The following is a 57,671-nucleotide window of genomic DNA, read 5'->3' on the forward strand; positions in this document are numbered from 1 at the left end:
ACTGCAGTGCTTCCCCTCACCCTGGCCCTCTCCCGGAGGGAGAGGGAACTGTCCGGCTGGCGTTTAGGCCCATGCAAGCGCAGCGCCGCCGGGCAATAATCAGGCACGGTACCCGTGGTGTTGCCGGGTGGCGGCTGCGCCTTACCCGACCTACAGGATCCACTGACAGGCTCACACCCCGTAGGCCCGTGCAAGCGCAGCGCCGCCGGGCAAGATATCAGGCACGGTATCCTTGATTTCGCCGGGTGGCGGCGTACGCCTTACCCGGCCTACAAACCCAAATCACCGCGGGTCCTGGGGCTGCTGAAACTGCCGATGCTGGCGGCCTCAACATCGCTGAGACGTTCCCGGCAGGCCGGGGCAGCCCGCATGGATGCGGGCTGAGGGCCGTGTTTTGCAGGGACGCTGCCTCGGCCCGACCCGAAGCCTGCAGGGATAAGTCGAAGGCACCGCGCAGCGGCGATGTTGCTGGCCGGAGCCCGGGCGCACAGGGAGCGGCGGCGACTGGCCGCCCCCTGTGCGCTCCCTGCGCCATGAGTGACATAACGCAGACGATTAACCGGGAGCGCAAACTACGCTGAAGCCACAGATAACATAAACAACCACACTGCAGTGCTTCCCCTCACCCTGGCCCTCTCCCGAAGGGAGAGGGAATCGTCCGGCTGGCGTTTAGGCCCGTGCAAGCACACTGCCAGGTAACGTTATCCGATGCCACTCCCCTACTTCGCCAGGCTGGCAAAGCGAGCAAAGACCGCATCAAAAATCGCCAGCCCTTGCGCCACCTGCTCAGCAGTAATGGTGCACGGCGGCACCACGTGAATGCGGTTCTCCACCACAAAGGCCAACAGCCCGGCCTCGGTTAAGGCCCCTTTGATCGCGGCCATGTCGGCGGCAGTCAGCGGCGTTTTTTGTTCACGGCTGCTCACCAGCTCCAGCGCCTGGAACAGGCCGCGACCACGCACCTCGCCGATAATGGCGTGCTTCTCCGCCAGCGCCTCGAGACCGGGGCGCAGCACCTCGTTGCCGATATAGGCCGCGTTCTCAATCACCTTCTCCTCTTTCATCGCGTCGATGGTGGCGACAATCGCCGCCATCGCCAGCGGATGGCCGGAGTAGGTCAGCCCGCCGGCAAAAAAGTGGTCGTCAAAATAGCGGGCAATCGGCTCGCTAATCAGCACCCCGCCCGCCGGCACGTAGCCCGCGTTAACCCCTTTGGCAAAGGTCACCAGATCCGGCACCACGCCATCCTGCTCGAAGGCGAACCAGCTGCCGGTACGGCCAAAGCCGGCCATCACCTCATCGAAGATCAGCACGATGCCAAACTCGTCGGCCAGGGCGCGCACACCCTGCATATAGCCTGCCGGCGGCACGAGGATCCCGGCGGTGCCGGGGATGGACTCCAGCAGGATCGCCGCGATGGCCGTCGGCCCCTCGCATTCGATGATCCGCCGCAGATGCGCCAGCGCGCGCTGACACTCCTCTTCCTCGGTCGCGGCGTTGAACTCGCTGCGGTAAAGGTAGGGGTTGAAGAAGTGCACATGGCCGCGGGAGAACTCATTCGGCACCCGGCGCCAGTCGCCGGTGGCGGCGATCGCGCTGCCGGTGTTGCCATGATAGGAACGATAGGCCGACAGCACCTTGTCGCGCCCGGTATAGAGCCGCGCCATGCGAATCGCGTTCTCATTGGCATCTGCCCCAGCGTTGGTGAAGAACACCTTGCTGAAGCCCGCCGGCGCCAGGTCGACGATGCGCTTCGCCGCTTCGCCGCGGGCAAGGTTGGCGGTGGCGGGCGCGATGGTGACCAGGGTCTCCAGCTGCGCCTTCATGGCCGCCAGTACCCGGGGGTGCTGATAGCCAATGTTGACGTTCACCAGCTGGCTGCTGAAATCGAGCCAGGTATTCCCCTCGTAATCCCATAGCTCGCAGCCTTGCGCCCCGGCAATCACCAGCGGATGGAGATTGCCCTGCATCGACCATGAATGAAACACATAAGCGCGATCCAGCTGCCGAACTTCATCATTGCTTACCGCGACCTCGTTCTGTAGTGCCAGCTTCATACCCTGCCCTCTCTCATGTCGTTGTGGTTGGCTTCATCATTGGCCGCGGCAACGCAAAACGGATAGAGCCAGTGCGCGAAAAACGATGTGACACGGTGTCACATCCGCGTCCGCCGTCTGGCCCTGTGCCTTGCCGTCCAGCGTTTTTATAGTGGAGGGACAACCGCACAGGAGAATGACATGGCAACGAGCAACGTAGTGTTTATCACCGGGGCGACCTCGGGTTTTGGCGAAGCGGCAGCGCAGGTGTTTGCCGACGCGGGCTGGTCGCTGGTGCTGACCGGGCGCCGCTATCCGCGACTGAAGGCCTTGCAGGACAGACTCGCCGCCCAGGTGCCGGTGCATATTATTGAGCTTGACGTTCGTGACAGCGAGGCGGTGGCTGCCGCCGTGGCGTCGCTCCCCGCCCCCTTCGCCGATGTCACCACCCTGATCAACAACGCCGGGCTGGCGCTGTCGCCACTGCCGGCGCAGGAGGTGGCGCTGGAGGACTGGAAAACGATGATCGACACCAACGTCACCGGTCTGGTGACGATGACCCACGCCCTGCTGCCGACGCTGATACGCCATGGCGCCGGGGCGAGTATTATCAATATCGGCTCGATCGCCGGGCAGTGGCCCTATCCCGGCAGCCATGTGTATGGCGCCAGCAAGGCGTTTGTGAAGCAGTTCAGCTATAACCTGCGCTGCGATCTGCTTGGCACCGGCGTGCGGGTCACCGATCTGGCGCCGGGGATTGCCGAGACCGAATTTACCCTGGTGCGTACCAAAGGCGACCAGGCGGCATCGGATAAGCTCTATCGCGGCACCACGCCACTGAGCGCGCGCGATATCGCCGAGCAGATGTTTTATATCGCCACGTTGCCGGCGCATATGAACATTAACCGGGTGGAGGTGATGCCGGTGCGCCAGGCGTGGCAGCCGTTCGCCATCGATCGGGATTAAGCGAAACCCGACGCATCCCTTGCCGGCGCTGTCGGCAAGGGATGCAAGCCGGACTAACGGCTGCTTTGCAGAAACTGCCTGACGCGTTCAGAGTCAGGCTGAGTGAAGAACTTCTCCGGCGGCGCCTTCTCAATCAGCAGCCCCTTCTCCAGAAACACCACCTCGTTGGACACCTGGCGGGCAAAATCCATCTCGTGCGTCACCACCACCATGGTGTAACCCTCGGCGGCGAGGGCTTTCATTACCCCCAACACCTCATTAACCAGCTCCGGATCCAGCGCCGACGTCGGTTCATCGAAGAGAATAACTTCGGGCGACATCGCCAGCGAACGGGCGATCGCCACCCGCTGCTTCTGCCCGCCGGAGAGGGTGATCGGGTAAACATCGGCTTTGTGCGCCATGCCCACTTTCTCCAGTTGCTGCATGGCAATGGCCTTCGCCTCGTCTCGTTTCATGCCCTTAACGTGCAGCAGCGCCTCGCTGACGTTTTGCTGAACGGTCAGATGCGGCCACAGGTTAAAACTCTGAAAGACCATCCCCACCCGCTCGCGAATTTTGGCCAGCTGGCGGTACGACATCGCCCGGCCGCGCTGTTCATCAATCCCCAGTCGCTGACCGCCGATATGAATTTCACCGCGGTCCGGCTGTTCCAGCCAGTTCATACAGCGCAGCAGTGTGGATTTTCCCGACCCGGACGAGCCGAGAATACTCACCACGGTCCCCTTCTCCACCGTCAGGTTAATATCCCGCAGGACTTCCACATTATCGAACTGTTTGGAGACGTTTTTGACGCTTACGGCAATAGACTCAGGCATGGCTCATTCCTCTTTTGGCTCCCCAGGCGGTCAGGCGCTTAATCAGCAGCTCCAGCAGAATGCTGATCGCCCAGTAAAGCCCAATGGCGACGATAAAGGCGTTAAACGGAATAAAATAGGTCGCCTGGACGCTGTTGGCGGCGGCGGTGATCTCCTGAACGGTAATAATGCTCAGGAAAGCGGTGTCCTTCAGGCAAATAATCAGCTGATTGCCGATCAGCGGTAAGGCGGAAGAGATGATATTGGGTAAAATAATTCGCCGAAAAATGGCATAGCGCGAAAAGCCCTGAGCAATCGCCGCTTCAATATATCCGCCGGAAAATACCCGCCGCTGGCTGCGCAATATTTCAAAGAAATAGGCGCCATGATAAATAATCAGGGCCAGTAAACCGGCGGTCCACGGCTCCATGCTAATACCGAGCTGCGGCAGCCCGTAATACAGAAGATAAGCGAGGATCAAAAAAGGGATCGCACGCATCAGGCTGACGAAACCAATAATAATCCGGTTAATCACTTTCTTTTGATATTCGCTAAAATAACACAGCGCAATACCGATAATCAGCGCCGCCAGGGCGGCGGTAATAAACAGTTCGAGGGTCGCGAATAACCCGGCAATAAAGCTATCGCGAACCGACCAGATAACGCCCCACTGATTCATAATGCCTCCCGTTCCTAGCGCGCCAGACGCCTGGCTTTACGTTCCGCGATACCCTGCAGCTTCAACAAACAGCCGATGATCACCACATACAGCAGGCCGGCGGCGAGGATCGGCGACAGCGGCTCGTAGGTGACCGAGGAGATACGGTTGGTGACCCGGGTGAGATCCACCACGCCAATCACGGCGATGGCCGGGCTACCTTTGATCAAAAAGGACATCTCATTGACCAGCGCCGGCAGGCTCTCGATCCACATCTGCGGCAGCATGATGTAGCGGAAGTAGGTCCAGCGGCGCATTCCCACCGACTCCGCCGCCTCCCGCTGTTCGCGCGGAAAAGTGCGGAAGGCGTTGCGCCAGATCTCAGCGTTAAACGCCGACGTGTTAAGCGTCAACGCCACGATGGCGGCCACGTTCTTGTCGAGGTTAATGCCCATCGTCGGCAGGGAAAGGAACAGAAACAGCACCAGCGTCACCAGCGGCGTTGCGCGGGCCAGACTGATATAGACCACCAGCAGCTGGTCGATCACCGGCAGGCGCAGCATCCGTACCAGGGCGATCAGCAGGCCCGCCACCACCCCGAAGGCAATAGCGATGGCCGAAATCCAGAGGGTCGTCCATGCGCCTTCGATTAATAACTGCCAGGAAATTGCATCCATGAGGCCCTCCTTCTCAGCAACAGGCGGCGGTCGCCCGCCGCGGAATATTACAGTCCGGCGAGTTTGTGAAACTGTTCCGGGCTGGTGATCGCCTCGGTCGGCAGGTTGTCATAGGTTTCGCCAAACCATTTTTTCTGCAGCTCGGCGAGCTTGCCGGTCTCCTTCATGTGGTTCATAAACTTGGTCATATAGGCCAGCAGCTGCGGCGAGTTTTTCGGGATCGGCCACGCCATATAGCCCGGTCCGGAGACGGCCAGCCCTTTGGCGAAGACCTTCGGTTTGGCTTTCGCCAGGTCGTTTACCGAGATCACCACGTTAATCACGTAATCCAGTCGCTTATTCGCCAGGTCGGCGTAAGCTTCCGGATAGGAGGGATACTCCACCACCGGTCCCAGCTTGCCGCCGGTCTTCTCCAGCATCGCCTTCAGCTCCGGCAAACGCGCCAGCAGCGCGCTCCCGGCCTGTAACCCCACTTTTTTGCCGCTGAGATCGGCAATCGTATTTAACGAAGTATCACCAGCGCGTTTGACGAAATAGTGCTGCGCGGAGGCCCACGGTGGGGTGAAATCAAAAACCTTCAGCCGCTCATCGGTAATAACCGCCCCGGTTAAGGCCATATCGTATTGCCCGGTGGAGACGGCCGCTAATAATCCGGTCCACGGTAATATGCTCTGGTCGACATGGAATTTGGCGTACTTACGTAATTCCTCAAGCATATCTTTGTTAAAGCCATCGGCCTGGCCATTATTCATAAAGTTAAACGGCGCATAATCATCTTCCGTCGCCACTTTCAAGGTGCCGGATTTTTCTATTTCCGGAAGATCGGCCGCGACGGCGTGATAAGAAAAAGCGACCGTTAATACAGCGCTCAGACACATTGATGCCAATGATTTTTTCATTATTTCACCCCTGATGGATTGGCCAGACGGGTTCATTCCAGAACGCGAAAAGGTTTCTGCAAAATAGTGGCCGGGGACGTTCCGGTCCACGGCGGCTGAATACGTTTTTAATGTGGGAGCGTTTTTCAATTCCGTATAGAGCCAGATGGGCCGCATCGCTGTGTCAGATGGCGGCAGGGTGGTATGGAATTTGCTGAGTGTAACGGGTGGTCGCAATGCGTTATTGCCAGAGGAGCCCCGTATGATCCGTCACCTGTTACACGTTGATTTTCAGCCTGGCCGCGGTTTGCAGGAACAGGTGCGAGAGACGCTGGTGAATGCCATTCTCAGCGGGATCTTCGCCGCCGACACCCCGCTGCCCTCCTGTCGCCAGCTGGCCAGCCAGCTTCGCGTCTCGCGCAACACCACCGCGCTGGTGTTTGAAAGTCTGGTCAACGAGGGCTACCTGATTAGCCGCCCACGAAGCGGTTACTACCTGCATCCCGACTATCATGAAGCTTCGCCTGCCGCCGTCGAGAGTGCACCGCAGCGCGAAGCCGCTGCACCACGCTGGGGCGACCGGCTGCAGATGACCCCCAGCCAGCAGGAGTCGATCCTCAAACCGGCGGGCTGGATGCACTACCGCTACCCGTTTATCTACGGCCAGCCCGATACCCGGCAGTTCCCGCTGGCCACCTGGCGCTCGGCGGCGAACTGGCTGCACGGCGGGGTGCGCGACCCGGCGTGGGTCATCGACCATATTGACCAGGATGTGCCGATGCTGATCGAGCAGATCCGCACCCGGGTGCTGCCCAAGCGCGGCATTGTCGCCGCGCCGGATGAAATTCTCATCACCCTTGGCTCGCAAAATGCGCTCTACCTGCTGACCCGACTGCTGCTCTCTTCCACCACCCGCATTGGCGTCGAAAACCCCTGCTTTCGCGAAGCCATCAACACCTTTCTGCTCGCCGACGCCGAGGTGGTGCCGCACCCGGTGGATGAAGAGGGGATCGTGCTTAATGAGCGTCCCTGCGATTACTACTATGTCACCCCCGGCCATCAGGTGCCCACCGGGGTGACCATGAGCAGTGCGCGGCGTCGCCAGCTGCTGGAGCATGCCGCCCGCCATGACGCAGTCATTATTGAAGATGATTATGACTCGGAGAGTAACTTTACCCTCAACCCACTGCCGGCGCTGAAGGCCAGCGATCGCAGCGGCCGGGTGGTGTATGTCAGCAGCCTGTCAAAAGCGCTGTCACCGGGGCTGCGGTTGGGGTTTATGGTCGCCGACCCGGACCTGATCGACGAGGCGCGCGCCCTGCGCCGGCTGGTCTATCGCCATCCGCCGACCAACATTCAGTACCAGATGGCCCACTTCCTTGCCCAGGGCCATTATGAAACCCATCTGCGGCGCTACCACTACGACTCCGCCCAGCGCTGGGAGCGCCTGCACGCCGCCCTGCAGCGCTATCTGCCGTCGTGTCGCGCGCTGGCGGGGAGCGAACATGCTAACGCCTTCTGGCTGCAGACCCCGGCGCAGATCAACACCCAGCAGCTCACCTGGCGCGCCGCCCACGCCGGCGTGCTGATTGAGCCCGGGGCGCGCCATTTTCTCAGCGCCGCGCCGCCGGATAACTACTTTCGCATGGGATTCCACGCCATTAACCCTGACGCCATCGCCCAGGGGGTGGAGGTCCTGCGCGGCCAGCTGGAGCAGATGGGTTAGCGGTATTGTTCATACTCAACGGCGTCGCGCACGCTGAGCAGCGCCGGGCGCAGACTGTCGAAAGGCACCGATCCGAGCGCAATGCGCAGCGCCTGCGGGATCGTGGCGGAGACGCAGAACGGCTCGGCGGTCGACACCGAAATACGGCGTTCCATCAGCGCATTCGCCAGTCGATCGGCCCGGCTCTCTTCACCCAGAGGCAGCCAGACAAAGTACGAATCGGGATGACTGACGACGGGAAGCCCACAAAGCACCTCGCGGGCCACCTGCTGCCGCTGTCGCGCATCCTGTCGTTTCTGCATTTCAAAGCGTGCCACCGTGCCATCTTCAATCCAGGCGCAGATCAGCGAACTTATCAGCGTCGGCGTATTCCACGTCGTGGCGCGGATGGCGCGCTCAATCTCCGGCCGGTAGCGCGGCGGAGAAATCACCACCCCCACGCGCAGCCCGGTGGCGATATTTTTTGAAAAACCGGTGACATACACCGTTCTTTCCGGCGCATAGCTGATCACCGGCGGCGGCGGACGGCTCACCAGCCGGGCGTAGGCGGCATCTTCAATAATCAGCAGATCGTGCTGGCGCGCAAGATCGGCCAGCGCCTGCCGCTGCCCGGTGTTGAGCACCCAGCCCAGCGGATTGTGCAGCGTCGGCATGGTATACACCGCCCGCACCCGCCGCTGCTGGCACAGCGTATGAAGCGCCTGCAGGTCCGGCCCCTCCGGTCGACAGGGGATCGCCGCCAGCTCCAGATGATACAGCGCCGCCAGAACCTTGAAGCCCGAATAGGTCAGCGCATCCACCGCCACCACATCCCCCGGACGTAACAGCCCCATGACGGTCACCGCCAGCCCGTGCTGTGCGCCGTTGACGATCAGGACATTTTCCGCATCCGGCGTAAAGTGCTGGCAGGTCAAATGGCGGGCGATAATTTCGCGCTCGGCGAGCCGCCCGGCATGAGGCTGATAGCGCAGATGCGAGTCAATATCGCCCGCCATCGCCAGCTGCCTGAGCGCCTCGCGCAGCGCATCGCCCTGCTCCGGCAGCGAAGGGTAGTTGAAATTGAGATCCACGACATCGGCGGCCACCACCTGCTGATCGACCCCGTGCCCCGGCGGCAGCGAGAGGTCGCGCACGAAGGTGCCGCGGCCGGTTTCGCCGCTGACCAACCCCATCTCTTCCAGTTCACGGTAGACGCGCGTGGCGGTGGCCAGCGAGAGGCGTTCTCCGGCGGCAAGGGTACGGTGCGTCGGCAGACGGCTGCCTGCGGGCAGCTGCCCGCTGCGGATCGCCTGGGCATATCGGTCGACAACGGCTTTATATCGGGCTTTCATCGTGAAATGTATCTATGACAATAATTTGATTGTATTAGATTGGGCACATTACCATCGCCACAGACGATGCTCAAGCGGGCACAGCACATCTGATAACGCGAGGTTAACGTGGTAGATTCAACACTGGATAAATCGGTGCCCGGTCCCTGGTCCGGATGGCTTCATGGTTTACTGGGGGTGATTATTTTTAGCGGGTCGCTGCCCGCGACGCGACTGGCGGTGCAGGATATGGATCCGTTCTTATTGACCTTTCTGCGCGCCTCCATCGCCGGGCTGCTTGCCGTCGCGCTGCTGGTCGGCTTTTGCCAGAAACGCCCGCGCCTGGCGCAGCTTGTGCCCTTGATCATCGTCTCATCAGGGGTGGTGATCGGCTTTCCTCTGCTCACGGCGCTGGCCCTGCAGCACATCACCTCGGCGCATTCGATTGTGTTTATTGGCCTGCTGCCGCTGATGACCGCCCTCTTCGGCGTACTGCGCGGCGGCGAACGCCCGCGGCGGGCTTTCTGGATCTTTTCGCTGCTGGGCAGCCTGCTTGTGGTGGGATTCGCCCTGACGCAAAGTGCGGCGGCCTCACTCAGCGGCGATCTGCTGATGCTGGCGGCGGTTATCGCCTGCGGCCTCGGCTATGCGGAAGGGGCAAAGCTGACGCGGGAGCTCGGCGGCTGGCAGGTGATCTGCTGGGCGCTGGTGATAGCCCTGCCGTTGATGCTCCCCGCCTCGCTGATGGTTCAGCCCGCGTCCTGGCATGCCATCTCGGCCTCCTCCTGGGCGGCGCTCGGCTATGTGTCGCTCTTCAGCATGCTGATCGGTTTCATCTTCTGGTACAAAGGGCTGGCCGCGGGCGGGATCGCCGCCGTCGGCCAGCTCCAGCTATTGCAGCCGTTCTTCGGGCTTGGCCTGTCGGCGGCGCTGTTGCACGAAACCGTCAGCCCCTTGATGCTGGCGGTTACGCTGGGCGTGGTGCTGTGCGTGGTGGGCTCGCGCAAATTTGGCCGCCAGCGGGTTAGCGCAGGGAGCGGGAGCCGTGATTGACCGCCCCGTCATCCGCCGTCCCGGGTCGCGGCGGTGTAACCGCCTTACCCGGGTGACAGCATGATAAACGGCTGGAGGACGCGCCGCCGGGGAGGACGACCGTCTACACCGGCCGCGCGTACTGAAGCATCACCTGCAGCAGCACGTTGGCCCCGGCGGCGACGTGCTCCGGCGAGGCATACTCAATTTCGTTATGGCTGATCCCGTCCTTGCAGGGGATAAAAATCATCCCGGTGGGCGCCAGGTAGCTCATATACACTGCGTCATGCCCGGCGCCGGAGACGATCGGCCGCGCCGGATAGCCCAGCCGCTGCGCGGCATCGGCAATGGCCTGCTGGCATTCAGCATCGAACGGCGCCGCCGGATAGTGGCTTACCTGCTTCAGGGCCACCTGCAGACCGCTCTCCCGCTCAACCTCCGCGATAAACGCCCGCAGCTGGCGATCCATCTCGTCCACCAGCGCATCGCTGAGATTGCGCATATCAATGGAGAAGGTGACCTCCCCGGGCACCACGTTGCGGCTGTTGGGCCACACCTGCACGCTGCCGACGGTGCCGCGTCCCTCTTCGCTGCGCCCGGCAATGGCCACCACTTCCTGCATAATGCGGGTCGCCACCTGCAGGGCATCCTGACGCAGGCGCATCGGCGTGGGTCCGGCGTGCGAGGCCTGGCCGGTGACCACGCAGTCGTACCAGCGGATCCCCAGCACGCCCTGCACGATACCGATGGTTTTCGCTTCATCTTCGAGAATCGGCCCCTGCTCAATGTGCGCCTCAAAATAGGCGCCGATGGGATGCTCCCCCGGGGTCTGCTCGCCGATATAGCCGATCTGCGCCAGCGCCTCGCCGACGCTGACACCCTCTTTATCCGTGACGGCCCAGGTCTCTTCCAGCGGGAAGACGCCGGCAAAGACCCCGGAGCCCATCATCACCGGCACAAAGCGCGACCCCTCTTCGTTGGTCCAGAACACCACCTCAATCGGCGCGTCGGTGTCAATCTGCAGATCGTTGAGCGTGCGCACCACCTCCAGCGCCGCCAGCACGCCGTAGTTGCCATCAAATTTGCCGCCGGTGGGCTGAGTGTCAATATGGCTGCCGGAGACGATGGGCGGCAGGCCGGGGTTGCGGCCTTCCCGGCGCATAAACACATTGCCGATTTTATCGATGGTGACGCTCATCCCGGCCTCCCGCGCCCAGCCTATTACCTTGTCCCGCCCCTGGCGGTCGAGGTCGGTGAGGGTCAGACGGCGGCAGCCGCCCTTCGGCGTGGCGCCGATCTGCGCGAGATCCATTAACGACGCCCACAGGCGGTCGCCATTGATGCGCCAGCCGGTGGTGTCGGTCGCGGGGGTAAAAAGTACATCACTGCTCATGGTAGTCTCCTGACATCAAGGTCGCCGCCAGCATAACCGGCGGTGGGAATGCGCTATCAACGCCTGGTCTTCATCCTGTATGGTTTTTTGCCGCCGATCAGACGGCCAGGGCCTGGGCGTTAGCGTCAATCGCCAGCTCGCGCCAGCGGTGGCAACTCACCGCGTGGCGTTCCGCGACGGATTCCGTCGGCGGCAGACTCTGCTCACAGACCGGGCGACGGTGCGGGCAGCGCTCGGCAAAGGCGCAGCCGGGCGGCAAGCGCGCCAGATCCGGCGGCGCGCCGGGAATGCAGTGCAGGGCATCACCTTTCTTAAGCCCCTCTTTCGGCCGACTGCCCAGCAGCACCTGGGTATAAGGATGGCGCGGGTGGCGCAGGATCTCGCTCATCGACGCTTCCTCGACGATCCGCCCGGCGTACATCACCGCCACCCGGTCGGCGATCTCCACCGCGGCGCCGATATCGTGGGTCACAAACACGATCGACAGCCCGCGCTGCTTTTGCTGCTCGCGCAGCAGGATCAGGATCTGGATTTGCACCGTGGCGTCGAGGGCGGTGGTCGGCTCATCCGCCAGCAGCAGCTGCGGGTTACAGGAGAGCGCAAGGGCGATCATCGCCCGCTGGCGCATCCCGCCGGACATCTCGTGCGGGTAAGCATCCAGTCGCCGCTCGGGGCTGGGAATACGCACCTGGCGCAGGGCCTCCAGCGCCCTGTCCCGGGCCGCCTGGCGCGACAGCCCTTCGTGGCGGCGCAGCCCTTCAATAATCTGCTGCCCGACGGTGTAGACCGGATCGAAGGCCAGCAGCGGCTCCTGAAAAATCATCGCGCAGCGTCCGCCGCGATAGCGCCGCAGCTGACTTGTGCTCATCGTCAGCACCTCGTCGTCCCCCACCTGCAGGGTGCCGGAGAGCTCACTGCTCCCTGGCGGGTGCAGGCGCATCAGCGCCCGCAGGGTCACGCTCTTGCCGGAACCCGACTCGCCAATCAGCGCCATCACCTCCCCCTTTTGTACGTCAAAGGAGACTCCATTGACCGCGTTGATGGTCTGTCCGTCGCGGCGAAAGACGACCCGCAGGTCGTGCACATGGACAAAGGCGTTATCCGACATGGCTGACCTCCTTAAGGGGGATGCTTTGATGCCAGGGCGAGGCCGGCTGCGCCATCAGGCAGGCGCTCTGGTGCCCCTCCCCGACCGCCTCCAGCCGCGGTTTCACCTCGGCGCAGACCGCCTTCGCATGCGGGCAGCGGGTGTGAAAGCGGCAGCCGCTCGGCGGCGCGATGGGGCTGGGGGGATCGCCGCTCAGCGGTGAGGTCAGGGTGCGGTTTTCCGGGTCCATGGAGGGCATCGAGCTTAACAGCGCCCGGGTATAGGGGTGGGCGGAGGCGGTAAACAGCTGCTCCGCCGGGCCAATCTCCACCACTTCGCCAAGGTACATGACGAGGATCCGATCCGACAGCCAGCGAACCACGTGCAGATCGTGGCTGATGAACACGTAGGTCAGCTCGAGAGTCCGTTTCAGCTCCTGCAGCAGCTGCAGCACCTGGGCTTCCACCGATTTATCCAGCGCCGACACCGCCTCATCGAGGATCACCAGCCGCGGCTTCATCGCCAGCGCGCGGGCGATATTCACCCGCTGCCGCTGGCCGCCGGAGAGCGCATGCGGGTAGCGGTCGGCAAAGCGCGCCGGCTCAAGGCCAACGTGCGCCAGCAGATAGCGGGCATATTCGCTGGCCTCTCTGGCGCTGACGCCATGGACGCGCTGGCCGAAGGCGATGCTCTCCTCCATGGTCAGGCGCGGATTGAGCGAAGCATAGCTATCCTGAAAGACCATCTGCACCTGGCGACGGTAGGCTTTCAGCGGCAGACGCGACGAGCCGACCCCCTGTCCGTCGAAGATCAGTTCGCCGCTGTCCTGGGTGAGCAACTGCATCAGCAGCCGGGCAGTGGTCGATTTGCCGCAGCCCGACTCGCCGACCACCCCCAGGGTTTCGCCTTTCATCACCGTGAAGCTGATATCGTCCACCGCCTGCACCACCTCCCGGCCTTTGCCGCCGCGAAAGTACTTCAGCAAGTGATTGACCTTCAGCAGCGGCTGCGCCGGCCCGCCAAGGTCGATATTGATAAAGGGTTGCATCGCTTACTCCTTAATCGCCATTGCCGCACGCAGGCGGTCCGCGAGGATATTGAACGAAATGGAGGTGATAAAAATCATCAGGCCCGGCAGGGCGGCCACCCACGGCTGGGTATAGATTGCCGTGCGCAGCGTATTGAGCATCAGCCCCCACTCGGGCTCCGGCGGCCGCACGCCGAGGCCGAGAAACGACAGGCCGGAGGCGAGGATCATGCACACCGAAATCAGCCCGGTGGAGAAGACGAAGATCGGCCCGAGCACGTTGCCCAACACCTGGACGCGGATAATGGTCAACGCGCTGGCGCCAGTGGCCCGGGCGGCGTCGATATAGTCCATATGTCGCACCTGGGCGGTCACGCTCTCGGCAATCCGCGCCACCTGCGGGACAAACACGAGGGTCAGCGACAGCAGCGCATTGCCGATGCCCGCCCCCAGCGCTCCCGACAGCGCAATCGCCAGCAGGACGGAGGGAAAGGCATAGAACACATCCACGGTGCGCATAATCACGGTATTGGTTTTGCCGCCCGTATAGCCGGCGATAATCCCGATGGCCCCGCCGATAAAAAAGGCGAACACCACCGGGACAATTCCCATAAACAGCGAAAGTCGGGTGCCAAGGATCAGCCGCGACAGCATGTCGCGTCCCAGCTCATCCGAGCCCAGCGGGAAGCCGTCGCTGCCGATGGGTTTCAGGCGCAGGAACATCGACGTTTGATAAGGATCTTTGACGATAAGCCACGGACCGAACAGCGCCAGGGCCAGCAGCAGGAGGATCACCACGCCCACCACCACCCCGCCGGGGTCGCGCAGTAGGCGGCGCAATACCCCGCGCCAGTAACCTTGCCGGGAAGCGTGGGCCGCTGCGGCCGGAACCGCTTTCGTCGTTGCCGTATCCACCATGGTCAGCTCCTCTTAATACGCGGGTCGAGGGTGGTCTGCAGAATATCCACCAGCAGGTTGAGCAGCACGAAAAACAGCGCCAGCACCCAGATGGTGCCCTGCAGCAGGGGCAGGTCGCGCTGAAAAATGGCGGTATTGAGCAGCAATCCGGTTCCCGGCCAGGAGAAAACGGTCTCCACAAGGATCGAGCCGCCCATCAGATAGCCCACCTGCAGCCCCATCACCGCCAGCGCGGTGGGCGCGGCATTTTTCATGACGTGGACAAAGATGCGCGACTCGTTGAGCCCGCGAGCGCGCAGGCCAACGATAAACTCCTGGCTGAGGATATCGGCCACCTGCGAGCGCACGGTGCGGGCGATAATCCCGGTGGGGATCACCGACAAGGTGAGGGCTGGCAGCAGCATGAACTGCAGGTGCGCCCAGTCCCATTGCCAGCCCACCTCGCCTATCGGCCCGCCGCCGGTGGCCGGCAGCAGCGCGAACTTAACGCTGCAGAGGATCACCAGCAGCATCCCCAGCCAGTAGTGCGGCACGCTGACGCCAAATACCGACAACACCGAGGCCAGACGGTCAATGACGCTGTTGCGAAAATAGCCGGCGACAAAGCCGAACAGGCTGCCGAGGACGAAGCCGATCGCCGTCGCCAGCAGCGCCAGGCGCAGGGAGTACGCCACCGCGGTCATCACTTCGTCTATCACCGGGCGGCCGGTGGCGACCGACATACCAAGGTCGCCGTGCAGCGCCCGCCACAGCCAGTGGATAAACTGCATGGGCAGCGGCTTATCAAAGCCGTAAGCCTGCATTAACGTCTGACGCAGCGCCTCCGAGGCGTCCGGCGGCATCACCGACACCAGCGGGTCGCCCGGGGCGATCTGCACCAGCATGAAACAGATCACCGCGACCCCAAGCATGGTGGGGATAGCCAGCAGAATGCGGTATAGCAGCGTATTGATCATCGGTCGCCCCTTTCGCGATTACTCTTTTTTGCTCACCAGGCTGAGGTCGATAAACCAGCTCTGCGGTTGCACCACCCCGGTCACCGCAGGGGAAATCGCACGCGGCCCGACGTCGTGGGCGACAAACAGGAATGGCACCTGATCCACCAGCGCGGCGTGCAGCTCACCGGCCGCTTGGTTCATCTCCGCCGGGGTAAAGGCGTGCTTGACGGCGGCGGCCAGCTTCTCCGTCTCCGGAGTGGAGAAGTAACCCCAGTTGGTCGCCACCGGCGGAAACGCTTTGGCGGTCGAGAAGCGGATCAGGCCAAAGTAAGGATCGTTAACCGCGGCGCTGACGTTGATCGCATCGATCCCTTTCGCCGACGGGTCCCGGGCGCCCAGGCGCCAGTTGGTAAACAGGGTGTTCCATTCCACCACTTTGATATCCACATTGAAGAAGCAGCTCTTCAGGCTCTGCTGGATATACTCGTTCATCGGCAAGGGCTGCATCTGCCCGGAGCCGGAGGCCGAGGTGGCCACCGTGACGTGCAGCGGTTTGCTGGCGCTGTATCCGGCCTCGGTCATTAGCTGGCGGGCGGTATCCGGGTCATATTTGATCTGGAAAGTGGGTTTGCCATGCCACGGGCTGTCAGCCTCATAAACCCCGGTGGCCTCGGTCATGTAGCCGCCAAGGTAGCTCTTCAGCTCGGCGCGGTTCAGACACAAGTTGGCCGCTTTGCGCACGCGGATGTCCTGCCACGGCGATCCTTTTTCAAAGGAGAACTGCCAGGGCCACAGGTGCGGCTGGGTATTGGCGTAGAGGTGAAAACCCTGAGACTTGATCTGATCGATGGCGTCCGGCGCCGGGGCTTCAATCCAGTCCACCTGCTTCGACAGCAGCGCCGCGGTACGGGCGTTGGCCTCCGGCAAGGGGATCAGCACCACTTTATCCACCCGGGGAATGCGATCTTTGTTCCAGTAGTCGGGGTTTTTATCGAGGATCAGCTGCTGACGCGGCACCAGCTTCTCCAGTTTGAACGGGCCGCTACCCACCGCGTGGGCGGCGAAGGCGGTCCACGCCTGTTTGCTGCGCGCGGCGCTATCTCCCGCGCTGGCCGGCACCGCGTCATACTGCTTCTGCCACGCCGTCGGCGAGACGATAAACAGGTTGGTGATGTTGTACGGCAGCAGCGCGTCCGGTTCCGAGGTGGTCAGCGCCACAGTGTGGTCGTCAATTTTCTCTGCGCCGGTGAGGGTCGGCATGCGCGACAGGGTGTTGCCGATCTGCCCCGGGGCGTACTGCGGCGCTGCTTTATTCAGCACCTTATCCACGTTCCAGACGATGGCGTCGGCGTTCACCTCCGTCCCGTCATGGAACCTGACGCCCGGACGCAAGGTGAAAATCCAGCGGCTGGTGTTCTGCGGATCGATGTGCCACTCGGTCGCCAGCCCCGGCACCAGACCGCTGGGCTTTTCACCTTGCGACAGATCCCACTCCACCAGCGCGTCGTACAGCGGGATGCCGGTAAAGCGGTTGCCCTCATAGCCTTGATCCGGCTGGCCAAGGGTTAACGGAATATCCGCGGCGGTCATGGCGATCCGCAGCGTGGAGGCGTTGGCAGGTAAGGCGGCGCCCGCCAGGGCCAGTGCGCCGCTCACCGCCACGGCGAGACGACCGGCACGCGAAAATAACGTCTTTTTGTGCATCACATGATCCCTGTTAAATAAAGTGTCACGGATTAACAGGCAAAATGCGTACCAGCTCTTACGCGGACGAAAATAGGCCAAAACCGACCGGTAAAATAAGAAGGGCTTATATTATCACCATGATAATTATGGGAAAATAATTGCGCCTTATTCCGCCGCACCGCCAGCGGGAAATATGTTGCAGAATTGCACCAGCCGCTATATGGCAAATTTCAAATAATCACTCTGCGTCACTTTTCATTCATCCCCGTCCTCCGCCGCCGCGTATTCTCCGTCGGGATCAATCCCTTCTATACTTCAGGGAACACATCGACCGGGAGAGACTATGCCTTTAGCCGATTTTCACCGCTCCGATCCTTTTACCCTCGGTATCGAACTGGAGCTGCAGGTGGTGAACCCGCCGGGTTACGACCTCAGCCAGGATGCCTCGACGCTGATTGCCGACGTCCAGCATCAGTTGACCGTGGGAGAAGCCAAACATGACATCACCGAGAGCATGCTGGAGATCGCCACCGGGGTGTGCCGCGACATCAGCCATGCCCAAACCCAGCTCAGCGCCATCCAGCAGGCGGTTCAGCGCGCGGCGCTGCGCCATCATCTGCAGATCTGCGGCGGCGGTTCGCACCCCTTTCATGCCTGGCAGCGTCAGCAAATCAGCGACAATCCGCGCTATGTTAAAACCGTCGAGCATTTTGGCTATCTGGCGCAGCAGGCCACGGTCTTTGGCCAGCATGTGCACGTCGGCTGCCAGAGCGGCGACGACGCCCTCTATCTGCTGCACGGCCTGTCGCGCTTTGTACCGCACTTCATCGCCCTTAATGCCGCCTCGCCGTGGTTTGACAGTACCGACAGCCGTTTCGCCTGTTCACGCCTGAACCGCTTCTCCTCCTATCCCGACAACGGTCCGATGCCGTGGGTGGCAGACTGGCAGGGGTTTCGTCGCCTGTTCCGCCAGCTGAGCTACACCAGCATGATCGACAGCATGAAGGATCTGCACTGGGATATTCGCCCCAGCCCGCAGTTTGGGACCGTCGAGGTGCGGGTGATGGACACTCCCCTGACCCTCGCCCAGGCGATCCATATCGCCGGCTTTATACAGACCCTGGCCTGCTGGCTGTTGACGGAGCGCCCTTTTAAGCACCAGCCTGATGATTATCTGCTGTACCCCTTTAACCGCTATCAGGCGTGCCGCTATGGGCTGGACGGGACCCTCACCGACGTGCGCAGCGGAGAGCAGCGCAGCATCCGCCAGGAGATCCTGCAGCTCGCCGACCGGCTGGCTCCCTTCGCCCATCAGTTGAAGGCGACGGCGGCGCTGGAAGCGGTGGTCCGCCAGGCGAAATCGCCGCACAGCGAAGCGCAGCAGATGCGCGACTTTATCGCCAACGGCGGTTCGCTTTCCGGCCTGGTGCAAAAACACTGTGAGATTTGGGCGGCATAAGGCAGCGAGGCGGGTATACTCGGCGCAGACCATAGAAAGGACTGCCCATGTTATTACGTTGCCTGCTCCCCCTGGCGCTGCTGCCCCTGGCCGCCGTCGCCAGCGCCGCCTGTACCCTCACCGACCCGACGCTGACCCTGCAGAGCTATCGGGTGGATGCGCAGAAAGAGCGCATTGCGATGTACTGGCAGGATCGGCACGGCAAAGCCTGGGGTTCCCTGCGTTCGCTGCTGGCGGGTATTGATGGCGACGGCCGGGTGCAGATGGCGATGAACGGCGGCATTTACGATAAAGCCTACGCGCCGCTGGGGCTGTATATCGAAGACGGCAAACGGCTGACGCCGGTAAACCGTTCCGCCGGCGGCGGGAACTTCTTTATCCGCCCCGGCGGCGTGTTCCTGGTGGCGAACGGCCGGGCGAAAATCGTGCCGCTGCCGGCGTACAAACCCTCTCCCGCCATCCGTTATGCGGTGCAGTCCGGCCCGATGCTGATTGAGAATGGCGTCATCAACTGGCGGCTGAAGCCCTCAGCCAGTTCGCGCAAGCTGCGTAACGGGGTGGGTATCGATAAGCAGGGCCGGGTGGTGTTTATGCTCAGCGATCGCGAGACCAACTTCTATGATTTTGCCTGCTATGCGCAGTCAAAGCTTGGGGTGCGGCAGATGCTCTATCTCGACGGCACCCTGTCGAAGATGTACCGCAAAGGCGGCAGCGTGCCGTGGCAGTATCATCCGTTCGTGACCATGATAACGGTGGAGAGGAAGTAGCGGGCGCCCGGCACAAAAGCGGCGCCGTGCCCGCCGTCCTTACCCGTTCACCAGCGAAGGACTACCCTTTTCTGCCAAACGCAACGTGAACGGAAAATTCCCCCTCACCCTAATCCTCTCCCACAGGGAGAGGGGATCGACAGGCAGACGCTGTGGCGCAACACTTACCCCCGCCGATGCGCCCACTCACGCATACGCTGAAACAGCACATACAGCGACGGGATAAACAGGATGCCAATCATCGTCGCCACCAGCATACCGCTGAATACCGTGGTGCCGATGATCCGCCGGCTCTGCGCCCCGGCGCCGGTGGCGAGCATCATCGGCATGATGCCGATAATAAACGACACCGCGGTCATCATCACCGCGCGGAAGCGGCGGGTGGCCCCCTCGCGCGCAGCGTCAACTATCGACAGCCCCTCCTCGCGCCGGCTGCGGGCGAATTCAACAATCAGAATCGCGTTCTTCGCTGCCAGGGCAATCAGCAGCACCAGCCCTATCTGAACATACACATCGTTGGCATAGCCCGCGGTCCACAGCCAGAGCAGCGCTCCGCCGATGGCGAACAGCACCGAGAGCATGACGCTCGCCGGCAGCGTCCAGCTCTCATACTGCGCCACCAGGAACAGCCACGCCATCGCCACCGCCGCCAGCACGATCCACACTGCCTGATTGCCGGTCTGCTGCTCCTGCCAGGAGATCCCGCTCCAGGCGTAGTCATATCCCGGCGGCAGATGGGCCTGCAAAATCTGCTCCATGGCCGCCATCGCCGTGCGGCTGCTGACCCCCTCGGCCGCTGAACCGCTCACTGAAACGGACGGGAACTGATTGTACTGCTGAATAAACGGCGCCCCCACCGTCGGCGTAATGGTGACCAGATTGCTCAGCCGCACCCGCTCGCCGTCGCGGCTGCGGACGTACAGCTCGCTAATCTGCTCTGCCCGCTCGCGCCACTGCATCTCATTTTGCATCACCACATGATAGACACGATTGTTACGGCTGAAATCGCCGGCGCGCGTGCCGCCGAACGCCGTCTGCAGGCTGCTGAAAATCTGCGCCACCGGCACATCCAGCAGCGCCGCCCGATCGCGGTCGACCGTCAGGGTCAGCTGCGGCACGTTGCTGCTCCAGGTGGTAAACACCCGGCTCAGTTGAGGATGCTGGTTCGCCAGCTGGAGGATCTCCCGCGTCACCTGCTCCAGCTCCGCCGACGACTGACCGGCCTGCGCCAGAATGCGCAGATCAAACCCCGAGGCATTCCCCAGGCCCGGCAGGGTCGGCGGCGCGAAGGTCATGATCGTCGCCTCCGGTAGCGACAGCAGCTGGCGCTGAATATCCGCCATCACCGCATCCAGCGGCGGCCGCTGGTGCCAGTCCTTGAGCATTACCGAGATAAACCCGCCGTTAGAGGCGCTGGTGCCGTTGAGAATGTTGAAGCCGGACACCTGAATCACATCCTCCACCGCCGGGTTAGCCATCAGCAGCTTGCGCGCCTGGGCCATCACCGCTTCGGTACGCTCCAGCGACGCCGCCTCCGGCAGTTGCACGCTGGCAAACAGGTAACCCTGATCTTCCTGAGGCAGGAAGCCTTTCGGCATCGAGGTGAAGCTGAACGCCACCAGCGCGCCTGCCGCCACCGTCGCCGCCAGCGCCAGCCAGGGACGGCGGTTCATCCAGCCCACCAGCCGGCCATAGCCGTCGCGGGTACCGTCGAGAAGACGGTTAAACGCCCGCCACACCGCCGCTGGCTGGGCGGGACGCGGGCGCAGCAGCAGTGCGCAGAGGGCCGGTGTCAGGGTTAGCGCCACCAGGCTCGACAGGGCCACCGCGGTGGAGAGCGTCACGGCAAACTGCCGGTACAGCTCGCCGACGATCCCCGGGAGCAGCGCCACCGGCACAAATACCGCCAGCAGCACCAGGGTCGTGGCGATCACCGGCCCGGCGATCTGCTGCAGCGCCTGGGCGGTGGCCTGCAGGCGATCCAGCCCTTCCGCCATTTTGGTTTCCACATTCTCTACCACCACAATGGCGTCATCCACCACCATCGTCAGGGCGAGAATGATCGCGAACAGGCTGAGGGTGTTGGCGCTGTAGCCCAGCAGATAGAGCACCGCAAAGGTGCCGATCAGTGACACCGGGATCGCCAGCACTACGATCAGCGTCGCTCGCCAGCTCTGCAGGAACAGCGACACCACCACGACCACTGCCAGCAGGGTCAGCGCCAGCGAGACGCCGATCTCTTTGATCGTCGCCGCCACAAAGCGGGTGGTATCGAACTTCACCTCCCAGGTGAGATCCGCCGGAAAGCGAGTGTGCAGGCGGTTAAGCTCCGCACGCACTGCGCTGGCGACCTGCAGGGCATTGGCGGTGGGCGTCGGGTAGATCCCCAGATAGGCCGACGCTTTACCGTTCAGCTGCGCGCCGGAGCTGTAGCTGCGGGCGCCCAGCTCAATGGTCGCCACGTCGGCGAGGCGAACCAGCTGCCCCTGCGCGCCGCGGCGGAGGATAATCTCGCCAAAGCTGGCCGCCTCGTTCAGACGCCCCAGCCCGTTGATGGTCAGCGTCTGCTGCTGGCCGTTGAATACTGGCGGGGTGCCCACCTGCCCCGCCGCGCCCTGCACATTCTGCTCGCGCAGCGCCTGGGCAACGTCATCCGTGGTGATGTTGAGCGCATTCATGCGGTCCGGACGCAGCCAGATGCGCATACTGTAATCCCGGGCGCCAAACATCTGCACCTCGCCGACGCCGGGCAGGCGGGCCAGCGCCTCGCGCACCTGGGTGCTGGCGTAGTTACTGACAAACAGCGGCGACAGCGTGCCCAGCGGCGAGTAGAGGCTCACCCCCATCAGCAGGTTGCTGGCGCGCTTGCGGACCTGGACGCCATTCTGCTGCACCTCCGCCGGGAGCTGCGCCAGCGCCTGCGCCACCCGGTTTTGCACGTCGATCGCCGCCAGGTCGGCATCGGTGCCCGCCGCGAAGGTAATGCTCAGGCGGTACGTTCCCTCATCCGAGCTGGTGGACTCCATATACAGCATATGATCGACGCCGTTGAGCTGGGTCTCCAGCGGGGCGGCGATGGCTTCCGCCACATCTGACGCGCTGGCGCCCGGCCAGCTGGCGCTGACGTTCACCACCGGCGGGGTGATCGCCGGGTACTGCTCCACCGGGATCAGCTTCAGCGACACCGCGCCGACAAAGGTCAGCAGCAGCGCGATCACCATGGCAAATCGCGGACGACGGATAAAAAAGGTCAGCATCCCTTCTCCTTACTTAGTTCAGCACCTGTACCGCGGCGCCTTCACGTAAACGCTGCGCGCCGTCGGTGATCACCTGCTCGCCCGCCTGCAGCCCTTTCTCAACCGCAAACTGCTGCCCCTGCTGCCCCGCGAGGGTCAGACGACGCTGCCCGGCGGTGTGGTCCGGCTTCAGCACCCAGCTGAAAAAGCCCTGCGGATCCTGCTGCACGGCGGCGGCCGGGATCATCACCCGTGACTGCAGCTCCTGCGGACGGAACAGGATTGTTACGCTGCCGCCCGGCAGCAGACGGTGCTGCGGATTGGCGAACTCCGCCCGCACCGCCACGCTGCCGGTGCGGGCGTCAATCCGGTTATCGATGGAGGTCAACACCCCATCGCGCCGTTTGCCATCCACGTCAATCTGCGCCAGCCACGCCTGCTTCAGGGCGCGGATGTCGGCATGCTGGCCGGATTTGCTGAAAAATGCGGCTTCGTCGAGAGCGAACGACACCCGCACCGGATCCAGTTGCACGATGTCCACCAGCACGCCGCTGGATGGGTTAATCAGCGTCCCGACGTGAAAGGCGCTGTGCCCCACGCGACCGGTCACCGGCGCCGCAATCCGGGTGTAGCTGAGCACAATCTGCTGGGCCTCGACGCGGGCTTTCGCCTGCTGCACGGCGGCGGCGGCGACGTCGCGCTGCATCCGGGCCGTGTCGACGTCGTTGCGGCTGATGGAGTGGTTGTTAATGAGCCGCTCGTAGCGAGTGAGCAGTTGCTGCGACTGACGTAATGAGGCTTCGGCGCTTTTCAGCTCGGCCTGCGCCAGGGCCAGGGCCGCGCGGGGCTGCGCGTCGTCGAGGGTAAACAGCAGGTCGCCCTCGGTAACATACTGGCCATCCTGGAAATGGCGCTTAACTATCACCCCTTCGGTGCGCGCGCGAATGTCGACGGCGCGGATCGCCTCGACCCGCCCGGGGATGGCACGTTCTTCAGCATGAGGCGCCAGTTCAACCGTGGCGACGCGGACCGGCACCGCCGGCGCGGCGGTCGCCGTCAGGGCGCCGCCGGCCAGACCGCAGGCCAGCAGAGCAAAGCGGAAGGTTTTAATCATAGGGGGATCCTTGCGAAAGTAACGCGCGCCTGCAGCGAGGCGCGCGAGATCAATCAAGCCGTTTTGCGGAACCGGCGCGTCAGGCGCTTCTCAACTTCCACCACCAGGAACATGGCGACGCCGATGACCAGGGTGATAAACCAGTAGCGCAGCGGCAGCGCTTCCGTACCAAACATGCTCTGCATCAGCGGGACATAGATAATGACCAGTTGCATCAGCAGCAGGACACCGGTCACCAGCCAGATGCCTTTGTTGCGCAGCAGACCCATGCTCAGGGAGAAGCTGTCGCTGCTGCGGCAGTTGATCATGTAGACCCACTGCGCCGTCACCAGCATCTGCAGCAGCACGGTGCGGATAAACTCCGGACTGTGGCCGCGCGGCGCCAGCCAGGCCTCAAGGATAAAGGCGGCAATAGCAATCATAGACCCGACAAAAGCCACTCGCCACACGGCGAAGCCATCCATCACGTGCTGGCCGGTTTTACGCGGCGGGCGGTTCATCACATTGCGCTCTGCGGCTTCAAAGGCAAGGCCGAAGGAGAGCGTCGCCGACGTCGCCATGTTCATCCACAGGATCAGCACCGGGGTCAGCGGAATAATGTTCCCCGCCAGCAGGGCGATGATGATCAGCAGCCCCTGCGCCAGGTTGGTCGGCATGATGAAGAGGATGGTCTTCTTCAGGTTGTCATAGACCCGACGGCCCTCTTTTACCGAGCTGGCGATGGTCGCGAAGTTATCATCGGTCAACACCATGTCAGCCGCCTCTTTGGTGACTTCGGTACCTTTGATACCCATGGCGATACCCACGTCGGCCTGGCGCAGCGCCGGCGCGTCGTTGACGCCGTCTCCGGTCATGCCGACCACTTCGCCGTTATCCTGCAGGGCTTTCACCAGGCGCAGCTTATGCTCCGGGCTGGTACGGGCAAAGATGTCGTACTCCACCGCCGCCTTCGCCAGCGCCGCATCGTCCATGTGCTCCAGCTGGTAGCCGGTCATGGCCTGGCTGCTGTTGGTGATCCCCAGCATCTGGCCGATGCTCATCGCCGTCTGCGGGTGGTCGCCAGTGATCATCTTCACGCGGATCCCGGCGGTCTGGCAGGCATGGATGGCGTCAATGGCTTCCGGACGCGGGGGATCCATCATCCCGGCGATGCCGAGGAAAATCAGCCCCTCCTGCAGGTCCTCATGGTTGAGGGTGGTGGCATCAAGGCTGGCAGGCTTACAGGCCGCCGCCACCATGCGCAGTCCCTGACGGGCGAAGCGCGCCATCTCCTCTTCCCAGTACTGCGCCTCGAACGGCACCGCGCCGTGGCGGCTCATCTGCTCGCGGCACATGGCGAAGATAACGTCCGGCGCACCGGTGATCAGCACCCGGGCCTCGCCATCGATGTGCTGCAGGGTCGACATATATTTGTACTGTGAGTCAAAGGGGATCTTGGCCACCAGACGGGCCTCCACCGCCGGGAGCTGCGCTTTCGCCGCCAGCACCTTCAGCGCCCCTTCGGTCGGCCCGCCGGTGATCCCCCACAGACCGCGCTCATCCTGGGTAAGCTGGCTGTCGTTACACAGGTCGATGGTGCGCAGCCAGGTCTCCAGCACGGTGCCGGGCTGAACCTGCACGGGCTCGTCGCTCCCCTCAAGGAAGATCCGTCCCTGCGGCTCATAGCTGTCGCCTTCCACCCGGTAGCAGCAGTCTGCCGTGATGATCGCTTTGACGGTCATTTCGTTCATCGTCAGAGTGCCGGTTTTATCCGAACAGACCACGGTCATGGCGCCGAGAGTTTCCACGGTCGGCAGCTTACGAATAATCGCCCGCTTGCGCGCCATCGTCTGCACGCCCAGCGACAGAATAATCGAGATGATCGCCGGCAGCCCCTCCGGTACCGCGGCCACCGCCAGGCTAATCAGCGACAGCAGCAGCTCGCCCATCGGGATATCCCGCAGCGCGAGGCTAAAGATAAACAGCGCCACCATCATGGCGAGGATAATGACAAAAATCGCTTTGCCGAGCTTATCCATCTGCACCAGCAGCGGGGTACGGTGCTTCTCAATGCCCGCCATCATCTGGTTGATATGGCCGAGTTCGGTCTCCGCGCCGGTGGCGGTCACCACGCCGATGCCGCCGCCAGCGCTGACGGTGGTGCCGGAGAAGACCATGTTCACCCGGTCGCCCAGCGGCAGGTCGCCCTCCAGCGCGTCGGTGATTTTATCCACCACCGTCGACTCGCCGGTGAGGATCGCCTCTTCCACCCGCAGGTTGTGGGTTTCAATCAGGCGCATATCCGCTGGTACGCGGTCGCCGGCGCGCAGGATAACGATGTCCCCTGGAACCAGGTCGCGCGTCGGGATAGTCTCATGTTTGCCGTTACGCTGGACGCGGGCATCGCTGGAGAGCATGTTGCGGATCCCCTGCAGGGATTTTTCGGCGTTGCTCTCCTGGATATGACCGATCAGGGCGTTAATCACCGTCACGCCGAGGATCACCAGGGTATCGACCCAGTGACCCATAATGGCGGTCAGCGCCGCGGCAGCCAGCAGCACGTAAATCAGTACGTCGTTAAAGTGGGCGAGAAAGCGCAGCCAGCCCGGTTTACCCTTCTTTTCCGGCAGGGCATTCGGACCAAAGGTATTCAGGCGCTCGGCGGCGTCTGCGGAATTTAACCCAGCGGCCTGGCTTTTTGTCTGCGCCAGCACTGCGTCAACGGTCTGCTGCCAGACCTGCCGTGGCGCGGTGTCGCCCGAGGGCGTCGTAAACTTTGGGTTATTCATCTTGGTCAAATTACATTTTCCTTATAAATTCCGTGAATCGGAAAGCCTGAAATCATTCCTGGCCAATGAAGTAAAACGTGGCTAAAAAGCCGGTAAAAATGTGATCCAATATGCGCCTAAATTTTTCGCAAAATACAAAATGTGTGATAAGTTAATTCACAAGATAAATATTACAGAATATTAATAAACCAAAACTAAACGAGGTTAAATATGTTTGGAATCTACCGAGGACGCCGTCTGGCGCTGTACATCCTGCTGGCCATCATTGTTGCCACGCTGGTGGGATATAGCACTTATAGTTTTGTAAAAGCGCTGGCATAATAATGACGTTAATTTACATCCGGCTGCAATTAACTTAATTACAAATTATTTCAGATTAATTAACATGAGAGCGAATGGCAGGCAATAATATTTAAAATAGCCGTGTTATAGAGAGTAAAAAAACAAAGCATATTGCGTTAAGCATTATTTTACCGGACAATATGTTTTTTAACTGATGATTAACATGACATGAAACATCCGCTGGAAACGCTTCTCTCCGCCGCCGGGATCTTACTGCTGGCCCTGCTCTCCTGTCTGCTGTTGCCCGCGCCTTCGCTGGGCCTGACGCTGGCGCAAAAGCTGGTTGAGACATTCCATATGATGGATCTCAACCAGCTCTATACGGTGTTGTTTTGTCTGTGGTTCTTAGCGCTGGGCACCCTTGAATTTCTGGTGCTGCGCTGGGTGTGGCGTCGCTGGTTCTCCCTCGAACGGTAAACCAGGAGAGCGCGCCTCAGTGGGCGCGGCTGTGGTTTTCTTTGCGGTAGGCGCCCGGCGGCTGGTTGAAGGTCCGGGTGAAGACGCGGGTAAAGGTCTGTTGCGAATCGAAGCCATACTTCAGGCAGATATCGTAGACCCGCTGATCGGTGTCGCGCAGATCGCGGGCGGCCAGCAGCAGCTTCCTTTCACGAATATAGCGCCCAAGGCTCTCTCCCTTGTACTGTAAAAACAGCCGTTGCAGATGCCATTTCGAATACCCGGCATGGCGAGCGATATCATCAATACGCAGCGGTTGATGCAGGTTGTCATCAATCCACTCGACGATAGTGTCAATCACCTGAGCGGAAATCGTCATATGCTCTCTCCTCTGAAACTGCACTGGCGCTTAGCGCCACCAGGCGTTAAATGATTGCGTCTTATCGGCGACCCACAGCGGCTCGCCCTGCATAGGCGTCAGCAGACGCCAGGCCCTTCCTTCGCTGGCAGCCGCCAGCCGTTGATACGGTTCATCCCAGCTGTGTTTCGCCAGAACAAACCGTCCTGCATGCCCAGGCAGCACCGCGCGGGCGCGCAGGTCGTCGGCAGCCTGAGCCGTTTCATCCGGCATCATGTGAATATATTTCCAGTCCTGGTCATACTGCCCGTTCTCCATGATCGCCAGATCAACCGGACCAAATTCATCACCAATCGCTTTGAAGTGCGGCCCATAGCCGCTGTCGCCGCTGTAATAAATTTTTTGCTGCGGGGTGACGAACAGAAAACTGGCCCACAGCGTCTGGTTACGCTTCAGTCCACGGCCGGAAAAGTGCCGCGCCGGCAGAACGTGAACGGTGAATTCATCGCTGACCGGGATCGCCTGCTGCCAGTCCGCTTCGCTAATCAGCGCCCCGTCCATCCCCCAGTAGCGCAGATGCGACCCGACGCCCAGCGGCGTAATGACCCGCTTAATTTTCGGCAGCAAGGCGCGGATGGTGGCGTAATCCAGATGGTCGTAGTGATCGTGGGAGATGATCAGCAGATCGATATCCGGCATCCCTTCCGCCCGCCACGGATAGTCGCCGGGAAAGGCTTTATTGATAAAGGAGAACGGCGCCGCGTAATCGCTGAACACCGGATCGATCAGGATACGTTTTCCTGCCAGCTGCAGGTACCAGGAGGAGTGGCCGAGCCAGACCATCACATCCTGCCCCAGGGGCAGCGTCGCCAGGTCGGTCTTCACCAGCGGCAGCGGCTGAGCGGGACGGGCGTTTTCACGTTTGGTCATCAGGAAATCCCACCACGCCGCCAGCATATTTTTCTGCCCGGTGAACCCTGGCGTGGGCAATTGGTTATGGAACTGGCCGTCCCGGTAGTGGGGAGACGCTTCCACCTGGCTAAGCTGTGCCCCCTGCGGCGCCTTACCAAAACCGGCATTGAGGACAAACGGCAATGTCGTTGCTGCTGCGAGTAACATGATGGCGACCACGCTAAAAGTGACACGGTTCATATCCTGACCAGACAAAAGCCCCCATCCCGGAGGCTTTGTGATATAACTTGATTATGAGTGAGTACGCACTCATTATTAGGAAAGTGATGAAAGTCGTCAAGACGATTTTCAATTTTTGCGTTCCGCCGTTGCAGCGACCTGGTCAGACGTGCAAAGATCGGCGGTTTGTTTAAACCTGCGTGAGGAAAAAAGTAGTGGCTCGTCCAAAGAGTGAAGATAAAAAGCAAGCGTTACTGGAAGCTGCCACCGCGGCTTTCGCCCAGTCCGGCATCGCCGCCTCGACGTCGGCCATCGCCCGCAGCGCTGGGGTGGCCGAGGGGACGCTGTTTCGCTATTTCGCCACCAAGGATGAGTTGCTCAACGAGCTGTACCTCGCGATTAAGCTGCGCCTGGTGCGCACAATGATCGCCGGGCTGGATCCGCACGAGAAGCGCCCGAAAGAGAACGCGCGCAATATCTGGAACAGCTATATCGACTGGGGCGTGCGCAACCCGATGGAGCACAAGGCGATCCGCCGGATGGCGCTCAGCGAGCGCATCACCGACGAAACCCGTCGCCAGGTAAAAGAGAGCTTCCCGGAGCTCAACGAAATGTGCCAACTGTCGGTGAAAGAGATTTTTCTCAGCGAGGCGTACCGCGCCTTTGGCGATGCCCTGTTTCTGTCGCTGGCGGAGACCACCATCGAATTCGCCAGCCACGATCCGCAGCGCGCCCGGGAGATTATCGCCCTCGGCTTTGAAGCCATGTGGAACGCCCTGCATGAGGCGGACGCCTAATGACCCCCGAGATGCTGCATCCCTGCGCTCATCGTATCGCCCTGACCTACCCGTTTACCGAGCACTGCTGGCCTTTTGGGCCAGAGTACGACGTGTTTAAGGTCGATGGCCGTATCTTTATGATCACCATGACCATTCGCGGCCGGGCGCTGGTCAACCTGAAGGCTGAGCCGCAGAAGTCGCTGCTGAATCAGGAAATTTATCGCAGTATCGAACCGGGCTACCATATGAACAAGAAACACTGGATCACGGTGGTGCCGGGAGAGGATATCAGCGAGGATCTGCTGGCCGAGCTGATTGACGATTCGTGGCATCAGGTGGTGAACAAGCTGAGTAAAAAGGCCCAGCAGCGCCTGCGTCCGCGCTGATTTTCAGCCAAATGCGATAAGTGTTATCGCATTTTTCACCCTTATCATTTGGCGATCTTCGCTGTACTCTTCCTCTCCTTAACGCACCGGTAAGGTGCTGTAAACTGTGAGGAAGAGTTATGGATATCGTATCGGTCGCTTTAAAGCGCTATTCCACCAAGGCCTTTGACGCCACGAAAAAGCTGACTGCCAGCGAAGCCGAACAGCTGAAAACGCTGCTGCAGTACAGCCCGTCTAGCACCAACTCCCAGCCGTGGCACTTTATCGTCGCCAGCACCGATGAAGGGAAAGCTCGAGTAGCCAAAGCCGCCAGCGGCACCTACGTGTTCAACGAACGCAAAATTCTCGACGCCTCGCACGTGGTGGTGTTCTGCGCGAAAACCGCGATGGACGACGCCTGGCTGCAGCGCGTGGTGGATCAGGAAGAGGCCGATGGCCGTTTCGCCACCCCGGACGCAAAAGCCGCTAACCACAAGGGTCGTACCTTCTTTGCCGATATGCACCGCAAAGAGCTGAAAGATGACGATCAGTGGATGGCGAAGCAGGTGTATCTCAACGTCGGCAATTTCCTGCTGGGCGTAGCGGCGATGGGCCTCGACGCCGTGCCGATCGAAGGGGTTGATTTTGCGATCCTCGATGAGGAGTTTGACCTGAAAGCCAAGGGCTACACCAGCCTGGTGGTGGTCCCGGTTGGCCACCATAGCGTGGAGGATTTCAACGCTACCCTGCCGAAGTCGCGTCTGCCGCAGTCGACGACCATTACCGAGATTTAATCTCTCCACCAGGCGCCTTTCACCGGGCGCCTCTGGTGCTGCTTGTTATTGCCGGGTGGCGGCTACGCCTGACCCGGCCTACATAACAATGTATATCATATAGTTACCTCTCACCGTAGGCCCGCGCAAGCGCAGCGCCGCCGGGCAGCGGGTGCGGAGCGGCTTTTATGCCGGGCGGCGGCTCACGCCTTGCCCGGCCTGGGGTTCGTGCGACCTGTTGGTGATTTACCCATTTGCGCGACTGAAACTGCCGGTTTCTCCCTCTCCCTGTGGGAGAGGGCCGGGGTGAGGGCAGCAGAGCGCACCCATTCACTGTTCCCCGGAACCGTAGCCCGATGCGCCGTTGTTTTGTCGGGTGGCGCTTCGCTTACCCGACCTACGGTCCGTGCGGCCTGTCGTTAATTTGAGCCGGTAAGTGAATCGCCACCGAGGGCGTTAGTAAAGTAAAATTTGTGGGTGCTTTATTCCACAGGCTAACGCGTATCGCGTTAAGGTATCCAGACTGGCGCGGGTGACATTGGCTTCCATTCTGGAGACCGTCGGCGCACTCACCCCCATCCTCTGCGCCACCTGGGCTCGGGTCAGCCCCGCCTGCTCGCGCCATTGCGCCAGCATAGTACGTAATCGCTGTTGACGTTCTTGCGCATCGAACGCAGCCTGAACCTCAGGCTGGCTAAGCAGTTCTGTTTTTAACGTATCCCAGTCAATGATCTTTTTACTCATTGCGCATCTCCTCTAATCGCTTCAGCGCCAGGCGAATTTCCGATGACGGGGTTTTTTGCGTTTTCTTGACAAAAACCCGTAGCAGAAAGAGCGTCTTGCCTTGCTGAAAAACGTAGATCCCTCGCCCCTGTACCGAACCTAACGCACGAATTTCAAATAGCCCCTGCCCCAGCGGTTTACTGTCAGGTTCTCTCAGCGCGGTGGGATTTTGGCGTAACTTGTCTATTTGCCGGATCATCTTCGCCTGGACAATGGGCGGAAGCGCCTGCAATTCCTTTTTAACGTCCACATGCACAACTATTCTGAACATCAGACTCCCTTCCTCTGGATGTTAGCATATAAGGCAAATTGCCTTAAAGGCTAATTTTTGAGATGCCCGGCAAGCCTATGCTCATTTGCAGCCAATCGCAGAAAAATGTGCTGAAACTGGAATCAGGGACGAAAAAAGGCCGCGACTGAGCGCGGCCTGAGGGGTTAGCGTTCTCAACGAGAGCTTATTTTTTTCTCCACCTGCCCTTCGCCGGCGTGCCAGATGCGCTCGGCATAGCGGCCAATCAACGCCAGCGAGACGGCAAGGATCAGGAAAAACAGCACTTTGTGCATCCCGTTCCAGAAAAACTCAAAGAAACGGGTATAGAGATTGATCGCCAGGAAGGTTAGTCCGAAGCCGCGTAGCATTCCGTCATCGGTTTTCAGGCTGATAAAAATGCAGACGCCGGCCGCTACGGCAAACAGCAGCCCCCACGGCAGGAGTCGCGCCTGGCTCACCTGGTACCAGCTGTCTGCGTCGTAATTGCCGAAAATCGACAGGATCCACAGCGCAATAAACAGGTACGTGAGGCCCATCGCCTTGCTGACGGTAAACAGCTGCCGCTGGCGAAGCAGGGATTGCGCGCCGTAGCAGAGCGCCAGCAGCGCGCCGCCGAACAGGACGAAGCGAATCGGGTAGTTCATGCCCAGCCAGTAGGCGCCCCACCCCGAGACGTAGCCGGTTTCCGCGCCGAACCAGTTGCCCAGCGCCAGCAGAAAAAAGAGCCACACCAGCCCGGAGCGGGCAATATAGCCGATGGCGCCGTAAATCACGCATCCGGCCAGAAACAGCGGTGCGATATGGCCGCTGCCGTTATCCAGCCGTTCGCCAAGCTGCCATAGCGACACGGCGGTAAAGACGACGCCCAGAAACAAAATCGCCTCGGTGCTGTAGTGCCACTGCCTCTCCCGCCGCTGGCGGCGAAAACCCCAGCCGTAGCAGGCGACCGCCAGCAGCGCAGGCAGCAGGATCCGCGTCAGCGCCGAGTGGCTGAACAGGCTCAGCAGCCACGCCACCAGCTCGCTGTCGGCAAACAGGCTGCCCAGAGCAATCAGCACGCAGGCCAGCGCGGTCCAGAAGGCGTAGCGGCTCAGGCGCCGCCAGTCGAAGGGGGAGACGCGCAGCGTGTGCGCCAGCCGCTGACTGTCCGACGGGGTTAACTCCCCGCTGGCCTGCCAGGCGTTCAGCGCGCGCTGAATAATGCGCTGCTCTTTTCGGGTTACGTTCATAGGCATTCCTTGAGACTGATGACAAACCTGTTTTCGCTAATGTGCTCGCCTTTCTGCCGGGCAGCAGCTGTCGCCTTCCCCGGCCTACTTAACCATTTATATATCAGATTGTTACCCCTTACCGTAAGCCCGCGTAAGCGCAACGCCGCCGGGCATGATATCAGGCTCGATACCCGTCATATTGCCGGGTGGCGGCTACGCCTGACCCGGCCTACGGTCCCTGGGGTTCGTGCGACCTGCCGGAAGTTACCCACCAGGGCTGCTGAAACTGCCGGTGTTGCGGCCTCAACATCGCTGAGACGTTCCCGGCAGGCCGCATGGATGCGGGCTGAGGGCCGTGTTTTGCACGGACGCTGCCTCGGCCCGACCCGAAGCCTGCAGGGATAAGTCGAAGGCACCACGCAGTGGCGATTTTGCTGGCCGGAGCCCGGGGGTACAGGGGGCGGCGGCGACTGGCCGCCCCCTGTGCGCTCCCTGCGCCATGAGTGACATAACGCAGAAGGCGTATCGGGAGCGCAATGTGTGCTGAAGTCGTAGATCACATACAGGACTTCCCGACAGTGCTTTCCCTACCCCTCTCCCGGAGGGTAAGGGAACCGTCCAGCAGCGCCGGCCGGGAATACCCGAAGATGGCACATTGCCAGCCATCTGATTCCTTGTGATTAATGTTGGTCCAGCCACGCCAGCGCCTGCTCGCCCGCCTCGTCCATCGGCAGATAGACCAGCAGGCGCGAACCGTTGCGCGGCGCCGAATACCAGTACATCTGCTGCAGACTGAATCGCCCGAGCTGCGGGTGGTTAAAATGTTTAATCTGGTTTTCCACACCGCGCACCTCGTAACGCTGATGCCACAGCGCTTCAAACTCCGACGAGGCGGCGAAAAAGCGCGCCAGCTTGTTTTCCCACGCCGGATCGCCACGGTGCTCGGCCATCGCGGCGCGGAAATAGGAGACGAAGGTCGGCAGCACATCGCGATTTTCGATCCGGCTGCGCCAGGTCTCATGGGTCAGATAGAGATAAATACAGTTGCGATCTTCTTCCGGGAGGGTGGCGAAATCGATGCCCATCAGGCGGCAGAAGCTGTCGTTCCAGGCCACAATATCAAAGTTCGGTTTCTGAATGCTGGCCGGCTGCGGCATCAGGCTGTCCAGCATCCGGCGGGTGCCGGGGCTGATGCCTTCGCACACCGTCACCTGGGTGGCTTCCGGCGGGGTCAGCCCCGCCAGTACGAACAGGTGCCGGGTCTCCAGCGGACTGCACTGCAGGGCATTCGCGACCCCCACCAGCACCGCCTCCGACGGATTCACCTCCCGCCCCTGCTCCAGCCAGGTGTACCAGGTGACGCCGACGTCGGCGAGCATCGCCACCTCTTCCCGACGCAGGCCCGGCGTGCGCCGGCGGCCCACGCGGGGCAACCCCAGGCGCTGCGGATCGAGGCTTTCGCGGCGGGCGCGCAAAAATGCCCCCAGCTGTTTGCGTCGATCGTCCGGCACGGCGATCGTCAACTCCCGTTGCGGCATCGTGGTCATCACCCCTCCAGCATAGTAGTGCCAGTACCAGTATAGACAGGAACTGGTACCCGTTTAATTTATCGGTAATGCTACGTCGGTCTGCTGAATGACGCAATGGAGAATCCCATGAATACGTCTGCTGTTTCACCCGGCCGCGCCGGTCTGTTGCTGCTGCTGGGCGGCCAGATGCTGCCGCTTATTGATACCTCGATCACCAATGTGGCGCTGGACGCCATCACCCACACCCTGGCGGCCAGCGCCACGCAGCTGGAGCTTATCGTCGCGCTCTACGGCGTCGCCTTTGCCGTCTGCCTGGCGATGGGCAGTAAGCTTGGCGATAACTATGGCCGCCGGCGCCTGTTTATGTGGGGCGTCGCCCTCTTTGGCATCGCTTCCCTGCTGTGCGGGATGGCGAACAGCATCGGCGCCCTGCTGGCGGCCCGCACCCTGCAGGGCGCCGGGGCGGCGCTGATTGTGCCGCAGATCCTCGCCACCCTGCACGTGACCCTCAAAGGCCCCGCCCACGCCCGGGCCATCAGCCTGTATGGCGGCATCGGCGGGATCGCCTTTATTGTCGGACAGATGGGCGGCGGCTGGCTGGTATCGGCGGACATCGCCGGGCTGGGCTGGCGCAACGCCTTTTTTATCAATGTGCCGATCTGCCTGCTGGTGTTGGCTCTGAGCCGCCGCTATGTGCCGGAAACCCGTCGCGAGACGCCGTCGCGTATTGACTGGCAGGGCACGCTGTACCTCGCGCTGATCCTCTGCTGCCTGCTGTTCCCGATGGCCCTCGGTCCGGAGCTGCACTGGCCGCTGTGGCTGCAGCTGATGCTGGTGGCGGTCCTGCCGCTGCTGTTCGCCATGCGTCAGAGCGCCCTGCGCCAGCAGCAGCGCGGCGACCATCCCCTGCTGCCGCCGCGTCTGCTGCAGTTGACCAGCATCCGCTTCGGGATGGCCATCGCCCTGCTATTTTTCAGCGCCTGGTCCGGCTTTATGTTCTGCATGGCGCTGACCATGCAGGAGGGGCTGGGGATGGCGCCGTGGCAGTCCGGCAATAGCTTTATCGCCCTCGGCGTGGCCTATTTTATTTCGGCGCTGTATGCCCCGCGGCTTATCGCCCGCCACAGCATGGGGCGGATCCTGTTGACTGGTCTGGCGGTGCAGATCGCCGGGCTACTGCTGCTGTGCGCCACCTTCTCCCGCTTCGGCATCGCCACCACCGCCCTGACGCTGGTCCCCGCCACGGCGCTGATCGGCTACGGTCAGGCGCTGATCGTCAACAGCTTTTACCGGATTGGCATGCGCGATATCAGCGCCAGCGACGCCGGGGCCGGGAGCGCCATCCTCAGCACCCTGCAGCAGGCGACCCTCGGTCTCGGACCGGCTATCCTTGGTTCGCTGTTCCTGGCGCTGGCCCGTCGCGGCGGCGGAAACTATCCGCAGGCGCTGATTGATTTTCTGCTGGTCGAGGTGGCCATGATGCTGTTGCTGGGGGCGATCGCGCTGTGGCTGCGCCATCATCTCAACCGACAGCCTGCGACGGTAGCGTCGTAATACCGGCGGCGGTGATTTGCATAATAGCTATCCAGCGGTCATCATACCCGCTGGATATTCAGGAGACGTTATGCAGGAATTAATATCGCAAATTGCCGCCTTAGGAATCGAAATAACCCCCACCCGCTCGCTGATGATTATCTTCGGCATTATCTTATTCACCGCCGTGGTCGTGCATCTGATATTGCACAAAGTGGTCCTGCGCGCGTTCGAAAAACGGGCGTTGGCCAGCAGCCATCTGTGGCTGCAAATCATCACGCAGAATAAACTCTTTCACCGACTGGCCTTTACCCTGCAGGGGATCATCGTCAACGTGCAGGCGGTGCTGTGGCTGCAAAAAGGCAGCGAGGCCGCGGAAATATTAACCACCGTGGCTCAGCTATGGGTGATGATATATGCCATGCTGTCCTTCTTCTCGCTGCTGGATGTGATCTTAAAGCTGGCGCAGAAATTTCCCGCCGCCTCACAGCTGCCGCTGAAGGGCATATTCCAGGGGATTAAGCTGGTGACGGCGATTATTATCGGCATCCTGATTATTTCCCTGCTGATAGGCCAGTCACCGGCGATCCTGATTAGCGGGCTCGGCGCGATGGCCGCGGTGCTGATGCTGGTGTTTAAAGATCCGATCCTCGGTCTGGTGGCCGGTATCCAGCTCTCTGCCAACGATATGCTCAAGCTTGGCGACTGGCTGGAGATGCCGAAGTACGGCGCCGACGGCGCGGTGATCGATATCGGCCTCACCACGGTGAAGGTACGCAACTGGGACAACACCATCACCACCATTCCAACCTGGTCGCTGGTCTCCGACTCGTTTAAAAACTGGAGCGGCATGTCGGCCTCCGGCGGCCGCCGCATCAAACGCAGCCTTAACATCGACACCACCAGCATTCATTTTCTTGATGAACAGGAGCAGCAGCGCCTGATCCGGGCGAAGTTGCTTAAGCCCTATATGGATTCGCGCCACGAGGAGATTAGCGCCTGGAACCAGCAGTACGCCGGGGAACAGTCGGTTCTCAATGAGCGGCGAATGACCAATGTCGGCACCTTCCGCGCCTATCTGCAGGAGTATTTACGCCATCATCCACGCATCCGCCAGGATATGACCCTGATGGTGCGCCAGCTGGCGCCGGATGCCAACGGGTTGCCCATCGAGATCTACTGCTTCACCAACACCGTGGTGTGGGCGGAATATGAGGGGATCCAGGCGGATATTTTCGACCATGTCTTCGCCGTGGTGGAGGAGTTTGGCTTACGCATTCATCAAACGCCCACCGGCAACGACATTCGCGCGCTGGCGGGCGCCTTCTCCCGCTGATCCTCAGGCGCTGGCGCGGGCTATCACGCGCCAGTCCATCATCACCCGCTCGACGGCGGCGTCGGGATCGTCGATGCGTTTCATTAACAGATCCACCGCCGTGCGGCCGATCGCCCGGGAGGGCTGTTCGACGGTGGTCAGCTGCGGGGAGACCACTTCCGCCAGCTCGGTGCCGTCGAAGCCGATCACCGCGATATCCTCCGGCACCCGCAGTCCGGCCTGGTCAATCGCCCGCAGCGCCCCGGCAGCAAGTGAGTCCGAAACGGCAAACACCGCGTCGGGCTGCTCGTCTTGCGACAGCAACTGCTCCATCGCCCGTTTACCGGCCGCCGCGCTAAGATCCTGCGCGTAAGTCACCTGCTGATACGCCAGACCGTGCACGTGCAGCACGCTTTTATAGCCGCGCTCGCGCAGACGGGCATAGCGATAGCTCAGGTCGTGATTAATGAGCGCAATGCGGCGGCGGCCGCTATCGGCCAGTCGGGACACCGCCCCCTGAGCCGCCTCGACGTCGTTAATCCCGACGCAGGAGATGCTGCCGGTGTCGGCATACTCCGCGCACTGCACCCAGGGCGCATCGCCAATCATGGTGGTCAGTTCCGGCAGGCTGGAGAGCGCGTTCATGGTAATAATGCCGTCGACCATTTTGCCGGAGAGCAGCTGCAGGCCCGAGGTCGAGCGGGCCAGATCCGACCCGGAGTTACACAGCAGAATGCGGTAGCCGTTCTTCTCCGCCTCTTCTTCTATCCCTTTCACCACCTCGGCGCAAAAGGGGTTAGCGATATTGGAGACCATCACCAGGATCATATTGCTGCGAGCGGTTCGCAGCTGACGCGCCAGCAGGTTCGGCTGATAGTTGCTCTCTTTGATCGCCTGCAGCACGCGCTCACGGTTTTTGGCTTTTACCGTATCGCTGTTGTTCAGCACCCGCGACACCGTGGCCACCGAGACGCCGGCCAGACGAGCAATTTTCTGAATAGACATAAACCCTGCACTTCCTGCGATAGAGGTGGATCCTGCAGGCTATCATAAATGACCTCTGGTCAGCCTGCCAGCCTGGCGCGAAAGCGCGGGAACGCACGAGAAAACTATTAAAAATCAGGGCTTCTCTCCCACGCCGTTAACGCGCATCCTTTTGCCGTTCCACCCGGTTCGCGCTCTGGCGACAGCCCCCTGGCGCCCTATTTCTTCATTTATGATTAAGGATGATATCTCCATGAGGCTCTCCACCGCAGTTCTCGCCCTCAGCTGTGCCCTGGCAACGATCACCGGCTGCACCTCGTCAAAATCGTCACCGGAACGCCACGCTTACGCGTTTGTCGCCCACCGCTCCGATTTTGTCGGCGGCAATTTCACCGTCAACCGCCAGGAAAATTACCGTTTAAACCTGCCGACCTTCACGGCAATGTACGCCCGCGGCCAGCAGGATAAAGCCGCTGGCATGAGTGAAAGCGACGCCCGCCACACCGCTGAGGCCATCAAACAACAGGCGGCGCATGGCACCCGTACCGAGCACGCCTTTACCGGCAACGCCAGCGACAAATGGGATAATGCGATGGAAAATAAAGATGCCGTCCTGTTCGGCAACGAGCTCTCCGGTGCCTATCTCGACGGCTATCTTGGGGTGAAATAATCCTGCGCCCCGCCTGCGCTCAGCGTTCGACGCTGACCCAGCGCTGCTGCTGATGGCTTTTGACGATCGCCTCGATGATGTACATCACATCGGCGCCGTCGTCGAAAGCGGCGAAGCGCCGGGCCCCGGCCTCCGGCATCTTCCCGGCGCGCACCGCCTGATAAAAATGCCCCATCATATTCTTGAAGGCATCCGGCCAGCCCTCAATATGGCCGCCGGGATAATGGGCGCTGGCGGCGGCCTCCGGCCGCAGCAGGCTCGGGTCGTCGCTGAGCAGGCGATCCGGCTGCTCGCGGTGGCCGATCCACAGTCGCTGGGGCACTTCCTGATCCCAGGCCAGAGAACAGAGGCTGCCGTTAATCTCCACCGCCAGACGGTTTTTCCGCCCGGCGCTCACCTGGGAGACCATCAAGCTGCCTTTGCTGCCATCGTCAAAACGCAACAGCACCGAGCCAAAGTCCTCAGTATCGACAGGCCGGGTTTCATATGCCTGCGCCTCGTGAACGGCGCTGAAGGTCGCTTTGCCATTGACTGGCGCTTTACGCGTCGGCCAGACAATCGACAGATCCGCCATCACCTCGACAATCCGCCGACCGGTCATAAACTGCACGGTATCGCACCAGTGGGAGCCGATGTCGGCCACCGTCCGCGACGCGCCGCCCTGCGCCGAATCGACCCGCCAGTTGTAGTCGGTCTCCAGCAGCATCCAGTCCTGTAAATAGCTGCCGTGCGCCGCGAAGATCCTGCCGACCTCGCCATGGCGGATCATCGCCGCCGCCTGCTGGACCATGGCGAACTGGCGATAGACGAAGCTGACGCCATGCACCACGCCGGCCCGGGCGGCAAGCGCCACCAGCTCCCGCGCCTCCTCCGCCGTCATACACAGCGGCTTTTCCGAGAAGACGTGCAGCCCGGCGGCGAGGATCTGCCGGTTAATCTGGGCATGCAGATGGTTCGGCGTACAGTTATGCACCACCTGCAGCCCCGGATGGGCCAGCAGCGCCTCCACGCTGTCGTAGGCATGGGCAATGTTCAGCGCCTGCGCCTTGCGCTGCGCCGCCTCAAGGCGGCTGTCGCACAGCGCCACGACCTCGACATCTCCCAGCCGCCGCAGCGCCTCCAGATGCGCCGGGCCAATAAACCCTGCCCCGATTATCGCAACCTGAATCATGTTATTCCCTCCCGCCGGCGGCAAAGTCATCGAAGGCCCGTCCGGCAACGGGAATGATATGGCGGCGGATAAACTCGCTGCCCTCGCGCGCGCCGGTCTCGGCGTCCTTCAGGCAGCACTCCCACTCCAGCACCGCCCAGCCGTCAAAATCATATTCGGTCAGCTTACTGAACACCCCTTTGAAGTCGATCTGCCCGTCGCCGGGAGAGCGGAAACGCCCGGCCCGCTGCTGCCAGGGCTGGTATCCGCCATAGACGCCATTGCGCCCGTTGCGGCGAAATTCGGCGTCCTTGACGTGAAACGCTTTAATACGCGAGTGATAGATATCGATATAAGTCAGATAGTCCATCTGCTGCAGATGCAGGTGGCTCGGGTCATAGAGCATATTGCAGCGCGGATGGTTATCCACCAGCGCGAGAAAACGCTCAAAGGTCACGCCATCGTGCAGATCTTCGCCGGGGTGGATCTCATAGCAGACATCGACGCCCTGTTCGTCGAAGTGGTCCAGCAGCGGCCGCCAGCGCCGGGCCAGTTCGGCAAAGGCCTCATCCAGAAGCGGCTGATTGTGCGGCGGCCACGGATAAAAAAAGGGCCATGCCAGCGCCCCGGAAAAGGTCGCATGCGCCTTCAGCCCCAGGCGGCCGGAGGCCACTGCCGCCTGGCGCACTTTCTCCACCGCCCAGCGCTGGCGCGCCTGCGGATCGCCATGTAGCGCGGCTGGGGCAAAGGCGTCAAACGCCGCGTCATACGCCGGATGCACCGCCACCAGTTGCCCTTCAAGATGAGTGGACAGCTCGCTGATGACCAGCCCATGCTCCGCCAGGGTGCCGCTGACCTCGTCGCAGTAGGTCTGGCTCGCCGCCGCCCGCTCGACATCAAAAATCGCCGGGTGGTTGCAGGGGATCTGCAATGCCCGGTATCCCAGGCCGGCGGCCCACTGCGCCACCCCCGCCAGCGTGTTAAACGGCGCCTGCGGGCCAATAAACTGCGCCAGAAAAATGCCCGGTCCCTTAATCGTTTTCATACCCCCTCCTGAAAAATTAGTGCGGCTCTTTCTCGTTGTACTGGAAAGAGAAAAGGAAAATCAGCGCGATAACCGCGGCGGCCACCGCCGGGATCCACCAAAAGGTCACCCAGGCCTGCGGCACGCTCTGGCCGGCCACCAGATGGTTATACAGCGCGCCGGAGATCTGCGAGCCCAGCAGCATGCCGATCCCGTAGGTGAACATCACAATCATGCTCTGCGCCTGGCCTTTGACCTTCTCGCCCGCCACGCGGTCGGTGTAGATAAAGCCGACGACAAAGAAAAAGTCATAGCACACGCCGTGCAGCAAAATGCCCAGATAGAGCAGGAAGCGCCCCTCTTCGCTGACCCCGAGGGCAAAAAAGGCGTAGCGGACAAACCACGCCACCATGCCGATGAGCAGCATGTATTTCACCCCGAGGCGACGGAACAGCAGCGGGATCACCAGCATAAAGACGATCTCTGACATCTGGCCGAACGACATCGCGGTGCTAACATCTTTGACGCCGGCATCCGCCAGATACGACGCGGTATAGGCGTAATAGGTGCCTAACGGCACGGAAATTAAGGTGGCGCAGAGGGAGAAAATCAGGAAATGGCGGGTTTTCAGCAGCGCGAAGGCGTCCGCACACAGCAGATCGCGAAACTGAACCGGCATGCCTTTGGCCGGCGCCGGGGTGTGGGGCAGCGTCAGGCTGTAAATCGCCAGCGCCACCGAACAGAGCGCCGCCAGCGTGAAGATGCCGGTGGTATCAGAGATACCGGTCACCCCGATGCAGATCCCGGCGATAATCCAGCCGATGGTGCCGAACACGCGGACCACCGGGAAGGTTTTATCGATGTTCGCCAGGCTGTGGAACGCAATATTGTTGGTCAGCGCCAGGGTCGGCATATAGCACAGCGTATAGCCGAACAGCAGGCCAATCAGCAGGGCGCCGTTCTGCGCCACCAGCGCCTGGGGGACAAACCACAGGATCGCCGCCCCGGCCAGGTGCATCACCGCCATCACCTTCTGCGAGGCGAAAAAGCGGTCCACCAGCATCCCCAGCACAAAGGGGGACAGGATGGAGGCGATCGGCCCGGCGGAGAACGCATCGCCGATCAGCAGTGACATCTCATAGCGGGTCATCACCAGCCCCAGGGTCACCGACCAGCTGCCCCAGATAAAGAACTGCATAAACATCATTAACGACAACCGCGGCACCAGAAAACGGTGGCTCACGCGGACACTTTCCCGACCTTCTGTTGTTGTGACCATGTTGCTCGCCCTCAGAAAAGTAATCGATTACAAAATCGCTCAACACAAAAGTAATCGATTACAAAAAGAAGATCGCCAGACAAATTCCCCACCTGCGAAGAGGATCACAATAAAAAGGCAGGCAGCCCCGCCGGACGGCGGGGCGTCTCGCTTACGCCGGGCGGCGCAGCAGTTTGAAGGCGATAAACAGGAACAGGATCCACACCGGCAGCAGGATTGCCGACAGGCGCATGCCGTCGATAGTGCACATCAGCACCAGAATCAACCCAAGGAAAGCAATGCAGAAGTAGTTGCTGGCGGGCGCCAGCAGCGCTTTGAACTTCGATTCACGCCCTTTGCGGCGCTGGGCGGCACGGAACTTCAGGTGCGCCATACAGATCATGATCCAGTTCAGGAGCAGCGTCGCCACCACCAGGGCCATCAGCAGCCCCAGCGCTTCATGCGGCAGCAGGTAGTTCAGCACCACCACCAGCGAGGTAATGACGCCTGACAGCAGCAGCGAATTCACCGGCACGCCGCGTTTGCTGACGCGGGCGAGGAACGTCGGCGCATTGCCCTGCACCGACAGGCCGAACAGCATCCGGCTGTTGGAGTACACACCGCTGTTATAGACCGACAGCGAGGCCACCAGAATGACGAAGTTCAGCGCGGAGGCCACCATGTTGCTGTCGAGATGATGGAAAATCATCACAAACGGGCTGCTGTCGGATTTGATCTCCACCCACGGGTAGAGCGCCAGCAGCACCACCAGCGAACCGATATAGAACAGCAGGATACGATAAACCACCTGGTTCACCGCTTTCGGGATGCTCTTTTCCGGGTTTTGCGCTTCGGCGGCGGTGATGCCGATAAGCTCCAGCCCGCCGAAGGAGAACATAATCACCGCCAGCGACAGAATAAGACCGTGCCAGCCGGTGGCGAGGAAGCCGCCGTGTTTCCACAGGTTGTCGAACCCGGCTTTGCTACCGCCGTGGCCGCCAAACAGCATCCACAGGCCAAAGGCAATCATGCCGATAATCGCCAGCACCTTAATCAGTGCGAACCAGAACTCCGCTTCGCCATACAGACGGACGTTGACCAGGTTGACGGCGTTAATAATGAGGAAGAAGGCCGCCGCCCAAACCCAGGTGGGCACGTCGGGGAGCCAGTACTGCATGTAGATCCCGGCGGCGGTCAGCTCCGCCATCCCTACCAGCACGAACATCACCCAGTAGTTCCAGCCGGACAGGAAACCAGCGAACGGGCCCCAGTATTTGTAGGCAAAGTGGGCAAAGGAGCCGGATACTGGCTCTTCCACCACCATCTCGCCCAGCTGGCGCATGATCAGAAAAGCGACAATCCCGGCCACGGCGTAGCCCAATAAGACCGCCGGGCCAGCCATTTGAATCGCAGGACCAATGCCAAGAAACAGGCCGGTACCAATCGCGCCGCCAAGGGCGATAAGTTGAATGTGTCGGTTCTGTAAACCGCGATGAAGCGTCGGGCCGCTCTCTTCTACGGCATCCGACGACGTTGACGCGTCTTTCACGTCGTTCCCCTGTGTGTTTTTGTGAAGGGGCACCTTTTATCACTTAGGGGGAATTGTCGCAAGTTGCGCGGGGCGAGCGTCAGCCGCCCGCCCCGCTTTTTTAGCGTCAGAAGTCGTAGCTCATTGAGACGCGCACGGTACGCGGATCGCCTTCGAACAGATAGATACCGGTATCGTCAATGCCAGACCAGTACTTCTCGTTGGTCACGTTGGTCACCCCGACGCGCCAGGTCATTTCGTTCTGGTCGGCGTTCAGGCGCATACGATAGCGCAGGCCTAAATCCAGGGTGGTGTAGCTATCCAGCTTCTTGGTATTGGCCGCATCGGCATACTGCGACCCGCTATGATTGACGCGCGCGGTGGCGGTCAGGCCTTCCACCGGCTTGATATCATACTCGGCGCCGAGCACTGCGTAGAAGTTAGCCACCCCGATGGCATCTTTACCGTCGGTTGCGCCTTTAGCGGTTTTAGTTTGTTTGGCATCCAGCCACACCGTACTGGCGTTAAGACGCAGCCCCAGCATCGGCTCGCCGAAGACGTTCATCTCTACGCCGCGGTTACGCTGCTCGCCGTCGAGGCCGTAATTGCCAGCGGTATCGGAAATAGCGTTCGGTTTTTTGATTTCAAACAGCGCCAGCGATCCGCCGATCGTTCCGTAGTCGATCTTGACGCCCACTTCGTCCTGCTTCGAGTGCGCGATCCCGGTACTCTGCCCGGCATTGGCCGCCGTCGTCGGCGCCACAGAGCCCGGCTGCAGCGCTTCGGTATGGTTAGCATACAGCGACAGCTGCTCCCACGGCTTGTACACCAGGCCAAACGTCGGCATCCAGCGGCTTTGGGTATAACGCGAAGAAGTATCTTCCAGCCCGGTGGCGTTGCTGTAGTTGCGCACAACCACTTTCTGATGACGAGCGGCGGCGGTAAACAGCACTTTATCGTTAAAGAAGCCGAGGGTATCACTCAGCAGCCAGCCCTGCGTACGGCTGCGCGAGGTGACCAGCGGATCGTGGTAGTTGCCGCCAAAATAGGCGTTATCCGGCATCGCCACATCACGGTTGTCATAGATATTGGTGGTCGGATTCTTCGCCGACATCCGCCAGGCGGTAGCATCGGTATGCACCTGCGCCGCATAGCCGAGGTTCACCTTATGCGAAATCGCGCCGGTATTGAAATCGCCGCGTACCCCGCCCATGCCGCTGATCGCGTCAATAATGCGGTTAGTATCCAGGCGGCCCACCGTCGCATCGCCGTTTTTATTCAGAAGCTTCGGCGCGCTGTAGGTGCCAATTTCATGCGAATGCTGGCCGCCGAGGGCGCTGTATACCGTCCAGCTATCGGTCAGGTCATATTCTGCCTTCGCCATGCCGAATTCGCTTTCGATATCGCTATAGCCCCACTTCTGGCTGTAGTTTTTGCTGTTGTCCGGCAGCGCCGGAACGAAATCCACGCCGCTGATATTGACGCCCATCGTACCGCCGTGGAACGTTTTCTTCTGGTAGCCGAAATCGAGCGAGGAGCGGAAACGGTCGCCGCGGTAATCAAGCCCCAGCGAAGCCAGCGTAGTACGACGTTTATCATTATCGATAGCGCCTTCACCCTCGCGATGCACCAGGTTGACCCGGGCGCCGAACTGGTTGTTGTCGCCGAAACGGCGTCCCAGGTCGAGGGTGCCGCCCACCTGAGAATCAGAGGTATAGTCGACGCCAACGCGCGCGGTCGGCAGATCTTCCGCCCGTTTCGGCTCAAGGTTAATCATCCCGCCGACGCCGCTGCTGGCCGCACCGTTAAGCAGGCTGTTAGCTCCTTTGAAAATTTCAACGCGCTCCAGCATCTGGGTGTCCATCACCTGACGCGGCACCACGCCCGCCAGGCCGCCCATGGTCATGTCATCGCCATCGAGCTTAAACCCGCGGATTCGATAGGTCTCGGCGAAGTTGCCGTAGCCCTGTACGGCCTGCACGCCAGCGTCGTTACTGACGACATCGGCGATGGTTTTCGCCTGCTGATCCTGAATCAGCTTCGAGGTATAGCCGATAACGTTAAAAGGAACGTCCATCGCCTTTTGTTCGCCAAGCATCCCCAGACGGCCGCCGTGAGCGATCTGCCCGTCGAGGAATGCCGGAACCACCAGGTCGCCGCCGGATTTAAAATCGCTGGTTTCGTTAGCCTCGACGATGAGGGTCTCTTCGCCAGGTTGCTTCGCGGCGGCAGCGTCCGCGGCCATCGCCGTTTGACTGGCAGCGCCGATGGCTAAGGCCAGCAGCGTTTTACGCAGCGGGAAGGATGAATAGTACGTGGTGTGCATAATTTGCCCCATGGATGAGGATAAATGAATCAAAGGGCCCGTCGCCGGACCCGTTATTTTTATTGCGCGTTCAGGTCGATACGTACGACGCTGTCCGGGCCTTTTGTGGAGTGGTCTTTATTGAAGGGCTGTTTGACGGTGACAAATAGCGTCTGACCATCGGCGGAAAGCAGCAGGCTGTTGGGATTGGCCGGCAGCGCCCAGCTTTTCTTCAGCGTGTAGCGGCTGGCGTCAAGGCTGATAACCTTGCCGGATTCACGCTGCGAAATATAAATTTCGTGGCGTTTCTTATTGAACTGCACTGCCAGCGAATCGCCGACGTCGAGCTGTTTAAGCAGCTTGCCGCTGTGGATATCCAGCACCAGAGTGGTTTTCGCTTTCGAGTTATCAGTCACAAACAGGCGGCCGGTGTCGCTATCTTCGGCCATATTAAGCAGCAGCGCTGGCTTGTCGCCCAGCGGCTTCCAGCGCTGTTCAATGCGCTGGTTATGTGGGTTGATCACCAGAATTTCACCGCTGCCGTTAGCGGCGTACACGCGACCGGTTTGTGCGGAGTAGTGCAGGCCGGTCATCCATTTACCGGTATTTTTAATCCGCGTTTTCAGCTTCAGAGTGGTGGCGTCAACCACCCAGATTTGCGCCGGGTCGGCGACCGCACCAACGTAGAGAGTATTATTCAGCAACAGCAGCTGACGGGCCCCATAAGGGCGACCTTTTTCGTTGCGCTCGCTGAACAGCAGGCGGTTTTTTACCTTGCCGGTGGCGGTGTCGATAGCGCTGATGCCGCCGTCAAGCGAATTGCTGACATACAGCGTTTTACCCTCCGCAGAGAGCTGTAAAGCGAAGTTTTTCAGATCGGTGTGCGTCAGGCCGATGGTATTGAGGGTGTGCGGATCCAGTGTGTAGACCGCCCCGCCCTGCACATTTTTAAAGCCTTCGGCGCTGGCGACGTACAGCGCATCACCCTGCGGGCTTAACGCCATCTCGTACAGCCCTTCCGCTAGCTGGCGCTGCAGCGGTTGCGCCACGTTAGGGGCTGGCGAGTCGACAACCGGTTGGGAAACGGCAGAGGAATGAGGCGTCGCGCAGCCGCTTAACGCCGCGCTGATGGCCAGCGTCAACGTCGGAAGTGTGTATTTCATTGGATCAACCCTATAAAAAATCAATGACCCGATGGACGCGCAGCGGCCGATATTGTCTGTTTCCAGCCTGCTGTCTTTACGTCACCCTACGCCTTCGCGACTCTTAGTGAACGACTCACTGGCGCAGCTCGAACCTTGCCAAAATTACGAATGAAAAAGAGAATGAGAACTATACTCATTATCCAATGTCAAACAAGTCCTGGCGGGCAAAAAAGATAATCTGCTGATTTTTTTTACGGCAATGGCGGATTACGAGGGGAAGACAGGATCCGTGACGGGAAAAGAGTCCCGGAAGCGATGCCGTGCACCGCCCGGGTTGCAGGCCAGAAGGCACACGATGTGTTGCCCATCTGGCGCAAAGCGACACATGACAGCGCTATGTCGCTGAACGGCGATTAATAGCGCACCATCACCGACTTCAGCTCCGTATAATCATCGATAAACGCGCTGCCGAATTCGCGCCCGATGCCCGAGCCCTTCATGCCGCCGAACGGTACCGCCGGGTCGAGGAAGGTATGCATATTGACCCACACGATGCCGGCGTCAATCGCCTCCGAGTAGCGCAGCGCCTGGCGAATATTATCGGACCAGACGCTGGCCGCCAGGCCATATGGCGACGCATTGATCCGCGCCAGCGCCTCTTCTTCACTGCGATAGCCGATAAAGCTGCATACCGGACCGAAGGTCTCCTCGCGCATCAGGGTGCTCTCTTCGCTGCGGACTTTAACCGCCGTCGGCTGCAGGAAATACCCCTCTCCCGGCAGCGCTTCGCCGCCGCAGACGATGGTATCCCCCTCGTCGCGCGCGGTCTGGATCAGTTTGAGCACTTTCTCGTACTGCTGGCGGTTAGCCAGCGGCCCCATCAGCGTCCGTTCATCCAGCGGCGATCCCGGCGCGAAGGCGCTGAGCTTGTCTTTCAGCAGCGCCAGCACCGCATCCAGTTTGCCCTGCGGCAGATAAAAACGCTCCGCAGCGGCGCAAATCTGCCCCTGGTTCAGGTAGCCGGCTTCAATAATGCCGTTGACCATCGCCTCCGGCGTCAGGTCATCGAGGAACAGCGCGGCGTTTTTGCCCCCCAGTTCAAGGGTCACCCGTTTACCTGACGCGCAGGCCGACTGCTGGACTTTTTCACCGGTGGCCACCGAGCCGGTGAAGCTCACCTTGGCGCAGGCCGGATGCGTCATCAGCCGCTGGGCAATCTCGCCGCCGGTGCCGTTGACCACGTTAATCACCCCATCCGGGATACCCACCGCTTTCGCCAGCTCCGCCACGCGCAGCAGCGTCAGCGGCGTATACTCGCTCGGTTTGAGGACGATGGTGCAGCCGCAGACCAGGGCCGCCGCCAGCTTCCAGATGGCAATCATGATGGAGAAGTTCCACGGCACGATGCCGACCACCACCCCCAGCGGCTGGCGGCGGGTGAAGGCGGTATATTTCTCACCGTTCATGGAGGGGAGCGAGACATCCAGCGTTTCGCCGGTGACTTTCCCCGCCCAGCCGGCGAAGTAGCGCAAAAACGCCACCGATTGATCCAGCTCCAACATCCGCGCCAGCATGATGGTCTTGCCGGAGCAGAGACTTTCCAGCTGCGCCAGCGCTTCGCGATGCTCAGCCAGGGCATCCGCCAGCTTCAACAGCAGCGTACCGCGCGCCAGCGTCGGCATCTCACGCCACTGACTGAACGCCTGGCGGGCGCTCTCCATGGCGCGATCCGCCTGATCCACATCCGCTGCCGTCACCTCAGCAATTGCCTGACCGGTGGCCGGGTTAATCACCGCGAACGGCGCGCCGTGGCCCGCCTCACGTTGACCGGCAATAAACTGCCCGTGTGGCTGGCGTAAAAAGGCGGTCACTTCCGCCAGTAAGGTTATCTCGCTCATCGTCAGCACCCGTTTTTTTAGCAAAGTTGGCCTATCACAGCACGGTTGCTCTGCGCCGCCCATCGTTCTAAAGAACGTCATTCTTCCGGACGATATTCAACGCCCGCATGGCGTGCTGTGATGAGGACCTTGAGCCAGGCAAGACCACAGGGTAACGCGATGAACATTAAAATCGATGCGCTGAACTACTACGGCGCGACGAAGAAATACCACCTCCATTTCCCGGCGCTGCGGGAAGATATTGAAGCCGACGTGGTGATTATCGGCGGCGGCTTCTCGGGGATTAACACCGCCCTTGAGCTGGCGGAACAGGGTATCACCAACGTGGTGGTGCTGGAGGCGCGCCATCTTGGCTACGGCGGTACCGGGCGCAACGGCGGCCAGGTGATGGCCGGTATCGGTCACGACATCGAAGCGGTGAAAAAGCACGTCGGCAAAGAGGGGCTGGAGACGCTGTTTAAAATCGCCAACCTCGGCGCGGGCATCATTCGCGAACGCATCCGCAAATACCATATCGACGCCGATTTCGTCCCCGGCTACGGCTATCTCGCCTATAACCAGCGGCAGCTCAAAACGCTGCGCCAGTGGGAGAAGGAGTTTAAAGCCGCTACCCCGGATGAAGAAATCGAACTGTATACCGGCAAAGAGGTGCAGCAGGTGGTTGGCTCCGAGGTCTACTGCGGCGCGCTGAAACATATGGGCGGCGGGCAGATCCATTCGCTCAATATGCTGCTCGGTTCGGCGCAGGCCGCCCATTCGCTGGGGGTAAAGATCTTCGAATCCTCGCCAGTGGTGGAGGTGAATTACGGCAAACAGGTGCGGGTACGCACCGCGATGGGCAGCGTCAAAGCCGCCAAACTACTGTGGGCCTGCGACAGCTTCCTCAACAATATGGAGCCGGAGATCTACAACAAGACGCTGGTGACCTACTCCTATCAGGTGTCGACCGAGCCCCTTTCCGATGAACTGATCGAGCGCATCAGCCCACTGCGCGGCGCCTTCAGCGATATTCGCCCGGTGATTAACTACTACCGCGTCACCCGGGAAAATCGCCTGTTGTTCGGCAGCGCGACTCGCTTTGTGGAATATACGCCGAACGATTTCGCCGCCTGGAATCGCACCCTGCTGGCGGAGGTCTTCCCCTATCTGAAGGATGTGAAGATCGATTTCGCCTGGGGCGGGCCGATGGCCTGTAGCGCCAACCTGTTCCCGCAGATCGGAACCCTACGCGATCACAACAACGTCTTTTACGTCCAGGGGTACTCCGGCTTCGGCGTCACCCCGTCGCACATCGTGTGCAAAATCCTCGCCGAAGGGATCAATGGCGGTTCCGACCGCTATCGCCTGCTGAGCAGCATCCCCCACGCGACCATCCACGGCCGTGACAGCCTGCGCTTGCTATTAGTCACAGCCGGAAAATTGATGCATCAAACCGCCGGTTTCTGGAAAGGCCGGAGTTAACCAGGAGAACGCTATGCACGCTTTTAAACTTAAACACCCGGTACCTGACCTGCAGCCGATCGGCAGCGTCAGCCTGCTCGGCGCGACGCCGACCGCGGGAGACCCGCAGGTGGCCGGGGCGATGATCTACGGCGAGCCGCAGGACGCCTTTACCTGCGGACTGTTTTCGTCCACTGAGGGGAGCTTTACCATGACCTATCCGTTTACCGAGCATGCCACCGTGCTGGAAGGCGAAGTGGAGCTGACCGTCGCCGGTGGCGAGCCGCAGCGCTTTGCGCCGGGCGACAGCTGGTTTGTTAAACAGGGCACCGAAGTGGAGTGGAAAATCCTGACGCCGCGCTTTGTGAAGCACTACCTGGCGAACGTCGAGACGCGCTAACACGCTGATAATGCCCGGCGGCGCAGGGAGCGCACAGGGGGACCCGGAGGCGGCGCATTGCGCCTTCTCCGGGCTACCAAATCGCACAGCGCTGTAGCCCCGGTAAGCAGCAGCGCCACCGGGGGTTTTGAGGCCGCCAACACCGGCGTTTCAGTCAGCATGGTGAATAAATTAAAGGCAGGCCGCACGGACCGTAGGCCGGATAAGGCGCAGCCGCCATCCGGCAGAAATACGCGCAACGTGGCAAGACGGATGGCCCCGGTTTTCGGGGTCATGTTGTTTATCCACCGCGACATTCATCGACTGCGTCACAGAATCATGCGCCGCCCTCCACCTTCCGGACGATATTCATTGAGCAGGATGCCCGCCTAAATTATGACTATCCGGGAGTGGCGCTGGCTATTCCCTGCCCTACCCCATTATTGTGCAGAGGTTGACTATGTTTAGTAACAGACTCGCCAGCCATCTTGAGCGCGGCGTCGTCGGCTTCCCGACCACCCTCGCCAGCTCCGTCGGGCTGATCATGGCCAGCCCGGTGATCCTGACGGTCACCAGCGGCTTCGGCATGGGCGGCGATACCTTCGCGCTGGCGGTGCTGCTGGCCTTTATTATGATGCAGGCGCAGGTCACCACCTTTGCCGAGGCGGCGACGCTCATTCCTACCACCGGTTCGGTGTACGACTATATCTCCTGCGGCATGGGCCGCTTCTTCGCTATCACCGGCGCGCTGTGCGCCTATCTGATCGTCCATATTTTCGCCGGGACGGCGGAGACGATCCTGGCGGGCATTATGGCGCTGGTAAACTTCGAATCGATCAACGCTCAGATGGCCGCCCACCAGAACACCTGGATGGTGGGTGTCGGCATGGTGGTGATTTTCGGCTTGCTCAACGCCATCGGCGTGGAAATCTTCGGCAAGGTCGAAGTGGTGCTGACCTTCGGCATGTGGACCACACTGACTATTTTCGGCCTGTGTGGCATTTTTATGGCGCCGGTGACTCATCTTTCCGGCTGGTTCGGCACGCCGCTGAACATCAGCGATATCAACGGTCTGTTCGGCTATATCGGCATGGCGATGTTTATGTTCGTCGGCTGCGAACTGGTGACGCCGATGGCGCCGGAGATTAAACAGGCCCACCGCACTATTCCGCGGGCGATGGCGCTGGGCCTGCTGGGAGTCGCCAGCTGCATGTTTATCTACGGCGCGGCGATCAACCGCCAGGTGGAGAATACCGTGCTCGACGCGGCCAACAACGTCCATCTGCTGGATACACCGATGGCGATCCCGGCCTTCGCCGAACGGGTGATGGGCCACGCCGGCCAGTACTGGTTGGGGGTCGGGCTGCTGCTGGCCGGCTGCGCCACCATCAATACGCTGATGGCCGCCGTGCCGCGTATTATCTACGGCATGGCACTGGACGGCGCGCTGCCCCGCTTCCTGACCTGGCTGCACCCGCGCTTTAAGACGCCGGTGATCGCCATCGCCATCGGGGTGGCGATCCCCTGCCTGCACGCCTGGTATCTGAACGGCGATCTGGACCGCATCGTGCCGCTGATCCTCGCCGCGGTCTGCGCCTGGGGCGTCGCCTATCTGCTGGTGACGCTGTCGGTGGTGATGCTGCGCATTCGCCGCCCGGACCTGCCGCGCGCCTACCGCTCGCCGTGGTTCCCGCTGCCGCAGATTATCTCCAGCGTCGGGATCATCATCGCTATCGTCAATATCACGCCACCGGGGATGGACAGCCGCCAGGTGCTGGTACCGTTCGGCATAATGCTCGGCCTGACCGCCGCTTACGCCCTGTTCTGGACGGTGTGCGTGCAGCGCGTCAATCCGTTCAAGCCGCTGGTAGTGGAAGAGGTGGTGGAGCGCGCCATCAACAATTATGAAAAACAGACCCGCGGGGAGATGACGCCAGATGTCCTCCGTCCCCTGGTTTGAGACGCCGTTAATGAACGCGGTGCAGCGCGATCTGGCGGGCTGGCCGTGCGAAAAGCTGAGCGAACGCAGCGCGCTGCTGCGCTTGAACGACGCCACCGCCGTGACCTTCAGCGTGCGTCAGAAGCGGCTGTTTATGGCCAGCATTCACAGCTGCGAGTTTGTCGTCGAGGGGCCGGTGACCCGGCCCGTGCGCGGTAACATTCGCGCCCATCAATCCGGCTGGTGGAAACGCCAGCCGATCCGCTTTATCGGCGGCAAAGGCAGCGAGGAACTCGCCAGCTATCTCAACGGTTTTCCTAATCTCCAGCAGACCTTAAGCGAGCTGGATTACCGCCGCTTTTCGCTGACCTTTGATAGTAGCGGCTGGCGCTGCAGCATTGAACCCTGGGCCGCCAGCGAAGTGGTCTGTAAAATGCCCCCGCTGCGCCGTTATCTGCGGCTGGAAGCGCAGCAGCGGATGCTGCTGCTCAGCGTGCTGGCGATGATTAATCAGGCGGTAAGTCAGTGGATGCGCGGTGGAATCGCAGAAGGGAAAGCATTGACTTCCCCGCCATCACAGCGGGGAAGCTGAGGCGTTTTATAGCAGACCAAACCGTTGCGCCAGCCGATCGATAGCCTGCCTCTGGAACTGCGCGAACTCCGCCCGCGGCTGCTGCTGCTGAATAAATTCCAGCAGCGGATCCTGGACCTCGGTACGGATACCGCTCAGCGTTTCCATCACCGCCAGGCCGCAGAACGGCACGTAGGATTCGGCGTAGCCGCCCTCGTGCACCATCACCAGTTTCCCGCCGCACAGGCGATCCGCCGCCTGCTGGACCTGTTCGGTCATCGCCCGGAAGCTGTCGCTATGTAGCTGCATCCGCGCTAATGGATCCATGGCGTTGGCGTCATAGCCGCAGGCGATAATAATCAGCTCCGGCTCAAAACGCGCCAGCGCAGGAATGACGATAGTTTCCAGCGCATAGCGCCAGCTGTCATCCCCCGCCCCGGCCAGCAGCGGAATATTAATGTTGTAACCTTCGCCCGCGCCCACGCCGCGATCGTCCTCGCCGGCGTAGCCCGGCGGGAAGCAGCCGTCCTGATGCAAGGAGATAGTCAGTACGTCGTCGCGCTGCAGGTAGATATGCTGGGTGCCGTTGCCGTGGTGAACATCCCAGTCAATGATCGCCACCTTGCCCAGCCCCAGCTGCGCTTTCGCCCGCTCGACGGCAATGGGAATATTGGCGAGGAAACAAAATCCCATCGACTGGTCCGGCAGACAGTGGTGTCCGGGCGGGCGCGACAGCGAATAGGCATTATCCAGCTCCCCCTCCAGCACCGCTTCCACCGCCGCACAGGCCAGCCCGGCGGAAAGACAGGCGATTTCATAACTGCCCGGCCCCAGCGGCGCCTCTTTGCCGAGCATGCCACCGCCGTTATCGCTGATCGTCTTGAAGCGCTCCAGATAGCTGTCGGGGTGGATCCGCCGCAGGTCCTCAAGGCTCGCCGGCGCCGCGCTGCGCAGCGCCAGCTGCGGCGTCAGCCCGGAGACGTCCATCAGGTTTTTCATCCGCCGTTTGGTCTCCGGCGATTCAGCATGGCCGCCACCGGCGGGCGGCTGCACCCACCCGCCCACCGGCAGCGTCACCGCGTGCAGGCCGGTACTGTGCCAGAAACAACGTTCATCAAAGAAGAAACCGGTTTTTCTTTTCACTCTATCCTCCCGTGGGCTAACTCTTCCCGGCGGCGGACGCCGCCGCAATCAAAATCAATGACAGCAGCGCGCAGACGCCTGCCGCCGCCAGCAGCGGGTCGGCGCTGGCAAAACGCTGCAGTAAGGCCCCGGCTAAGGCCGGACCGGCCGCCATGCCGCCGCCGATCACCAGATTGATGCTGTTCATCAGCCGGCCGTTGCTATCGAGCCCGGCCACACGGGCAAGAATAAAGGGCAGCACGAAGGTCCAGGTGAACTTAAACAGCAGCGCCGCGATGGCGTAGCGCACCAGCAGCGGCTGGCCGATCAGCAGCCCAACGCTGACGATCAGCAGGCCGTAGCCCAGCCACACCGGTAAACGATCGGCCCGCTGGGTACCCCGCAGCGCCGCGCCGCCGGCGCCGATAATGCCGCAAACCGTCGCCGCCGCCAGCACCAGACCGACCTGCGTCGGGGTTAGCCCCGCCGCGCTGCCGATGGTGCCGATAAAGGTCCACACTGCGCTGAGGCTGATATAGAAAGTGAGTACCGCCAGCACCGCCAGCGCCTGACGCCACAGCGCCGTCGACGGCTGCTGGTGGGAGGCAGAGAGCGGTTGAAAGCGCGGAGGGAAAGCGGACACCAGCGGCAAACAGCAGAGCATAATGGCGGCGAGGATCAGATAAACCACCTTCAGGCCAAAGGTCGCGAACAGGCCGGGCAGCACCAGCAGGCCAAGCATGCCTAACAGCAGTTGCCCGAGCACCCAAAAGGCGTAGACCCGCGACGGGTTCGGCGTCCCCGCCGCGCAGCTGATACACAAAATCATCAGCGTGCCGCCCGCCAGCGAGGCGAGAAAGCGCGCCGCCAGCAGCGTCTCGTACTGGGTGACCACCGCCGAGGCGAGGTTGGCGGTCAGAAACACCACCCCGGCCATCAGGGCGACCCGCCGCCAGTCGAGGCGGCTCATCCACCACCACGCCGGGAGCGTCGCCAGACTCATCGCCCCCAGCTCCGCCGAGAACAGCCAGCCGATCTGCCCAGGTTTAAGCTGCCATTCGCTGGCCAGCTGCGCCGCCACCGCCGGCGCGGTCATCAGAATACCCGGCGCAATAGCGGCAAAAATCACGATCGCCGCCAGCAAACGCAGGGAGACCACCAACCCGGCGGGCCGGGAAAGCGCATTATCAGTGAGAGGGGTACTCGACATCGTAGGCGTGCTCCGGTCAAAAAAGCCTCCCCCCGGAGGATCCTCCAGGGAGTGATACCCACAGGCATCAGGAAAACGCCGTGCTGCCACGGCGCGCGCGGGATGCGAAAGTCAGATCACAGATGCAGCGTACGCTGAGCGGCCGGCATCCAGGTTCGGGAAACCAGTTCGGTACGATTGACGACTTCGGTCTTGGCGAAAATGTTGCGCAGGTGCGTTTTTACCGTCGAGAGCGAGATATCCAGCTGGCGGGCAATCAGCTTATTGCTGGCGCCTTCGCGCACCATGCCGACGATTTCCCGCTCTTTCGCCGTCAGGATGGCGGGCAGGTCATCGTCTTCCTGCAGACAGTCGCGAATGGCCAGCTCCACCAGCGGCAGCACCGCCTGAGCCCGCTGGCGCTCTTCGCTGGAGAAAGGCACGTCGCGCATCAGCGAGATACCGGCGATGATCCGCCGCTCGCGGCGAATAAAGATCTCGGTCATGTCGCGTACGTTATTCGGCAACATGAATTCATGATAGTAATGGCGGTTGCGGTCGCAGAGCCGCGGCGTCATCGCCGCCACGGTGGTGTTCTGGTGGCTAAAATGCGAGGGCAGAAGCGGATCCAGCGGCTGGAAGTTTTCCAGATATTGTTGGTGCGTATTATCGGAAATATTATGCAATATATAGCTTTCGGGTTTTAAACGATTATTTACTCGATAAAAGACCGCTGAAGTCAGTGGAATTAGCTGGGAAATAGTCTGTAAACAACGGGCTATTATCGCATCATTACGGCTGGCTTTTAACAAAGCAGACATGATAGGGCCTCCCCGTCGAGATGATGGTACATGACACATGGATGACTACTGATAATTGAAGCATACATTTCACATTTAAGTAACACAATCATTAACATATTAACAATGTGATAGCCGTTACATAATTTTCAACAAACCATTGTTATATAAAGCATTTAAAAAACACACCCGCCATGCTTTACGATAGCCGCGTTAAAATATAAACAAAAAAGATTAACACCCGGCGTACCTGCCCCTGGTGATAAAAAAAACCTATCCCCGACGCGTCATTCTCATCCTAAAGAACGATGGATTTCTGTTTTTTTTCACTTATACCCTTAACAGGATGCAATTAATTTTCGCCGCGGCGTAATCATGTGATGACGCCTGACCCGCTGTTGCCGAAATAATGAGAACGGCGCCCTGTGAGAGAGATCCATTAACCGCCACGGCTATCGTTCTTCCGGACGATAGCCGGGACCTGACGCGCTTTTTAAGGTAATCGAAGACCCCATAACAGGAGAGAGCGAATGGCGAGAGTCGTGGTGATCACCGGCGGTGGAACCGGAATTGGCGCCGCCTGCGCGCGGCTGATGTGCGCCGCGGGCGACCGGGTGTTTATTACCGGACGGCGCGAAGCGCCATTGCAGGCTGTCGCCGATGAGACCGGCGCGACAGCGCTGGTGGGCGATGCCGCCGACGGCGAGGTCTGGGGTCAGCGGCTGCTGCCGGCGATCCTCGACCAGGCTGGCGGTATTGATGTCCTCATCTGCAGCGCCGGCGGGATGGGCAACAGCCCCGCCGCCGAGACCAGCGACAGCCAGTGGCGCGAGGCGCTGGACAGCAATCTCACCAGCGCGTTCGCCAGCGTTCGCGCCTGTCTGCCCTCGCTCATTGCCCGCCGAGGCAATGTCCTGTTTGTCGCCTCCATCGCCTCACTCGCCGCCGGGCCGCAGGCCTGCGGCTACGTCACCGCCAAACACGCCTTAATTGGCCTGATGCGTTCCGTCGCC

General features: G+C 61.1%; 49 protein-coding genes (1 of these 49 running past the window's edge). 17 read left to right on the top strand and 32 right to left on the bottom strand.

The features are described from left to right. Positions 1–719: 719 nt before the first annotated feature. The gene (locus tag AS136_RS14295; protein WP_023322199.1) at positions 720–2,057 is read right to left on the bottom strand and encodes an aspartate aminotransferase family protein; all 1,338 of its coding nucleotides are present in this window, start codon (positions 2,055–2,057) and stop codon (positions 720–722) included. A gap of 180 nt (positions 2,058–2,237) precedes the next feature. On the opposite strand from AS136_RS14295, the gene AS136_RS14300 reads away from it, so the two are divergent. Next, positions 2,238–3,002, top strand: a complete 765-nt coding sequence (locus tag AS136_RS14300; protein WP_012968743.1) for an SDR family NAD(P)-dependent oxidoreductase — start codon at positions 2,238–2,240, stop codon at positions 3,000–3,002. Between the two features lie 53 nt (positions 3,003–3,055). Here AS136_RS14300 and AS136_RS14305 read toward each other — a convergent pair whose 3' ends face one another. The 4 genes from AS136_RS14305 to AS136_RS14320 are packed head-to-tail and all read right to left on the bottom strand — an operon-like array spanning position 3,056 to position 6,030. Next, on the bottom strand, positions 3,056–3,817 hold the full coding sequence (locus AS136_RS14305; protein ID WP_023322198.1) for an amino acid ABC transporter ATP-binding protein: 762 nt from the start codon (positions 3,815–3,817) through the stop codon (positions 3,056–3,058). Further along, positions 3,810–4,475 (bottom strand): amino acid ABC transporter permease, encoded by a 666-nt coding sequence (locus AS136_RS14310; RefSeq protein WP_012968744.1) that lies wholly within the window; start codon positions 4,473–4,475, stop codon positions 3,810–3,812. The genes AS136_RS14305 and AS136_RS14310 overlap by 8 nt, the downstream gene beginning before the upstream one ends. Positions 4,476–4,489: 14 nt before the next feature. Further along, positions 4,490–5,131 (bottom strand): amino acid ABC transporter permease, encoded by a 642-nt coding sequence (locus AS136_RS14315; RefSeq protein ID WP_004142522.1) that lies wholly within the window; start codon positions 5,129–5,131, stop codon positions 4,490–4,492. A gap of 47 nt (positions 5,132–5,178) precedes the next feature. Then, the gene (locus AS136_RS14320; protein ID WP_002893184.1) at positions 5,179–6,030 is read right to left on the bottom strand and encodes a transporter substrate-binding domain-containing protein; all 852 of its coding nucleotides are present in this window, start codon (positions 6,028–6,030) and stop codon (positions 5,179–5,181) included. Between the two features lie 241 nt (positions 6,031–6,271). On the opposite strand from AS136_RS14320, the gene pdxR reads away from it, so the two are divergent. Continuing rightward, positions 6,272–7,735 (top strand): MocR-like pyridoxine biosynthesis transcription factor PdxR, encoded by a 1,464-nt coding sequence (gene pdxR, locus AS136_RS14325; protein ID WP_004176948.1) that lies wholly within the window; start codon positions 6,272–6,274, stop codon positions 7,733–7,735. On the opposite strand, the gene AS136_RS14330 is transcribed toward pdxR, so the two are convergent. Continuing rightward, complete coding sequence (locus AS136_RS14330; RefSeq protein ID WP_023322197.1) at positions 7,732–9,066, bottom strand: aminotransferase-like domain-containing protein; 1,335 nt, start codon at positions 9,064–9,066, stop codon at positions 7,732–7,734. The genes pdxR and AS136_RS14330 overlap by 4 nt on opposite strands. A 123-nt stretch (positions 9,067–9,189) precedes the next feature. Here AS136_RS14330 and AS136_RS14335 point away from each other — a divergent pair, with 123 nt between their 5' ends. Then, positions 9,190–10,098: a DMT family transporter gene (locus AS136_RS14335; RefSeq protein ID WP_032738886.1), complete on the top strand. Its 909-nt coding sequence runs from the start codon at positions 9,190–9,192 to the stop codon at positions 10,096–10,098. A gap of 103 nt (positions 10,099–10,201) precedes the next feature. On the opposite strand, the gene AS136_RS14340 is transcribed toward AS136_RS14335, so the two are convergent. The 6 genes from AS136_RS14340 to AS136_RS14365 all read right to left on the bottom strand — a co-directional run bounded on the left by AS136_RS14340 (position 10,202) and on the right by AS136_RS14365 (position 17,144). After that, the gene (locus AS136_RS14340) at positions 10,202–11,470 is read right to left on the bottom strand and encodes a Zn-dependent hydrolase (protein ID WP_012542516.1); all 1,269 of its coding nucleotides are present in this window, start codon (positions 11,468–11,470) and stop codon (positions 10,202–10,204) included. Between the two features lie 97 nt (positions 11,471–11,567). Further along, the gene (locus AS136_RS14345; RefSeq protein WP_023322195.1) at positions 11,568–12,578 is read right to left on the bottom strand and encodes an ABC transporter ATP-binding protein; all 1,011 of its coding nucleotides are present in this window, start codon (positions 12,576–12,578) and stop codon (positions 11,568–11,570) included. Continuing rightward, positions 12,568–13,605, bottom strand: coding sequence for an ABC transporter ATP-binding protein (locus AS136_RS14350; RefSeq protein ID WP_004223507.1), 1,038 nt, complete (start codon positions 13,603–13,605; stop codon positions 12,568–12,570). The genes AS136_RS14345 and AS136_RS14350 overlap by 11 nt, the downstream gene beginning before the upstream one ends. Before the next feature lie 3 nt (positions 13,606–13,608). Further along, a complete protein-coding gene (locus tag AS136_RS14355; protein ID WP_008805546.1) occupies positions 13,609–14,502 on the bottom strand; it encodes an ABC transporter permease in 894 nt (297 codons plus the stop codon). A gap of 2 nt (positions 14,503–14,504) precedes the next feature. After that, the gene (locus tag AS136_RS14360) at positions 14,505–15,458 is read right to left on the bottom strand and encodes an ABC transporter permease (protein ID WP_012968749.1); all 954 of its coding nucleotides are present in this window, start codon (positions 15,456–15,458) and stop codon (positions 14,505–14,507) included. A gap of 18 nt (positions 15,459–15,476) precedes the next feature. Further along, entirely contained in the window at positions 15,477–17,144 is a 1,668-nt protein-coding gene (locus AS136_RS14365; RefSeq protein WP_023297185.1) for an ABC transporter substrate-binding protein, read from the bottom strand. Between the two features lie 325 nt (positions 17,145–17,469). On the opposite strand from AS136_RS14365, the gene AS136_RS14370 reads away from it, so the two are divergent. Further along, positions 17,470–18,585 (top strand): YbdK family carboxylate-amine ligase, encoded by a 1,116-nt coding sequence (locus AS136_RS14370; RefSeq protein ID WP_008805544.1) that lies wholly within the window; start codon positions 17,470–17,472, stop codon positions 18,583–18,585. A gap of 47 nt (positions 18,586–18,632) precedes the next feature. Further along, positions 18,633–19,352 carry a phosphodiester glycosidase family protein gene (locus tag AS136_RS14375; RefSeq protein ID WP_008805543.1) on the top strand — a complete coding sequence of 240 codons (720 nt, stop codon included), beginning with the start codon at positions 18,633–18,635 and terminating at the stop codon, positions 19,350–19,352. 164 nt (positions 19,353–19,516) lie between these two features. Here the strand turns inward: AS136_RS14375 and AS136_RS14380 are convergent, their stop codons facing one another. Genes AS136_RS14380 through AS136_RS14390 form a run of 3 tightly spaced genes read right to left on the bottom strand, consistent with a single transcriptional unit; the run spans position 19,517 to position 26,479 of the window. Continuing rightward, positions 19,517–22,609 carry an efflux RND transporter permease subunit gene (locus AS136_RS14380; protein WP_023322194.1) on the bottom strand — a complete coding sequence of 1,031 codons (3,093 nt, stop codon included), beginning with the start codon at positions 22,607–22,609 and terminating at the stop codon, positions 19,517–19,519. Positions 22,610–22,622: 13 nt separating this feature from the next. Continuing rightward, the gene (locus AS136_RS14385) at positions 22,623–23,702 is read right to left on the bottom strand and encodes an efflux RND transporter periplasmic adaptor subunit (protein WP_023322193.1); all 1,080 of its coding nucleotides are present in this window, start codon (positions 23,700–23,702) and stop codon (positions 22,623–22,625) included. 53 nt (positions 23,703–23,755) lie between these two features. Then, on the bottom strand, positions 23,756–26,479 hold the full coding sequence (locus tag AS136_RS14390; RefSeq protein ID WP_012542521.1) for a cation-transporting P-type ATPase: 2,724 nt from the start codon (positions 26,477–26,479) through the stop codon (positions 23,756–23,758). Between the two features lie 501 nt (positions 26,480–26,980). Here AS136_RS14390 and AS136_RS14395 point away from each other — a divergent pair. After that, positions 26,981–27,229, top strand: coding sequence for a DUF1158 domain-containing protein (locus AS136_RS14395; protein ID WP_008805539.1), 249 nt, complete (start codon positions 26,981–26,983; stop codon positions 27,227–27,229). Positions 27,230–27,245: 16 nt separating this feature from the next. On the opposite strand, the gene AS136_RS14400 is transcribed toward AS136_RS14395, so the two are convergent. After that, positions 27,246–27,587: a RamA family antibiotic efflux transcriptional regulator gene (locus AS136_RS14400; RefSeq protein ID WP_002893035.1), complete on the bottom strand. Its 342-nt coding sequence runs from the start codon at positions 27,585–27,587 to the stop codon at positions 27,246–27,248. Between the two features lie 30 nt (positions 27,588–27,617). After that, complete coding sequence (locus AS136_RS14405; protein ID WP_162499993.1) at positions 27,618–28,733, bottom strand: MBL fold metallo-hydrolase; 1,116 nt, start codon at positions 28,731–28,733, stop codon at positions 27,618–27,620. A 179-nt stretch (positions 28,734–28,912) separates the two neighbouring features. Between AS136_RS14405 and AS136_RS14410 the strand changes: the two genes are divergently transcribed. From AS136_RS14410 to nfsB, 3 genes are all read left to right on the top strand, one after another. Next, positions 28,913–29,494, top strand: coding sequence for a TetR/AcrR family transcriptional regulator (locus AS136_RS14410; RefSeq protein ID WP_012968754.1), 582 nt, complete (start codon positions 28,913–28,915; stop codon positions 29,492–29,494). Next, complete coding sequence (locus AS136_RS14415; protein WP_008805536.1) at positions 29,494–29,862, top strand: MmcQ/YjbR family DNA-binding protein; 369 nt, start codon at positions 29,494–29,496, stop codon at positions 29,860–29,862. The genes AS136_RS14410 and AS136_RS14415 overlap by 1 nt, the downstream gene beginning before the upstream one ends. A 119-nt stretch (positions 29,863–29,981) precedes the next feature. Beyond that, the gene (nfsB, locus tag AS136_RS14420) at positions 29,982–30,635 is read left to right on the top strand and encodes an oxygen-insensitive NAD(P)H nitroreductase (protein ID WP_008805535.1); all 654 of its coding nucleotides are present in this window, start codon (positions 29,982–29,984) and stop codon (positions 30,633–30,635) included. Between the two features lie 435 nt (positions 30,636–31,070). Here the strand turns inward: nfsB and AS136_RS14425 are convergent, their stop codons facing one another. The 4 genes from AS136_RS14425 to AS136_RS14440 form a co-directional block, all read right to left on the bottom strand. Next, positions 31,071–31,358 carry a helix-turn-helix domain-containing protein gene (locus tag AS136_RS14425; protein ID WP_023322192.1) on the bottom strand — a complete coding sequence of 96 codons (288 nt, stop codon included), beginning with the start codon at positions 31,356–31,358 and terminating at the stop codon, positions 31,071–31,073. Beyond that, entirely contained in the window at positions 31,351–31,668 is a 318-nt protein-coding gene (locus tag AS136_RS14430) for a type II toxin-antitoxin system RelE/ParE family toxin (protein ID WP_023322191.1), read from the bottom strand. The genes AS136_RS14425 and AS136_RS14430 overlap by 8 nt, the downstream gene beginning before the upstream one ends. A 173-nt stretch (positions 31,669–31,841) precedes the next feature. Further along, positions 31,842–32,897 carry a DUF2157 domain-containing protein gene (locus AS136_RS14435; RefSeq protein WP_023322190.1) on the bottom strand — a complete coding sequence of 352 codons (1,056 nt, stop codon included), beginning with the start codon at positions 32,895–32,897 and terminating at the stop codon, positions 31,842–31,844. A 662-nt stretch (positions 32,898–33,559) separates the two neighbouring features. Then, the gene (locus tag AS136_RS14440; protein WP_008805530.1) at positions 33,560–34,426 is read right to left on the bottom strand and encodes a helix-turn-helix transcriptional regulator; all 867 of its coding nucleotides are present in this window, start codon (positions 34,424–34,426) and stop codon (positions 33,560–33,562) included. 108 nt (positions 34,427–34,534) lie between these two features. Between AS136_RS14440 and AS136_RS14445 the strand changes: the two genes are divergently transcribed. Further along, on the top strand, positions 34,535–35,962 hold the full coding sequence (locus AS136_RS14445; RefSeq protein ID WP_023322189.1) for an MFS transporter: 1,428 nt from the start codon (positions 34,535–34,537) through the stop codon (positions 35,960–35,962). Positions 35,963–36,032: 70 nt separating this feature from the next. Next, entirely contained in the window at positions 36,033–37,277 is a 1,245-nt protein-coding gene (locus AS136_RS14450; protein WP_004202471.1) for a mechanosensitive ion channel family protein, read from the top strand. 3 nt (positions 37,278–37,280) lie between these two features. On the opposite strand, the gene AS136_RS14455 is transcribed toward AS136_RS14450, so the two are convergent. After that, entirely contained in the window at positions 37,281–38,261 is a 981-nt protein-coding gene (locus AS136_RS14455) for a LacI family DNA-binding transcriptional regulator (RefSeq protein WP_049156295.1), read from the bottom strand. 232 nt (positions 38,262–38,493) lie between these two features. Between AS136_RS14455 and AS136_RS14460 the strand changes: the two genes are divergently transcribed. Then, entirely contained in the window at positions 38,494–38,910 is a 417-nt protein-coding gene (locus tag AS136_RS14460; protein WP_022065425.1) for an Exc2 family lipoprotein, read from the top strand. A 19-nt stretch (positions 38,911–38,929) separates the two neighbouring features. On the opposite strand, the gene AS136_RS14465 is transcribed toward AS136_RS14460, so the two are convergent. The 7 genes from AS136_RS14465 to AS136_RS14495 form a co-directional block, all read right to left on the bottom strand. Beyond that, entirely contained in the window at positions 38,930–40,081 is a 1,152-nt protein-coding gene (locus AS136_RS14465) for a Gfo/Idh/MocA family protein (RefSeq protein WP_012542529.1), read from the bottom strand. Between the two features lies 1 nt (position 40,082). After that, positions 40,083–41,105, bottom strand: a complete 1,023-nt coding sequence (locus AS136_RS14470; RefSeq protein WP_012968760.1) for a sugar phosphate isomerase/epimerase family protein — start codon at positions 41,103–41,105, stop codon at positions 40,083–40,085. 16 nt (positions 41,106–41,121) lie between these two features. Then, positions 41,122–42,327: an MFS transporter gene (locus AS136_RS14475; RefSeq protein ID WP_162499996.1), complete on the bottom strand. Its 1,206-nt coding sequence runs from the start codon at positions 42,325–42,327 to the stop codon at positions 41,122–41,124. A 187-nt stretch (positions 42,328–42,514) separates the two neighbouring features. Beyond that, entirely contained in the window at positions 42,515–43,891 is a 1,377-nt protein-coding gene (gene pheP, locus AS136_RS14480) for a phenylalanine transporter (protein ID WP_012968762.1), read from the bottom strand. 106 nt (positions 43,892–43,997) lie between these two features. Next, complete coding sequence (locus AS136_RS14485; RefSeq protein WP_063266810.1) at positions 43,998–46,196, bottom strand: TonB-dependent receptor; 2,199 nt, start codon at positions 46,194–46,196, stop codon at positions 43,998–44,000. 59 nt (positions 46,197–46,255) lie between these two features. Continuing rightward, positions 46,256–47,338 (bottom strand): YncE family protein, encoded by a 1,083-nt coding sequence (locus AS136_RS14490; protein WP_022065420.1) that lies wholly within the window; start codon positions 47,336–47,338, stop codon positions 46,256–46,258. A 395-nt stretch (positions 47,339–47,733) separates the two neighbouring features. Then, positions 47,734–49,218, bottom strand: coding sequence for an aldehyde dehydrogenase family protein (locus AS136_RS14495; protein WP_063106182.1), 1,485 nt, complete (start codon positions 49,216–49,218; stop codon positions 47,734–47,736). Between the two features lie 159 nt (positions 49,219–49,377). Between AS136_RS14495 and AS136_RS14500 the strand changes: the two genes are divergently transcribed. The 4 genes from AS136_RS14500 to AS136_RS14515 all read left to right on the top strand — a co-directional run bounded on the left by AS136_RS14500 (position 49,378) and on the right by AS136_RS14515 (position 53,568). Continuing rightward, the gene (locus tag AS136_RS14500; protein WP_012542535.1) at positions 49,378–50,679 is read left to right on the top strand and encodes an NAD(P)/FAD-dependent oxidoreductase; all 1,302 of its coding nucleotides are present in this window, start codon (positions 49,378–49,380) and stop codon (positions 50,677–50,679) included. 13 nt (positions 50,680–50,692) lie between these two features. Continuing rightward, on the top strand, positions 50,693–51,058 hold the full coding sequence (locus AS136_RS14505) for a cupin domain-containing protein (protein ID WP_002892824.1): 366 nt from the start codon (positions 50,693–50,695) through the stop codon (positions 51,056–51,058). 439 nt (positions 51,059–51,497) lie between these two features. Next, entirely contained in the window at positions 51,498–52,997 is a 1,500-nt protein-coding gene (locus AS136_RS14510) for an APC family permease (RefSeq protein WP_004183276.1), read from the top strand. Continuing rightward, entirely contained in the window at positions 52,975–53,568 is a 594-nt protein-coding gene (locus AS136_RS14515) for a DUF3156 family protein (protein ID WP_016160426.1), read from the top strand. The genes AS136_RS14510 and AS136_RS14515 overlap by 23 nt, the downstream gene beginning before the upstream one ends. Positions 53,569–53,574: 6 nt before the next feature. On the opposite strand, the gene AS136_RS14520 is transcribed toward AS136_RS14515, so the two are convergent. The 3 genes from AS136_RS14520 to AS136_RS14530 all read right to left on the bottom strand — a co-directional run bounded on the left by AS136_RS14520 (position 53,575) and on the right by AS136_RS14530 (position 56,679). After that, the gene (locus AS136_RS14520; RefSeq protein WP_063266811.1) at positions 53,575–54,690 is read right to left on the bottom strand and encodes a class II histone deacetylase; all 1,116 of its coding nucleotides are present in this window, start codon (positions 54,688–54,690) and stop codon (positions 53,575–53,577) included. A 16-nt stretch (positions 54,691–54,706) separates the two neighbouring features. Then, complete coding sequence (locus tag AS136_RS14525) at positions 54,707–55,879, bottom strand: MFS transporter (protein WP_012542539.1); 1,173 nt, start codon at positions 55,877–55,879, stop codon at positions 54,707–54,709. A 116-nt stretch (positions 55,880–55,995) separates the two neighbouring features. Continuing rightward, positions 55,996–56,679 carry a response regulator transcription factor gene (locus AS136_RS14530; protein ID WP_012968769.1) on the bottom strand — a complete coding sequence of 228 codons (684 nt, stop codon included), beginning with the start codon at positions 56,677–56,679 and terminating at the stop codon, positions 55,996–55,998. A 509-nt stretch (positions 56,680–57,188) separates the two neighbouring features. On the opposite strand from AS136_RS14530, the gene AS136_RS14535 reads away from it, so the two are divergent. Next, positions 57,189–57,671: the 5' portion of an SDR family NAD(P)-dependent oxidoreductase gene (locus AS136_RS14535; RefSeq protein WP_063266812.1), read on the top strand. It continues 294 nt past the right edge of the window; 483 of the gene's 777 nt are visible here — the first part of the coding sequence; the start codon lies at positions 57,189–57,191; its stop codon lies beyond the right edge, outside the window.

It is taken from the genome of Klebsiella sp. D5A (genome assembly GCF_001620885.1).
Classification (GTDB): Bacteria; Pseudomonadota; Gammaproteobacteria; order Enterobacterales; family Enterobacteriaceae; genus Klebsiella; species Klebsiella variicola.

Coding starts and splice junctions, on each gene's coding strand:
- AS136_RS14330 (WP_023322197.1), bottom strand. CDS start 9,066: ATGAAAGCCCGATATAAAGCCGTTGTCGACCGATATGCCCAGGCGATC.
- AS136_RS14350 (WP_004223507.1), bottom strand. CDS start 13,605: ATGCAACCCTTTATCAATATCGACCTTGGCGGGCCGGCGCAGCCGCTG.
- AS136_RS14315 (WP_004142522.1), bottom strand. CDS start 5,131: ATGGATGCAATTTCCTGGCAGTTATTAATCGAAGGCGCATGGACGACC.
- AS136_RS14490 (WP_022065420.1), bottom strand. CDS start 47,338: ATGAAATACACACTTCCGACGTTGACGCTGGCCATCAGCGCGGCGTTA.
- AS136_RS14425 (WP_023322192.1), bottom strand. CDS start 31,358: ATGAGTAAAAAGATCATTGACTGGGATACGTTAAAAACAGAACTGCTT.
- AS136_RS14515 (WP_016160426.1), top strand. CDS start 52,975: ATGTCCTCCGTCCCCTGGTTTGAGACGCCGTTAATGAACGCGGTGCAG.
- AS136_RS14455 (WP_049156295.1), bottom strand. CDS start 38,261: ATGTCTATTCAGAAAATTGCTCGTCTGGCCGGCGTCTCGGTGGCCACG.
- AS136_RS14310 (WP_012968744.1), bottom strand. CDS start 4,475: ATGAATCAGTGGGGCGTTATCTGGTCGGTTCGCGATAGCTTTATTGCC.
- AS136_RS14395 (WP_008805539.1), top strand. CDS start 26,981: ATGAAACATCCGCTGGAAACGCTTCTCTCCGCCGCCGGGATCTTACTG.
- AS136_RS14300 (WP_012968743.1), top strand. CDS start 2,238: ATGGCAACGAGCAACGTAGTGTTTATCACCGGGGCGACCTCGGGTTTT.
- AS136_RS14440 (WP_008805530.1), bottom strand. CDS start 34,426: ATGACCACGATGCCGCAACGGGAGTTGACGATCGCCGTGCCGGACGAT.
- AS136_RS14450 (WP_004202471.1), top strand. CDS start 36,033: ATGCAGGAATTAATATCGCAAATTGCCGCCTTAGGAATCGAAATAACC.
- AS136_RS14485 (WP_063266810.1), bottom strand. CDS start 46,196: ATGCACACCACGTACTATTCATCCTTCCCGCTGCGTAAAACGCTGCTG.
- AS136_RS14505 (WP_002892824.1), top strand. CDS start 50,693: ATGCACGCTTTTAAACTTAAACACCCGGTACCTGACCTGCAGCCGATC.
- AS136_RS14295 (WP_023322199.1), bottom strand. CDS start 2,057: ATGAAGCTGGCACTACAGAACGAGGTCGCGGTAAGCAATGATGAAGTT.
- AS136_RS14385 (WP_023322193.1), bottom strand. CDS start 23,702: ATGATTAAAACCTTCCGCTTTGCTCTGCTGGCCTGCGGTCTGGCCGGC.
- AS136_RS14340 (WP_012542516.1), bottom strand. CDS start 11,470: ATGAGCAGTGATGTACTTTTTACCCCCGCGACCGACACCACCGGCTGG.
- AS136_RS14470 (WP_012968760.1), bottom strand. CDS start 41,105: ATGAAAACGATTAAGGGACCGGGCATTTTTCTGGCGCAGTTTATTGGC.
- AS136_RS14365 (WP_023297185.1), bottom strand. CDS start 17,144: ATGCACAAAAAGACGTTATTTTCGCGTGCCGGTCGTCTCGCCGTGGCG.
- AS136_RS14400 (WP_002893035.1), bottom strand. CDS start 27,587: ATGACGATTTCCGCTCAGGTGATTGACACTATCGTCGAGTGGATTGAT.
- AS136_RS14355 (WP_008805546.1), bottom strand. CDS start 14,502: ATGGTGGATACGGCAACGACGAAAGCGGTTCCGGCCGCAGCGGCCCAC.
- nfsB (WP_008805535.1), top strand. CDS start 29,982: ATGGATATCGTATCGGTCGCTTTAAAGCGCTATTCCACCAAGGCCTTT.
- AS136_RS14380 (WP_023322194.1), bottom strand. CDS start 22,609: ATGCTGACCTTTTTTATCCGTCGTCCGCGATTTGCCATGGTGATCGCG.
- AS136_RS14530 (WP_012968769.1), bottom strand. CDS start 56,679: ATGTCTGCTTTGTTAAAAGCCAGCCGTAATGATGCGATAATAGCCCGT.
- AS136_RS14375 (WP_008805543.1), top strand. CDS start 18,633: ATGTTATTACGTTGCCTGCTCCCCCTGGCGCTGCTGCCCCTGGCCGCC.
- AS136_RS14500 (WP_012542535.1), top strand. CDS start 49,378: ATGAACATTAAAATCGATGCGCTGAACTACTACGGCGCGACGAAGAAA.
- pdxR (WP_004176948.1), top strand. CDS start 6,272: ATGATCCGTCACCTGTTACACGTTGATTTTCAGCCTGGCCGCGGTTTG.
- AS136_RS14305 (WP_023322198.1), bottom strand. CDS start 3,817: ATGCCTGAGTCTATTGCCGTAAGCGTCAAAAACGTCTCCAAACAGTTC.
- AS136_RS14465 (WP_012542529.1), bottom strand. CDS start 40,081: ATGATTCAGGTTGCGATAATCGGGGCAGGGTTTATTGGCCCGGCGCAT.
- AS136_RS14510 (WP_004183276.1), top strand. CDS start 51,498: ATGTTTAGTAACAGACTCGCCAGCCATCTTGAGCGCGGCGTCGTCGGC.
- AS136_RS14360 (WP_012968749.1), bottom strand. CDS start 15,458: ATGATCAATACGCTGCTATACCGCATTCTGCTGGCTATCCCCACCATG.
- AS136_RS14430 (WP_023322191.1), bottom strand. CDS start 31,668: ATGTTCAGAATAGTTGTGCATGTGGACGTTAAAAAGGAATTGCAGGCG.
- AS136_RS14435 (WP_023322190.1), bottom strand. CDS start 32,897: ATGAACGTAACCCGAAAAGAGCAGCGCATTATTCAGCGCGCGCTGAAC.
- AS136_RS14445 (WP_023322189.1), top strand. CDS start 34,535: ATGAATACGTCTGCTGTTTCACCCGGCCGCGCCGGTCTGTTGCTGCTG.
- AS136_RS14320 (WP_002893184.1), bottom strand. CDS start 6,030: ATGAAAAAATCATTGGCATCAATGTGTCTGAGCGCTGTATTAACGGTC.
- AS136_RS14345 (WP_023322195.1), bottom strand. CDS start 12,578: ATGTCGGATAACGCCTTTGTCCATGTGCACGACCTGCGGGTCGTCTTT.
- AS136_RS14525 (WP_012542539.1), bottom strand. CDS start 55,879: ATGTCGAGTACCCCTCTCACTGATAATGCGCTTTCCCGGCCCGCCGGG.
- AS136_RS14370 (WP_008805544.1), top strand. CDS start 17,470: ATGCCTTTAGCCGATTTTCACCGCTCCGATCCTTTTACCCTCGGTATC.
- AS136_RS14415 (WP_008805536.1), top strand. CDS start 29,494: ATGACCCCCGAGATGCTGCATCCCTGCGCTCATCGTATCGCCCTGACC.
- AS136_RS14460 (WP_022065425.1), top strand. CDS start 38,494: ATGAGGCTCTCCACCGCAGTTCTCGCCCTCAGCTGTGCCCTGGCAACG.
- AS136_RS14495 (WP_063106182.1), bottom strand. CDS start 49,218: ATGAGCGAGATAACCTTACTGGCGGAAGTGACCGCCTTTTTACGCCAG.